Origin of the sequence: Taibaiella sp. KBW10 (genome assembly GCF_003852495.1) — a bacterium.
Taxonomy (GTDB): Bacteria; Bacteroidota; Bacteroidia; order Chitinophagales; family Chitinophagaceae; genus Edaphocola.
Window position 1 is genome coordinate 501,013 of sequence record NZ_QAJI01000003.1, and the last position, 57,671, is coordinate 558,683.

The 57,671-nt window shown below is 42.8% G+C and carries 50 protein-coding genes and 1 other RNA gene (2 of these 51 only partly in view); 24 read left to right on the forward strand and 27 right to left on the reverse strand.

The genetic code is table 11. The annotated features are described in order from the left end of the window. Together DBR32_RS06480 and DBR32_RS06485 are read right to left on the reverse strand one after the other, a co-directional pair. Positions 1-708, reverse strand: partial view of an FAD-binding oxidoreductase gene (locus DBR32_RS06480; RefSeq protein ID WP_124635480.1) — the 5' portion only. It extends 297 nt beyond the left edge of the window; only the first 708 of its 1,005 coding nucleotides appear in the window; its start codon is at positions 706-708; its stop codon lies off the left edge, out of view. A 38-nt stretch (positions 709-746) separates the two neighbouring features. Beyond that, complete coding sequence (locus DBR32_RS06485) at positions 747-1,082, reverse strand: YkvA family protein (protein ID WP_124635481.1); 336 nt, start codon at positions 1,080-1,082, stop codon at positions 747-749. A 173-nt stretch (positions 1,083-1,255) separates the two neighbouring features. On the opposite strand from DBR32_RS06485, the gene DBR32_RS06490 reads away from it, so the two are divergent. From DBR32_RS06490 to DBR32_RS06500, 3 genes are read left to right on the forward strand one after another with little or no spacing between them, the layout of a single operon-like run. Beyond that, complete coding sequence (locus DBR32_RS06490; RefSeq protein WP_124635482.1) at positions 1,256-1,888, forward strand: outer membrane lipoprotein carrier protein LolA; 633 nt, start codon at positions 1,256-1,258, stop codon at positions 1,886-1,888. Continuing rightward, positions 1,866-2,555: a hypothetical protein gene (locus DBR32_RS06495; RefSeq protein ID WP_124635483.1), complete on the forward strand. Its 690-nt coding sequence runs from the start codon at positions 1,866-1,868 to the stop codon at positions 2,553-2,555. Before DBR32_RS06490 ends, DBR32_RS06495 begins: the two co-directional genes overlap by 23 nt. Then, positions 2,539-2,910 carry a 3-hydroxyacyl-ACP dehydratase gene (locus DBR32_RS06500; protein WP_124635484.1) on the forward strand — a complete coding sequence of 124 codons (372 nt, stop codon included), beginning with the start codon at positions 2,539-2,541 and terminating at the stop codon, positions 2,908-2,910. Before DBR32_RS06495 ends, DBR32_RS06500 begins: the two co-directional genes overlap by 17 nt. Before the next feature lie 58 nt (positions 2,911-2,968). Here DBR32_RS06500 and DBR32_RS06505 read toward each other — a convergent pair whose 3' ends face one another. The 7 genes from DBR32_RS06505 to DBR32_RS06535 form a co-directional block, all read right to left on the reverse strand. After that, positions 2,969-3,355, reverse strand: coding sequence for a DUF805 domain-containing protein (locus DBR32_RS06505; protein WP_199724380.1), 387 nt, complete (start codon positions 3,353-3,355; stop codon positions 2,969-2,971). A gap of 140 nt (positions 3,356-3,495) precedes the next feature. Further along, positions 3,496-4,899 carry a sugar transferase gene (locus DBR32_RS06510; protein WP_158605925.1) on the reverse strand — a complete coding sequence of 468 codons (1,404 nt, stop codon included), beginning with the start codon at positions 4,897-4,899 and terminating at the stop codon, positions 3,496-3,498. 31 nt (positions 4,900-4,930) lie between these two features. Then, on the reverse strand, positions 4,931-5,791 hold the full coding sequence (locus DBR32_RS06515; protein ID WP_124635486.1) for a hypothetical protein: 861 nt from the start codon (positions 5,789-5,791) through the stop codon (positions 4,931-4,933). A 93-nt stretch (positions 5,792-5,884) separates the two neighbouring features. Continuing rightward, complete coding sequence (radC, locus tag DBR32_RS06520; RefSeq protein WP_124635487.1) at positions 5,885-6,574, reverse strand: DNA repair protein RadC; 690 nt, start codon at positions 6,572-6,574, stop codon at positions 5,885-5,887. A gap of 8 nt (positions 6,575-6,582) precedes the next feature. After that, positions 6,583-7,674, reverse strand: a complete 1,092-nt coding sequence (dprA, locus tag DBR32_RS06525) for a DNA-processing protein DprA (protein ID WP_158605926.1) — start codon at positions 7,672-7,674, stop codon at positions 6,583-6,585. Positions 7,675-7,771: 97 nt separating this feature from the next. Beyond that, positions 7,772-8,644, reverse strand: a complete 873-nt coding sequence (sucD, locus tag DBR32_RS06530; protein ID WP_124635489.1) for a succinate--CoA ligase subunit alpha — start codon at positions 8,642-8,644, stop codon at positions 7,772-7,774. Between the two features lie 89 nt (positions 8,645-8,733). Beyond that, complete coding sequence (locus DBR32_RS06535) at positions 8,734-10,347, reverse strand: CTP synthase (protein WP_124635490.1); 1,614 nt, start codon at positions 10,345-10,347, stop codon at positions 8,734-8,736. 189 nt (positions 10,348-10,536) lie between these two features. Between DBR32_RS06535 and ffs the strand changes: the two genes are divergently transcribed. Both ffs and DBR32_RS06545 read left to right on the forward strand, forming a co-directional pair. After that, positions 10,537-10,635: signal recognition particle sRNA small type (gene ffs / locus DBR32_RS06540), an RNA gene on the forward strand. Positions 10,636-10,720: 85 nt separating this feature from the next. Then, positions 10,721-11,269, forward strand: a complete 549-nt coding sequence (locus DBR32_RS06545) for a hypothetical protein (protein ID WP_124635491.1) — start codon at positions 10,721-10,723, stop codon at positions 11,267-11,269. Between the two features lie 75 nt (positions 11,270-11,344). Here DBR32_RS06545 and DBR32_RS06550 read toward each other — a convergent pair whose 3' ends face one another. Continuing rightward, the gene (locus DBR32_RS06550) at positions 11,345-11,668 is read right to left on the reverse strand and encodes a hypothetical protein (RefSeq protein WP_124635492.1); all 324 of its coding nucleotides are present in this window, start codon (positions 11,666-11,668) and stop codon (positions 11,345-11,347) included. A gap of 155 nt (positions 11,669-11,823) precedes the next feature. Next, complete coding sequence (locus DBR32_RS06555) at positions 11,824-12,462, reverse strand: DedA family protein (RefSeq protein WP_124635493.1); 639 nt, start codon at positions 12,460-12,462, stop codon at positions 11,824-11,826. A 138-nt stretch (positions 12,463-12,600) separates the two neighbouring features. Here DBR32_RS06555 and DBR32_RS06560 point away from each other — a divergent pair, with 138 nt between their 5' ends. The 6 genes from DBR32_RS06560 to DBR32_RS06585 all read left to right on the forward strand — a co-directional run bounded on the left by DBR32_RS06560 (position 12,601) and on the right by DBR32_RS06585 (position 19,675). Further along, positions 12,601-13,245 (forward strand): rhodanese-like domain-containing protein, encoded by a 645-nt coding sequence (locus tag DBR32_RS06560; protein ID WP_158605927.1) that lies wholly within the window; start codon positions 12,601-12,603, stop codon positions 13,243-13,245. 24 nt (positions 13,246-13,269) lie between these two features. Beyond that, positions 13,270-14,058: a ScpA family protein gene (locus tag DBR32_RS06565; RefSeq protein ID WP_124635495.1), complete on the forward strand. Its 789-nt coding sequence runs from the start codon at positions 13,270-13,272 to the stop codon at positions 14,056-14,058. A 92-nt stretch (positions 14,059-14,150) separates the two neighbouring features. Then, positions 14,151-15,518, forward strand: coding sequence for a hemolysin family protein (locus DBR32_RS06570; RefSeq protein ID WP_124635496.1), 1,368 nt, complete (start codon positions 14,151-14,153; stop codon positions 15,516-15,518). A 55-nt stretch (positions 15,519-15,573) separates the two neighbouring features. Further along, positions 15,574-16,641, forward strand: coding sequence for an NADPH dehydrogenase NamA (namA, locus tag DBR32_RS06575; protein ID WP_124635497.1), 1,068 nt, complete (start codon positions 15,574-15,576; stop codon positions 16,639-16,641). Positions 16,642-16,828: 187 nt separating this feature from the next. Beyond that, the gene (ricT, locus tag DBR32_RS06580; RefSeq protein WP_124635498.1) at positions 16,829-18,373 is read left to right on the forward strand and encodes a regulatory iron-sulfur-containing complex subunit RicT; all 1,545 of its coding nucleotides are present in this window, start codon (positions 16,829-16,831) and stop codon (positions 18,371-18,373) included. A 33-nt stretch (positions 18,374-18,406) separates the two neighbouring features. Continuing rightward, complete coding sequence (locus tag DBR32_RS06585; RefSeq protein WP_124635499.1) at positions 18,407-19,675, forward strand: aspartate kinase; 1,269 nt, start codon at positions 18,407-18,409, stop codon at positions 19,673-19,675. A 123-nt stretch (positions 19,676-19,798) separates the two neighbouring features. Here DBR32_RS06585 and pafA read toward each other — a convergent pair whose 3' ends face one another. Continuing rightward, the gene (gene pafA / locus DBR32_RS06590) at positions 19,799-21,430 is read right to left on the reverse strand and encodes an alkaline phosphatase PafA (RefSeq protein WP_124635500.1); all 1,632 of its coding nucleotides are present in this window, start codon (positions 21,428-21,430) and stop codon (positions 19,799-19,801) included. A 130-nt stretch (positions 21,431-21,560) separates the two neighbouring features. Here pafA and DBR32_RS06595 point away from each other — a divergent pair, with 130 nt between their 5' ends. Next, positions 21,561-22,700: a sterol desaturase family protein gene (locus DBR32_RS06595; protein WP_124635501.1), complete on the forward strand. Its 1,140-nt coding sequence runs from the start codon at positions 21,561-21,563 to the stop codon at positions 22,698-22,700. Between the two features lie 156 nt (positions 22,701-22,856). Here DBR32_RS06595 and DBR32_RS06600 read toward each other — a convergent pair whose 3' ends face one another. Further along, entirely contained in the window at positions 22,857-23,696 is an 840-nt protein-coding gene (locus DBR32_RS06600) for a hypothetical protein (RefSeq protein ID WP_124635502.1), read from the reverse strand. A gap of 137 nt (positions 23,697-23,833) precedes the next feature. Here DBR32_RS06600 and DBR32_RS06605 point away from each other — a divergent pair, with 137 nt between their 5' ends. Together DBR32_RS06605 and DBR32_RS06610 are read left to right on the forward strand one after the other, a co-directional pair. Beyond that, the gene (locus tag DBR32_RS06605) at positions 23,834-24,712 is read left to right on the forward strand and encodes a YicC/YloC family endoribonuclease (protein ID WP_124635503.1); all 879 of its coding nucleotides are present in this window, start codon (positions 23,834-23,836) and stop codon (positions 24,710-24,712) included. Positions 24,713-24,729: 17 nt separating this feature from the next. Further along, positions 24,730-25,239, forward strand: coding sequence for a gliding motility lipoprotein GldH (locus tag DBR32_RS06610; RefSeq protein ID WP_124635504.1), 510 nt, complete (start codon positions 24,730-24,732; stop codon positions 25,237-25,239). On the opposite strand, the gene DBR32_RS06615 is transcribed toward DBR32_RS06610, so the two are convergent. From DBR32_RS06615 to DBR32_RS06625, 3 genes are all read right to left on the reverse strand, one after another. Next, positions 25,186-27,201, reverse strand: coding sequence for a hypothetical protein (locus DBR32_RS06615; RefSeq protein ID WP_124635505.1), 2,016 nt, complete (start codon positions 27,199-27,201; stop codon positions 25,186-25,188). The genes DBR32_RS06610 and DBR32_RS06615 overlap by 54 nt on opposite strands. Positions 27,202-27,208: 7 nt before the next feature. Next, a complete protein-coding gene (locus DBR32_RS06620) occupies positions 27,209-27,976 on the reverse strand; it encodes a head GIN domain-containing protein (protein ID WP_124635506.1) in 768 nt (255 codons plus the stop codon). Positions 27,977-28,084: 108 nt separating this feature from the next. Next, positions 28,085-29,059, reverse strand: a complete 975-nt coding sequence (locus DBR32_RS06625) for a MoxR family ATPase (RefSeq protein ID WP_199724382.1) — start codon at positions 29,057-29,059, stop codon at positions 28,085-28,087. Between the two features lie 131 nt (positions 29,060-29,190). Here DBR32_RS06625 and DBR32_RS06630 point away from each other — a divergent pair, with 131 nt between their 5' ends. The 4 genes from DBR32_RS06630 (at position 29,191) to hisB (ending at position 33,858) form a co-directional block, all read left to right on the forward strand. Beyond that, positions 29,191-29,970 carry an alpha/beta fold hydrolase gene (locus tag DBR32_RS06630; protein ID WP_124635507.1) on the forward strand — a complete coding sequence of 260 codons (780 nt, stop codon included), beginning with the start codon at positions 29,191-29,193 and terminating at the stop codon, positions 29,968-29,970. Between the two features lie 9 nt (positions 29,971-29,979). Beyond that, positions 29,980-31,998: an excinuclease ABC subunit UvrB gene (gene uvrB, locus DBR32_RS06635; RefSeq protein ID WP_124635508.1), complete on the forward strand. Its 2,019-nt coding sequence runs from the start codon at positions 29,980-29,982 to the stop codon at positions 31,996-31,998. A gap of 182 nt (positions 31,999-32,180) precedes the next feature. Next, on the forward strand, positions 32,181-33,110 hold the full coding sequence (gene mdh / locus DBR32_RS06640) for a malate dehydrogenase (protein WP_124635509.1): 930 nt from the start codon (positions 32,181-32,183) through the stop codon (positions 33,108-33,110). Between the two features lie 184 nt (positions 33,111-33,294). Next, positions 33,295-33,858 (forward strand): histidinol-phosphatase, encoded by a 564-nt coding sequence (gene hisB / locus DBR32_RS06645; RefSeq protein ID WP_124635510.1) that lies wholly within the window; start codon positions 33,295-33,297, stop codon positions 33,856-33,858. Positions 33,859-33,894: 36 nt separating this feature from the next. On the opposite strand, the gene DBR32_RS06650 is transcribed toward hisB, so the two are convergent. After that, positions 33,895-36,291, reverse strand: coding sequence for a TonB-dependent receptor (locus DBR32_RS06650; protein WP_124635511.1), 2,397 nt, complete (start codon positions 36,289-36,291; stop codon positions 33,895-33,897). A gap of 231 nt (positions 36,292-36,522) precedes the next feature. On the opposite strand from DBR32_RS06650, the gene DBR32_RS06655 reads away from it, so the two are divergent. Both DBR32_RS06655 and DBR32_RS15715 read left to right on the forward strand, forming a co-directional pair. Continuing rightward, complete coding sequence (locus DBR32_RS06655; RefSeq protein ID WP_124635512.1) at positions 36,523-37,077, forward strand: RNA polymerase sigma factor; 555 nt, start codon at positions 36,523-36,525, stop codon at positions 37,075-37,077. Continuing rightward, on the forward strand, positions 37,061-39,805 hold the full coding sequence (locus DBR32_RS15715; RefSeq protein WP_233559678.1) for a VWA domain-containing protein: 2,745 nt from the start codon (positions 37,061-37,063) through the stop codon (positions 39,803-39,805). Before DBR32_RS06655 ends, DBR32_RS15715 begins: the two co-directional genes overlap by 17 nt. A gap of 89 nt (positions 39,806-39,894) precedes the next feature. On the opposite strand, the gene DBR32_RS06665 is transcribed toward DBR32_RS15715, so the two are convergent. Together DBR32_RS06665 and DBR32_RS06670 are read right to left on the reverse strand one after the other, a co-directional pair. Next, complete coding sequence (locus DBR32_RS06665; RefSeq protein WP_124635513.1) at positions 39,895-40,860, reverse strand: SIS domain-containing protein; 966 nt, start codon at positions 40,858-40,860, stop codon at positions 39,895-39,897. A gap of 20 nt (positions 40,861-40,880) precedes the next feature. Beyond that, positions 40,881-41,924: a hypothetical protein gene (locus DBR32_RS06670; RefSeq protein WP_124635514.1), complete on the reverse strand. Its 1,044-nt coding sequence runs from the start codon at positions 41,922-41,924 to the stop codon at positions 40,881-40,883. A 113-nt stretch (positions 41,925-42,037) separates the two neighbouring features. On the opposite strand from DBR32_RS06670, the gene DBR32_RS06675 reads away from it, so the two are divergent. From DBR32_RS06675 to DBR32_RS06685, 3 genes are all read left to right on the forward strand, one after another. Further along, entirely contained in the window at positions 42,038-42,814 is a 777-nt protein-coding gene (locus DBR32_RS06675; RefSeq protein ID WP_124635515.1) for an enoyl-CoA hydratase-related protein, read from the forward strand. A 92-nt stretch (positions 42,815-42,906) separates the two neighbouring features. Next, positions 42,907-43,530 carry a DUF4230 domain-containing protein gene (locus tag DBR32_RS06680; protein WP_124635516.1) on the forward strand — a complete coding sequence of 208 codons (624 nt, stop codon included), beginning with the start codon at positions 42,907-42,909 and terminating at the stop codon, positions 43,528-43,530. 145 nt (positions 43,531-43,675) lie between these two features. Continuing rightward, positions 43,676-44,290, forward strand: coding sequence for a DUF2306 domain-containing protein (locus tag DBR32_RS06685; RefSeq protein ID WP_158605928.1), 615 nt, complete (start codon positions 43,676-43,678; stop codon positions 44,288-44,290). Between the two features lie 251 nt (positions 44,291-44,541). On the opposite strand, the gene DBR32_RS06690 is transcribed toward DBR32_RS06685, so the two are convergent. From DBR32_RS06690 to DBR32_RS06725, 8 genes are all read right to left on the reverse strand, one after another. After that, positions 44,542-45,219 carry a hypothetical protein gene (locus tag DBR32_RS06690; RefSeq protein ID WP_124635518.1) on the reverse strand — a complete coding sequence of 226 codons (678 nt, stop codon included), beginning with the start codon at positions 45,217-45,219 and terminating at the stop codon, positions 44,542-44,544. Positions 45,220-45,265: 46 nt separating this feature from the next. Continuing rightward, positions 45,266-48,616, reverse strand: coding sequence for a transcription-repair coupling factor (mfd, locus tag DBR32_RS06695; protein ID WP_124635519.1), 3,351 nt, complete (start codon positions 48,614-48,616; stop codon positions 45,266-45,268). Positions 48,617-48,713: 97 nt separating this feature from the next. Continuing rightward, positions 48,714-49,643 carry a T9SS type A sorting domain-containing protein gene (locus tag DBR32_RS06700; RefSeq protein ID WP_124635520.1) on the reverse strand — a complete coding sequence of 310 codons (930 nt, stop codon included), beginning with the start codon at positions 49,641-49,643 and terminating at the stop codon, positions 48,714-48,716. 20 nt (positions 49,644-49,663) lie between these two features. Continuing rightward, positions 49,664-50,926 carry a PKD-like domain-containing protein gene (locus DBR32_RS06705; RefSeq protein ID WP_124635521.1) on the reverse strand — a complete coding sequence of 421 codons (1,263 nt, stop codon included), beginning with the start codon at positions 50,924-50,926 and terminating at the stop codon, positions 49,664-49,666. Between the two features lie 40 nt (positions 50,927-50,966). Then, the gene (locus DBR32_RS06710) at positions 50,967-51,851 is read right to left on the reverse strand and encodes a hypothetical protein (protein WP_124635522.1); all 885 of its coding nucleotides are present in this window, start codon (positions 51,849-51,851) and stop codon (positions 50,967-50,969) included. A 266-nt stretch (positions 51,852-52,117) separates the two neighbouring features. Continuing rightward, positions 52,118-53,047, reverse strand: a complete 930-nt coding sequence (locus DBR32_RS06715) for a hypothetical protein (protein ID WP_124635523.1) — start codon at positions 53,045-53,047, stop codon at positions 52,118-52,120. A 26-nt stretch (positions 53,048-53,073) separates the two neighbouring features. Beyond that, positions 53,074-54,336 carry a PKD-like domain-containing protein gene (locus DBR32_RS06720; protein ID WP_124635524.1) on the reverse strand — a complete coding sequence of 421 codons (1,263 nt, stop codon included), beginning with the start codon at positions 54,334-54,336 and terminating at the stop codon, positions 53,074-53,076. Between the two features lie 66 nt (positions 54,337-54,402). After that, entirely contained in the window at positions 54,403-56,091 is a 1,689-nt protein-coding gene (locus tag DBR32_RS06725; protein ID WP_124635525.1) for a hypothetical protein, read from the reverse strand. A gap of 292 nt (positions 56,092-56,383) precedes the next feature. Between DBR32_RS06725 and DBR32_RS06730 the strand changes: the two genes are divergently transcribed. Then, on the forward strand, positions 56,384-57,671 hold the 5' portion of the coding sequence (locus tag DBR32_RS06730) for a glycine--tRNA ligase (RefSeq protein ID WP_233559679.1). The gene runs 158 nt beyond the window's last position; the window shows 1,288 of its 1,446 coding nt (coding positions 1-1,288); its start codon is at positions 56,384-56,386; its stop codon lies off the right edge, out of view.

Here is a 57,671-nt window from a genome sequence, read left to right on the forward strand (position 1 = left end):
CCAGTTATAATTGCTGCCACACCAGTAACGGTTATCGCCTTTGGGAATGAGCCTTAGTTTGTCTTTATTAAAAATAATATTGTCCGGCAGGCCTTCGATGTCAAGATGCAGGACCTCGCCCCGATTGCGGGTAAACCGTAAACCTTGAAAAAGGGATGAGCCATGTGCCTGCACACCATTACAATAGATCACTTTATAGTAATGCTGTGCTTGATACAACACGTGTTCTGCATCAAAATGCAATTGCGTTTCATCGAAGTGCTCTTCTAAAAGCAAACCTTCTTTTTTCAGGAATATACGCCAGTGATCTAATAAGGTTTCATTATCTATCATGGCTACCGGAAAGCATTCATTGATTTTTGTGCATTCCCGGAAATATGCATCATAGGCTTTTATCCTTTCCGGTTGGTGTACTCTTTCCGAGTCAAAAAAGACCATAGTACTTTCGCGCACAAAAGGGGCGTCGAGCAAGGTTTCCATGGCCCGGTAAGTACGGATGGCGACCGTAAACATTTCGGTTCTCCTTTGTTCACCCACACCGGTTTTACCGGAAAAAGGATTCAATACTGCTCCGGAAGTATGGCTGGCGCTATTTGCGGCCGGTATATCAATCACTTTAAAGGGAATCTGTTTATTGTAGAGTTCGAAACTGAGTAAGGTTCCGGCAATTCCTTGTCCTACAATGAGAATAGGTTCATTTATCTGCATAAAAAAAGCCAGCTGTTGTTGCTGGCAAATTTAGATTTTTACTTCCACTTCGTGTTTAAAACTATGGGTTTCCCACTTTCGTATTGTTTCTGTTGCTGGTATTTCTCTAATTCTTTTTCCAAAAATTTAGATGCATAGGAAAACAAGATAAGGTCGTCGATCCAACCCAAGCCGATAATCCAGTCCGGGATAAGATCAACAGGAGATACGATATAGACCAATGAAGCCAAAAACAGCAAGGCTGTCATGACCGGAATCTTATAAGTACCGGAAAACACCTCTTTAAACATAGGCAGGATAATATTCCTTTTTTTAAACAAGCCATAAAACCTGCGTAAACGGCTAAATGGCATAGAAGCCCCTTTGTTTTTCAATTTTATATTATTTATTTGGTTAATGTACTATATAAGATATAAAATTATACCATAAGTTTAAAATGAAATCACAAATTTGCTTTGTGGGTTGCCCGCTTGTTAATTTAGGCGGATTTTAAAGGGATGGCTTTTAAAATCACGTACTTTTGCATTCGAAATGAACGCATTTGACTATGAAATTGTATAAAATACTGCTTACACTCGCGGCGGCCCTAAGTCTGCAAACAGCAACAGCACAGTTTACCGCCCTGAGCAACACTGCTGCAGTACAGCAAACACTAGCTGCTACTGCCACCAAAACACAAACCATCAGCAGTGATTTTACTCAGGTAAAAAACATGAAGATGCTTAATGATAAGGTAAGCTCAAAAGGAAAATTCTATTTTAAGCAAAATGATAAGGTACGTATCGAATACACCCAACCCTTCCAGTATTTATTAGTGATGAGTGGTGGTATGATCATGGTAAAGGAAAATGGAAAGGTATCTAAGATCAATACGAGAAATAGCCTGACCATGCAATCCGTCAACCGCGTGATGATGGATTGTATGCGCGGTACGGTGTTTAATAATAAAGATTTTTCGGTTAAGGCACTGGCTTCATCCACCCAATATTTATTAAAGCTCAGCCCGGTAAATACCGCGATGAAGGGCTTGTTTAAAAACATTGATGTATACCTGAATAAGGCAGACAACAATGTAAGTAAATTAGTGATGACGGAAAATAATGGCGATTATACGGAGATGATTTTTTCTAATAAAAAAATAAATACGGCCCTTGCTGATGCGTTATTTTCTGTTCGCTAGTCTCTTATTATTATCGGCTTGTAAGGTGCGCAGCTATCAGCAAGCGCAAGCAGTACCCGCTGCACAGAAAGCAACCTATCCGAGCAGCAGCTTATCCTTCCAACCAAAGTTTGATAAGGTTTTATATAATTGTGTGGTGGATGGCCGTAGCCCTTTGGGTAAAAAGTACCATCTCAGTGGTTTATTGTTTATCAAACAATTGGACGATTCCAGTACGCGTGTAGTCTTTCAAAACCAAATGGGCATTTCTTACTTTGATTTCGGCTGGAGTAAGGATAATACCTTTACGGTACATTCGATTATGCCGCAGATGGATAAGGCTGCCCTGATCAAAACCCTGAAAAAAGATTTTGAACTATTGTTGTTCAAGCATTTGCCGGATACTTATACTGGGATGTATCACATGCCTAAAGATCCGGGGAAGGTATATATGCGCTTCGCATTATCTAAAGGATTTGTGTATTATATTTTTGAGGGCGCTCAGCTACATAGGATTGAAAATGCTGATGAGCGTAAAAAGGTGATTGTGATGCAATTGGCTCCTACAGCAATTGGCACGCTACCGGAATCCGTTATGATCAATCATTTAAGGGCTCATTTCAGCATTCAGTTACAACAGCTGCAACCAAATCTTATTAAAGAAGAAAACGATGTTATTACAGAATAATTTTTTTGCCATTCAGGCGACTCATACAGAAGCGCAACGTATCGTAGCTTCTTGTACGATCGATCCGGAACATGCTATTTTCGAAGGTCATTTTCCCAAGCAACCGGTCGTGCCCGGTGTATGTATGGTACAAATGATTAAAGAAATTTTGGAACAGGGTATTGGAAAAAAATTGTTCTTAAGGGCTGCCAGCCAATTGAAGTTCTTACAATTGTTAGTGCCCCAAAAAGGTGCTATAATAACAGCTGACCTCTCCTGGAAAACGGACGATGAAAACAGGTATATCCTCACGGCCAGCCTGCTTTATGAAGAAAAAGCGGTGATGAAAATGAATGCGCATTTTACCGAGATGTAATCTTCGTTTTTTATATTATAAACAAAGGCTACCCTTGGTAGCCTTTGTGGTGTTTATTTTATTGATGAAACTGTTTTTGATCGAAATCGAATGAATTACCGGCCGGATTTCTCGGATCGGGGCCATATTCATTTTGGCCTTGCTGACCCTCTGTTGCGAGCAAGACAATGTTGTAAATAGGGATCAGGATAAACCAACCGCTTTTACCAAGATCATGCATTCTTCTTACGCCCGCAGCAATTGTCGGAAGAAACATTATCAATGCCAAAATACCGGGGAGTATCATCGAACCCATGGCACGCGAAATGAAGTTTACAATTAGGGCTATAATAAAATATCCAAGATAGTACCACCAAAATTGTGGTCTCGTATCTCTACCATTAAAGTTGGTATAATTTTGCAAGCCTCTTTTAAAATAATCAACCATGTTCATTTTAGTTTCCATACGCTTTTTTCAATTTATAAGTTAAAATAAATATGTATTTGTACTACAATGATAATAAAAATTATTAATGTATCATATTAATTTAAAATTATTTCACTCAAAAAAGAAGTAGAACTAAAGGCGAGGATATACGGGATATTTTATTTACCCCTACCCTGGAAGAGGACGATAAGGGTAAAGATCATGATTTTAAAATCGAGCATCAACGAGCAGTTTTCCACATACAACAGATCGTATTTCATGCGTTCGATCATCTGGTTTACGTTTTCCGCATAACCAAATTTCACCATTCCCCAGGATGTAATACCGGGTTTTACCCGATGCAAATAGCGGTAATGCGGATGGGTTTGGGTAATGATATCAATAAAGTGTTTTCTTTCGGGTCGGGGACCGACTAAGGACATTTCTCCTTTCAGTACATTGAAGAACTGAGGCAATTCATCAAAGCGCCATTTACGCATTACTTTACCCCAAGGGGTGATGCGCTGGTCATGGTCGCTGGAAAGGGCCGGGCCGTTTACTTCTGAATCGGTATACATAGACCGGAATTTCAAAATATAAAACGGATTCCCATTAAGACCGATACGCTCCTGCTTATATAAAATAGGGCCTTTAGAAGAACGTCTGACCATAATCGTGTTGATCAGGTATAAAGGACTTAATATAAAGATGGCAAATATGGAAACCAAAACATCAATCGCCCGTTTGATCACTTTTTGCCAGTTGGGAATCAGCTCGGGAGAGATGCTGAGCATGACGGTATCAAATACATTGGAGGTACGTACCGAACCGGAAATAATATCATACAACTCGGGCATTACCTTTACTTCAATAGGGCGATAGCTCAGTTTGACCAATATATTTTCAATCAGTTTACGTTCTGATGCCTCTAAAGCCACAACTGCTTCTTCTACTTTATATTGATCGATGATGGCTTCAATATTATCCAAAGTACCCAAATAAGGCAGATCAGGTATCATTTTGTGCGCATCCAGGGTCTGACTGTCTGCACTCACCAGGCCGACTACCTTATGTCCGATGATTTTCGGGTTTTCGATAATCTGGTTATATACAGAATTGGCTTTGCCATTGCTGCCGATAATTATGGTATTGATCCATACTTTCTGATCGATCAGTTGCTGTTTGGTTTTGCCAAAATAAAAGGTACGGACGAATAAGAGGATTAATAAATGAGCGAAGAAATACCAGGCGGTCACCTCAAAGAAATACTTAAAGCTGCCTGTATCATCTGCAAATATGTATAAACCGATAATGGTAATCCCAATAAAAGTACTGATAAAGCTGCGGAAGACTTCCTGTAATCTCGATTTTTTGAATACATCAAAATAAGTACCGGAAAGCCAGTATATCGTCAGCCAGAAAAAAGGAATTATAAGAAAGGTAAGCCAATAGTCTCTTGGGGAAAAGACATCGCTATAATAGATATCGGGGAAATCTTTTTTAAGCACCCGGTGCCGATGAAACCAGAATATAATCCATGCCCCTGCAGCAGTGATATAGTCTAATACCACTAATATATTCAAGGCGTCTTTTCTTTTCTTACTTAAATCCAATCTACGCTTCTATTTGTTTTAAAATTTCATTACTCAGTTCTACTGAATTGATGGCATCAAATATAGTAACTTTAATGACGCTATCCTGACTTACCGCAGAAATAAATGAGGTCAGGGCTTCATTTATCAGAACAGTAGCGATTTGGCCTTCTTCCGGGGAGCTATGCTCTAAAAGCGCTATTTCTGATGCATATGTTTTACCATAGAGGCTTATGTTATGTACCGGTTTAAGGGCGCAACTATTGAGTACGACGGTACCCACCGCACCGTTATCAAACTGTATTCTGATACTCACAATGTCTTTCTGATCGGTGTGTACCATAACCCCATTAGCATATATTTTCCGGACTTGCGAATGTAAGAGGTGCAGGATCAAGTCTATATGATTGTTCACCACTTCTGTCCATGAATAAAGCTGTGCCACCGTAGTATGCTTGTAATGCCATACGGACTCCATAAATTTTAGGGGCTGCCGGTTACGGGCCAGTTCCTGTATGCTATCCTGAAAACGAAAGTACAGACCAACCTGACATTTTACTTTTGCTTCCTGTATCAATTTTGCAATATGCAGGAGCTCGGTAATACCAATGACAAAGGGATTATGGATAAAAAGGTGTTTGTGAAAGAAAATCGCTTTGTAGATATACTGCACTTGTGCCGGGATGTCCAGAAAGATGTCAATAATATCTACCGCTTCTATAAGCAAATCGGCATTGTCATACTGTTGGGTACCGGCGAACACTGATTGGCCTTCTTCTGCTGCCAGCACATACCCGGTAACAACGACATGAGGTACTACCTCCCATTGTTGAATGCGTGCTGCCATAGAAGGTCCCGAACCAATAATTCCGATCTTTAACATAAATTCCCGATCCCAGATTTTCTGCAAAATACAGTTTACCTAAAATTAATCTGCCTTTTATCTTTAAAAGTTATCCCCTTACAATCCACAATATTAAATCAGGCCTTCATCTGCAAAGCTGTAATAGCTTTGTTCTGCGATTATTAAATGATCTACCAGCAGTATATCCATCAACATTGCCGCCTGTTTTATTTTTTGTGTGGTACGCTTATCTGCATCAGAAGGGGCCAGGCTACCCGAGGGATGGTTATGGCTAATAATGATTTTACTGGCTAAATGCTGTAACGCACTGCGCAGGATAAATTTTATATCTACTGTGGTCGCTGTCAACCCGCCGGAACTCACAAATTCCTGTGCAATGATGGCATTGGCCTGATTAAGGTACAGTACACAGAACTTTTCATGTTCAAAATCCTGCATCAGCGGAATAAGGATTGTTGCGGCCTCTTTGCTGGAGTTGATTTTCTCCCGGTGTAACGCATCAGCATATTGTCTTCTTTTACCCAATTCTAAGGCAGCAATGAGCGTTACCGCCTTTGCAGTGCCAATACCTTTAATTTCCTGTAATTGTTTGATTTTTAGTTTTGCTAGGGTGTTCAGATTTTGCTGCGCCAGTTTCAGCATGGAGCGACCCAGGTCTACGGCAGACTGGTTTTGGGCACCCGTAGCCAGTAAAATGGCAATCAGTTCTGCATCTGATAAGGCAGCCGCTCCTTTGAGGATGAGCTTTTCTCTGGGCTTGTCATCTGCCGCCCAGTTTTTAATAGAATTGTTGGCTTCCATAGTATGTTTTAGTTTAGTTTGTATCGTTTTCCGGGTAAGGTACTAATGATACCCTGAACTTCCAGCTGCAGGAGTATATTGGCCAATCCGGAGCTCTTCATGCCACTTTTCAATTGTAATTCATCAATATGGATGCACTCTTTTGCATCCATTAATTGTAGGATCTGTGTTTCGCCGGCACTTAAGTCTGCAAATAACTTAGTCTGTGCCGGACTTTTTATCTGCGTTTCTTTCCAGCCCAGAAAGCTCAGAACGTCATCGGCGCTGGTTACCAGCTGGGCAATCTGGGTCTGGATCAGGTAATTACATCCCAGAGAGCGGCCATCCGTTACCCTTCCGGGTACGGCGAATACCTCCCGGTTATATCCTAAGGCTAGTTTTGCCGTAATCATAGCACCGCCCTTTATATCGGTTTCAATCACAATTGTAGCATCGGTCATGCCGGCCACGATCCGATTGCGCATCGGAAAATTTTGCCGGTCCGGTATTGTTTCTGACCAATATTCTGTGAGTAAAGCACCTTGTTGCAAGATTTCCTTCGCGATAGCGTTATGAGCCGAAGGATAGATCCGGTCCAGGCCATGTCCCAATACACCAATAGTAGGAAGCTGCCCGCTTAAGGCCGCTCTATGTGCCAGTCCGTCGATCCCGTAAGCCATACCACTCACGACCGTGATGTTATATTCCTGTAGCCCTTTAATCAGTTCAAGGGTTATTTCTTTACCATAAGGTGTATTCTTCCGGGAACCGATAACAGCAATTTGCCTCCGGGCATTTAATGTGGTCTTTCCTTTATAAAATAGTAAGTAAGGCGCATCGGGTATTTCCTTCAGCTTTTGCGGATAATCACTATCCAGAATGGAGAGGGGTTTGATCTCCTGCCGGGCTATAAACTGTAATTCTTGCTGAATACGTTGTTCGTTGGCAGCAGCCTTTAGATGGCTGGCTCTAGTGGTACCGATATGGGTACTCAATACTTTTGTGCTCGCATCAAAAATAGCGGTAGCACTACCAAAATGGGTCAATAGTTTTTGTGCATAGGCATTGCCGATACCGGGGCAAAGCCCCAAGCGAAGCAAGGAGTGTATTTCTGTATTCAAAGGTTGTAGTTTTCTCCATAAATTTACTTTATCTATATATTAAAAACAAAAAAAGCGTTCCATAAATGGAACGCTTTTTTCTATATTCTGAAAAAGATTATTTTTTCAATACAGCAGCCATTGTTTTACCAATATCTGCAGGGCTGTCCACTACGTGGATACCACATTCACTCATAATTTTCATTTTCGCAGCAGCAGTATCATCTGCACCACCGATGATAGCACCGGCATGGCCCATACGACGACCCGGAGGCGCTGTCTGACCTGCGATAAATCCTACAACTGGTTTACGCATGTTATCTTTTAACCATGTAGCTGCTTCTGCTTCCATGTTACCACCAATTTCACCGATCATGATGATGCCTTCCGTTTCCGGATCGTTCATCAACAATTCTACGGCTTCTTTAGTTGTGGTACCAATGATTGGATCACCACCAATACCGATCGCTGTAGAAACGCCCAAACCTGCTTTCACCGCCTGATCAGCTGCTTCATATGTTAAAGTACCGGATTTAGATACGATACCAATTTTACCTTTTTCAAACACAAAACCAGGCATGATACCTACTTTGGCTTCGCCTGCAGTAATTACACCAGGACAGTTAGGTCCGATTAAACGGGTGTCCTTTCCTTTAATATACTCACGGGCTTTTACCATGTCTTGTACCGGAATACCTTCTGTAATACAGATGATGATTTTGATACCCGCATCAGACGCTTCCATAATCGCATCAGCAGCAAATGCCGGTGGTACGAAGATGATAGAAGTATCGGCTCCTGCAGTAACAACCGCGTCTTTTACCGTATTGAATACAGGACGGTCTAAGTGTGTTGTGCCTCCTTTATTAGGGGTAACACCACCTACAACGTTGGTACCGTATTCAATCATTTGCGTTGCGTGGAACGTACCTTCTGTACCGGTAAATCCTTGTACAATTACTTTAGAGTCTTTGTTGACTAATACAGCCATTGTGTTTATTTTTTGTTTTTAAAAAAATTATTTTTCTACTTTTTTGCTTGGCGAAAGTACAAAAAGATTGACAAACCTAAAAACGTAATTTACGCCATAGCCTTTTTGGCCTTAGCTGCTTTTACAAATGCAACGAATAAAGGATGCGGATGTAATACGGTGCTTTTATACTCAGGGTGATATTGTGCCCCGATAAAGAACGGATGATCTTTTAACTCGATGGTCTCTACCAAACCTGTTTCCGGATTTTTGCCGGAAGCAATCATTCCTGCAGCTTCAAACGACGGTAAGTAATCATTATTAAATTCGTAACGGTGGCGATGGCGCTCTTTAATCGTAGTTGTTCCATAAGCAACAGCCAATTTGGAATCGGGTAAGATCTCGCAGTTATAAGCACCCAAACGCATGGTACCGCCTTTTTGAGAAATGTTTTTCTGGTCGTCCATCAAATGAATGACCGGATTGGTCGTATGCGCATCCATTTCGGTAGAATGAGCATCGGTATGTCCTAATACATTCCTTGCAAATTCTACAGCAGCACACTGCATACCCAGGCAAATACCAAAGAAAGGAATCTTACTTTCTCTTGCATAGCGAATCGCTACAATTTTACCTTCTATACCGCGGCTGCCAAATCCCGGCGCGACAAGAATACCGTCCAGTTCTTCTAATTTTTCAGCCACATTATCATCCGTCAACAGCTCAGAGTGAATGTTTTTCACGATCACTTTACATTCATTCATCGCTCCTGCGTGGATAAAGCCTTCTAAGATCGACTTATAAGCATCCTGAAGCTCTACATATTTACCAATTAAGCCTACCGTAACGGTAGATTTCGGATAGCGTAATTTATTTAAGAATTCTTTCCAATTGCTCAGATCGGGCTCATCGCCCAAAGGCATGTTCAGTTTTTTCAAACAGATCTCATCCAACTTTTCTTTCATCATCTCCAAAGGCACACCATATATAGTATCGGCATCCATGGCTTCGATTACCGCATCTGTAGTTACATTACAAAATAAGGCAATCTTCTTTTTCAAGTCGTTATATAAAGAGTGTTCCGTACGACACACCAGCACATCCGGATGTACGCCGTTTTCACTCAATAATTTTACTGAGTGTTGTGTAGGTTTGGTTTTTAATTCTTTGGCTGCACTTAAATAAGGAATCAGGGTCAGGTGCACAACAATACAATTATCATCACCCATCTCCCATTTCAACTGACGAACAGCCTCTATATACGGCAGTGATTCGATATCACCTGCAGTACCACCCAGCTCGGTGATCACTACATCATATTCTCCATTCTCGCCCAAGAGGCGCATTCTGCGCTTGATCTCGTCGGTGATATGTGGAATTACCTGAACGGTTTTGCCCAAATAGGCTCCTTCCCGCTCTCTGTTAATCACATATTGGTATACTCTTCCGGTTGTTACATTATTTGCCTGAGAAGTAGGTACGCCCAGGAAACGCTCGTAGTGCCCCAAGTCCAGATCGGTTTCTGCACCATCGTCCGTTACATAACATTCTCCATGCTCATAAGGATTTAAAGTGCCCGGATCTACATTGATATAGGGATCAAATTTTTGAATGGTTGCTCTGTACCCACGCGCCTGTAATAATTTAGCTAACGAAGCGGCAATGATGCCTTTACCTAATGAAGAAGTAACCCCACCGGTTACAAAAATATATTTAGTGTTCATAATATATGTTCAATTAACCGGAAATAAATAAAAAAGAAACGAAGAAGAGAAAGCGTTTCAATAAGCGGTCGTGCAAAGATAAATATTTTTAAGAAACTGAAAGGGGTATTAAAACATATTTTATTCCTCTATTTAGGATTGCAAGGAAAAGAATTTTTCAGAATAAAAAAATTACCCTACCTTTGCAGCCGGCAAGTCTTATACGACCAGCTCCTATTGAAACTCCCCAGGGCAGGAATGCAGCAAGGATAGATGGTTGAGCGGTGCGATGTAAGTAACTTGCCTTTTTTTATGCCTGTCCCTTGACAGGTTATTTTTATTTATGTATTTTCGGCGCCATTTAAAATATTAAAAACGATAAGTACATAATCTCATGAAGAAGACATTTTGCCTCCTTGCTCTGGCTTTAGGCGCCCTCACTTTATCTGCAAAAGAAAAGCAAACCCTCTCTCATAAACAGGAAAGCTATACAAAACTGTTCGTCGGTCCCGGGATTGGGATCACCTATGGTGGTATTGTCGGTATAAAAGCAGAATTTCTCCCCATCAAGCAATTGGGCATTTTTGCAGGCGGGGGCTACTACCTGGTTAATCCCGGTTACAATGTTGGTGCCAGTTTTAAGATTTTACCCGATGCCCGGTTTTGCCCCCTGGTATATGGTATGTATGGTTGTAACTCCGCGATCAATATGGAGGGCAACAAATCTTATAATAAAGTGTATTCAGGATTCAGCACCGGTATCGGCGCAGACTTAAGGGTGGGCAAGAATAGTAACAAGCTGTTTTTCGGACTGCAGTACGGCTTCTGGAATTCCAAATTCAACGAGGATTTTGGTCGTATTAAAGCCGATCCCCGGTTCCATGTCACCGCAGAACCGGCTCATATAGGGCTCAATTTCGGTTTTAATTTCGCCTTAAATTAAGTTTCAGTTCAATCATAAATACGGCCGCGGAAAATGTTTTCCGCGGCCGTATTTATGATTGAATCTTTCTATTGCTTACTCTCCACCGGAAATTAAGGATGCACATGGTGCGCCTGCTTTTTCCATTTTCTCTGCTAATTCTTTATCTGGTTGTGCATCATCAGCCAGTTTGTCTAAGGTTTCGATATCTTTATCGGTAAGCACTTTCATTACATTATCGACATAACAATCACAGAATTTAGAAGCTTTTTCTTTTTCCATACCCATTTCAGCTATACCGGCAGAACATTCTTCTTTAGATTTTGTAGCAAAGTCTTTTCTTTTATCTGCTGCGGGGTTTGCCAAGGCGATATTTGCACACAATACAGTAGCACTCAAGGCTAATAATATCTTCTTCATTAGAATCGTTTTTATATTAATGATTCCACAATAATACTGCATTTCATATAAACAAGCAACAAAGCCAACTCATTCTTAACATCTATTAACGCAAAAGCGGGCTTTTCTATAAAAGCCCGCTTTTGAAGTATGATTTATGTTTTAGCTTATCAGGCTTACGCAACAGTCTTCTTTCTGTTCTTAAAGAACCCAATGATAATAGGCAATACCGAAATCAGGATGATACCTAAAACCACTTTTTCAAAATTATCTTTTATAATAGGGATATTACCCAGAAAATACCCTAACAAGGAAATACCCACTACCCAAAGCACACCGCCAATAACATTATAGGCAAGAAAAGTCACATACCTCATTTTCCCAATCCCCGCTACAAAAGGGGCAAAAGTGCGTACTATAGGCACAAAACGGGCAATAATAATGGTTTGCGGCCCGTGTTTTTCATAAAAAGCATGTGTTTTATTAATATAGTCTTGTTTTACCAATTGTCGGCCAAACAGGCGTAAACGAACAAATTTATCGCCCAGATATTTTCCGATCAGGTAATTACAGGCATCGCCCAGAATGGCTGCGACGAGCATTAAACCAATACTGGTATAAATATCAAGAGAACCCTGAGCGGCAAACATCCCAACGGCAAACAATAAAGAGTCTCCAGGCAGGAAAGGCATGATCACAAGTCCTGTTTCTACAAAAATAATCAAAAACAAAATCAGGTAAATCCATTGATTGTAATCTCTGATCAGGGTAATTAAATGCTGATCTATATGCAAAATAAAATCTATCAAACCCATGCCTATTTATTTTTTTAAGTGGGACAAAAATAGTTTTTTATTTCGTTTTAACAGTCGAAAGAAGTGATGAAATTATATGCGCTTAAAAAAAGTATCTTTGTAGCCTGTTTTATCAAAGAAAAATACTCAGATTTATATATGAAAGCGTTAAGTATTGCTGATTTTGAACAATTAAAAACCGAAGACACTTATATTATAGATACCCGTCCGGCCAGTACATTTACCCTGGGCTTCATTCCGGGATCTGTTAATATCGGTACGGAAGGCAAATGGGAAGAATGGATTCAGACACTTATCAAAAAGGATGCAAGCATCCTGCTGGTTACGGAAAAAGGCGCGGAAAAGAAAACCGCAGCAGCGCTGGAGACTTTGGGTTATACCGATATCAAAGGCTATCTGAAAGGCGGCTATAATCACTGGCAAGCCGAAGGCAAACGTATTGACATGATTATTGACGTGACTGCCGATGAGCTGGCACTGGATATTCCTTTTGACCCGAAAATAGCGGTGATCGATGTACGTACGGATGAGGAGTACCAAAGTGCACACCTCTTTCAGGCAGATAATTTCCCCTTAGCCGGTCTGGTCGATCCTTTTCAGATCGCTTTGCTGGATGATGAAGCCAATATGTATGTTTATTGTGGCGGTGGCTACCGGAGCGTGATTGCCTGTTCTCTGATGAAAAGAGAGGGTTTTCATAATGTTCGTAACATTTTAGGTGGCTTTAATGTGATCAAAGAAACACCAAACCTGAAGGTAGAAGTACCGAAAAAGAAAATATAATCTTTTATTGTATTGTTTTGATCTATGGCTAACGCGGATGCTTACTTTATAAAATTACCTCAGTTCGAAGGTCCTTTTGACTTGTTGTTGTTTTTCATCGAACGCGATGAGCTGGATATCTATAATATCCCGATTAATAACCTGACTAAAGACTTTCTGGCGTATATCCATAATATGGAAAGCCTCAATATTGAGATGGCCAGTGAGTTTATCCTGTTCATCTCAACTTTGATGCGCATCAAAGCAAAAATGCTCTTGCCGCGAAGAGAGCTTGATGCCACCGGAAACGAGATTGACCCGCGCCAGGAGTTGGTAGACAAGCTGCTGGAATATAAGCGCTTTAAAGAAGCTTCGGAGCAGATGGCCGCAATGGAGGCAGAACGCCTGCTCTTACAAAAACGCGGTAATATCCGGAAAGAACTGGATGCCTTGGGCCAGCAATATGCTGAGGGTACAGAAATACAAACGGTAACGCTGTATAAGCTGGTGAATACCTTTGAGCGGGTAATGAAGAAATTTCAGGAACGCCATAACAAACCTCAACACGTTATCGTCAAGTATAACTATTCCATGGAAGGGCAAAGAACCTATCTTACGGAGTATCTCTTAAACAGCGAAAAATCCTCTTTTGAAGAATTGTTTGCCCAAATGAACGATCGCATTCAAGCCATCTTTACCTTCCTGGCCTTGCTGGAAATGGTACAACAGAAAATGATCAACTTACTTGTGGGCGAAGGCCGTAATAACTTCATTTTTGAGCGTAATGATGAAGTGCCCCCTGTTATAATTATCCCGGAAGGGCCCGAAATGTAAGATTTATGTTATAATCCTTATTCACATAAGTATAATTTTGGCATATAAATTAATAATCCTACTTTCGTGTTCTTACCATTTCACTTATTTAAATGAACACAGATATACCTCCCTCGGTATTTTTAGTTACGACCCCCATTCATTCCTGGGAAATTCTCCTGACCATATTCTTAGTATTACTTAACGGATTCTTCGTTGCTGCCGAATTTGCCATTGTAAAAGTTCGGGTATCACAAATTGAAGTTCGTACAGACCTCAGTAAAGGTTTAGCCAATGTGGCAAAATCCATCGTTAATAATTTAGACTCTTATCTTGCAGCAACACAACTCGGTATTACCCTTGCCTCTCTGGGCCTTGGTTGGGTGGGTGAAGAAGTGATGACGGCAATGATCAAAAACGTATTTGATCTTTTAAACCTTAATATCTCCGAAGCAGCGGCCAATAAAGCGGCCATTCCTTTTGCCTTTGCGATTATTACGGTATTACATATTGTATTTGGAGAGTTGGCGCCCAAATCTCTGGCCATTCGCTTTCCTACCAATACAACGGTGTATGTGGCCTGGCCTCTCAAAATATTTTATTTCATATTCCGCCCGATCATCTGGACGATGAACGGATTGGCTAATGGTATTTTACGTTTAATCGGCATTAAACCGATGCACGGATCGGAAATCCACTCGGAAGAGGAATTAAAGATGATCATTACCGAGAGTCAGGAAGGTGGTGCTATTGAACAAACGGAAAGAGACCTGATCCAAAATGTATTTGATTTTGATGACAGAAGGGTATTTAATATTCAGACCTTGAGGAAGAATATTTCTGCCATAGACATCGATATGACCGTAAAAGAAGCGCTGGACTTCGCGATAAACGAAGGTTATACCCGCTTTCCCGTTTATGCAGAATCGCTGGATAATATTAAAGGATTGGTATATACCAAAGACCTGGTAAAGAAAATGCTGAGTGGTGAGGAAGAGGCGAATATCGCGGCCACTATGAGAAAAGCGACCTTTATTTCGGAAACGGCTAAGATCAAGAACTTATTAAAAGAGTTTCAACGTAAACATATTCACATGGCCGTTGTAACCAATGAAATTGGGGAATTGTGTGGTATCGTCACTCTGGAAGATATCCTCGAAGAATTGGTGGGTGAGATACAGGATGAGTATGATAACGAAAAACCGATTGTAGAAAAGACCGGTGAAACGACTTATCTGGTGAATGCGCACCAGCCGATTTCCGATATCAATAAATATATTCCTTTTAAGTTTGAAGAAAGCGAGCACTTCGATACCCTGGCCGGATTAATTTCGGAGCATTATGAAGGTGCAGAACAGCGAGAAGGTGAAAAATTCAAAATAAACGAATACGAAGTAACCATTATTAAGATGTACCGCAACTCTACGGAAACCGTCGAATTACGTGTCTATAATGAAGATGAAGATCTTCACAGTAAGTAAATACAGTATAAGGATGGTCTGAACACCATCCTTTTTTAATCTTAAACCCATAAGAATGTCTCTACTATTTTCCCCTTTAACGATAAAATCCATTACCTTAAAAAACAGAGTGGCCATGTCGCCCATGTGTATGTATAGCGCCGTAGAGGGCTTACCGAATGACTGGCACTACATTCATTATACCTCAAGAGCGATCGGTGGTGTAGGCCTGATCATCCAGGAAGCGACTGCAGTGACCCCGGAAGGGCGTATCAGCTATGCCGACCTGGGTATCTGGAGCGATGCTCATACCGAAAAGTACAAAGCAATTGTAAGCACTATCCGTAAATATGATTGTGTTCCGGGTATCCAATTGGCGCATGCCGGGCGCAAAGCCAGTTGTGAAGTATCCTGGAATAAAGGCTGGCAAATACCCGAAGGCCCGGATAGCTGGCAAACGGTGGCGCCTTCTCCCCTTCCCTTTCATGAGCGGGACATGATTCCGCATGAATTAACGGTTGCGGAAATTAAGGAAATTGTGTCCGCCTTCCGGCAGGCAGCCCAAAGGGCGCTTGATGCCGGCTACCAGCTCATCGAGATTCATGCCGCACACGGATACCTGATCAACGAATTTTACTCTCCGCTGTCTAATCAAAGAACGGATGCTTACGGCGGTAGTTTTGACAATAGAATCCGGTTTCTGCTGGAGGTCATTGATGCCGTTAATGAAGTATGGCCTGAAACACTCCCATTATTTGTGCGCATCTCTGCCACCGATTGGATGGGTACAGAAGGTTGGGACACCGAAGACTCGGTCGCCCTTGCCCGTATATTGAAGACTAAAGGTGTAGATCTTGTAGACTGTTCTACAGCGGCAAATACCCGTCATGCAACAATTCCTGTGGGACCTGATTACCAGGTACCCTTTGCCGATGCGGTCAGGAACCAGGCAGGTATCATGAGTGGTGCGGTTGGGCTCATTACCACTGCCGAACAGGCAGAGGCCATCCTGCAGGAGCAAAAAGCCGATCTTATTTTCATGGGCAGGGCTTTATTACGGGATCCTTATTTTGCCCTGCATGCAGCAACAGCATTAGGCGCAGAAGTAAGTTGGCATAAACAATATGAGCGCGCTAAGGGGTAATGATTTTTATATCAGGTTCTATACTTAGGCACAAGACTCCGAAATGCCGGTTTTCGTATAGATATTTTAAATTTATTAACATTCACAATTATCGGCTAAATAGTCTATTTTTGTGAGTTATTCGTCATAATTAATCACCTGATTCTTTAAATCTATGGAAAAAGGTGTCTATATATAAATATTACATATGGGATGTGGAAGTTGTGGTGTGTCCTCAGGTGAAGGAAAGACTTCTGGCTGTCAAAGTGGCGGCGGTTGTAGCTCCGGGGGATGTAACCGATTAAACGTATTCAACTGGCTTGCCGAAATACCGCTCAGCGATTTCGGTAAACCCTACAATATAATAGAAGTCAGTTTTAACCGAGGTAGCCGTAAGGATTACTTTAAAAACAATACTAATATCTTTTTTGATAAAGGAGAAATGGTAGCGGTTGAAGGGGTCGGCGGTTTTGATGTCGGAGAGATCAGCCTGACCGGTGAACTGGTAAAACTACAATTGAAAAAATACTCCGTTACCGAAGACGGTATCGACAAAAAAATACTGAGAACGGCCACCGATAATGACCTGAATGTTTACTATCAACAGAAGGAAATTGAAAAATCGACCATGATCCGTTCCCGGGCCATCGCTAAACAGCTTAACCTGGAAATGAAAATTGCAGAAGCGGAATGGCAGGCCGACGGCAAAAAAATTACGTTCTTCTATACCGCCGACTCTCGTGTTGACTTCAGGGAACTGATCAAAGTATATGCGGGTGAGTTTAAGGCAAAGATTGAAATGCGCCAGATTGGTGCCCGTCAGGAAAGTGCTAAGGTAGGCGGCATTGGCTCCTGTGGCCGCGAACTGTGTTGCAGCTCTTGGTTATCTGATTTTAAAACAGTCAATACCACGGCAGCACGTTATCAGAATTTATCGATCAACCAGACCAAATTATCGGGTCAGTGCGGCCGCTTAAAATGTTGCCTGAACTATGAGCTGGATACTTATATGGATTCTCTAAAAGGATTCCCGCCAAATGCAGACAGTATGGAATTGCAGCAAGGGCGTGCATTCCTGCAAAAGAAGGACATCTTTAAAAATCTGATGTGGTATAGTTTTGCCGGAAGTAACAAACAATATCCTTTAACGATAGAGCGCGTAAAAGAAATCCTGCTGTTGAATGCCAAAGGAGAGAAACCGGAGGAACTGGAAGCAGTAGAGATTCAGGTAAAAAATAAAGATCCGGAAAAAACGGTGGATATGGGCTTTGTGAATGACGTAGGTCAGATCAAACTCTCTTCTCTGAAAGGAAATAATAACAATAAGAAACGCAAGAAACCACAACAAGGCGGGGACCAAAGGCCGAGAAATGCCGAGCAGAGTGCACAGGGTGAAGGTAGGGAAGGCAGAGAGCGCGTGCATAACAGAGAACCGAGGGAAGCAAGAGAGCCAAGAGTAAAAACAGAAGGTGGCGGACAAGGACCACAGGGTCAGCAAAGAAATAACAGGCCGAAGCCTCCGCAAAATAGAAATACGGAAACGAAAGCGCCGAATACCGGCGGCGGACAGCAGCGCCAAAGGGACAATAACCCTAAGCCAATGCAGACTGCAGCGCCACAAAAGCCTACTGGAGAACAGAAAAACAGAAATCCTGAAGGACATAAAAATCGGGAAGGGCATCAGCAAAATAATAAACGCAGACCCAATAGACCGAATAACCAAAATACAGAACAGACTAAACCAAGCGAATAATCATTATTTAACTTTTAAAAACAAACATTAGACTTGCAAGTTTACAAATTTGGTGGCGCATCCATTGCCACTCCCGAGAGAATGACCGCATTGCTTCCTATTATAGCGGAAGCTCAGAAACCCCTTTTAGTTGTAGTATCTGCTTTAGGTAAGACTACAAATGCTTTAGAAGAAGTTGTCAAGGTTGCATTCAAGGGTGATAAACAGAAGGCTGATGATTTGATAAAACAGTTAGAAGAGCAACATGCTGCGTATTGCAGTGCTTTGCTCCAGGGTGAGGCGCTGGACGCGATACAGGATGAGCTACATCTGATCTTTACGGAGATGCAATGGGCTGTAGATACAGCACCTCAGTATGCTTATGATTATGTATACGATCAGATCGTATCTTTAGGCGAATTGATTTCGACCAGTATCTTCAGTCATTACCTTAAGGCACAACAATTATCTAATGCCTGGGTAGACGCCCGGGATCTGGTACGGACCAATAATAACTATCGCGATGCATTGGTCGATGAGGCCTTTACCACAAAGCAGGTTAAAGACAAATTATTGCCCTTGTTCAACCAATACTCTGTTGTGATCACACAAGGTTTTATTGGCTGCACAGACGAAAATTATTCTACCACTCTCGGCAGGGAAGGTTCCGATTATTCTGCGGCCTTATTTGCCAGCATGTTGCCGGCAAGTGGTGTCACCATCTGGAAAGATGTAGAAGGCTTATTAAATGCCGATCCTAAATTGTTTCCCAATACTATAAAGATTCAGCAGATCAGCTTCTATGAGGTGATCGAAATGGCTTATTATGGTGCTCAGGTGATTCACCCGAAAACCATTAAACCCCTTCATAACCATAATATTCCTTTGTATGTAAAATGCTTTTTGGACAAAGGACTACCCGGAACTATTATTAAGAATGAGGTAGAGACCGCTTATCCACCGATCATTGTACTAAAGAAAAACCAGATCTTGTTGAAAATAACCAGCAAAGACTATTCTTTTGTTACCGAAGATAAGCTGAGCGAACTGTATACTATTTTTCACCAGCACAAAGTAAAGATCAATCTATTGCAAAATGCGGCCATCAGCCTGATCGCTTGTGTGGATAATAACCTGGATAAGGTAGAGCCCCTCATCGCAGCACTTTCTCAAAACTACCAGATCAGGAGAAATGAAGATGCAGAACTGCTTACGGTAAGGCATTATGATCAGGCCACTTTTAAGGAACTGATCAAAGACCGGAAGGTATTACTGGAACAAAAATCAAGGGTAACGGTTCAGGTCGTCACGAGTAATTTCTAAATAATGAAGGGGACCTCTTGTTTTAAGGAGGAGCCACCAATTACGATACAAACAGCATTACCATATAAAACAGTACGGCGACCCTTTGGGTCGCCGTACTGTTTTATATGGTAATCATTTCGTTTATTTCAAGACTTCTACGATGGGTGTTCCTATATTGGCATTAGGTGCCTGTATATGCAGCAGGGCTGCAATCGTAGGGGCAATATCGGTCATATAATAAGGTTTAAAACTCGCTCCTTTCTGGATACCCCATCCGTAAAAGATCAAAGGGATATGCGCATCGTAAGGATTCCAGCTGCCATGTGTGGTACCCGTACTGCCGTAACCACTGTAATGGCCCGGATCAAGGATTACCTGTAAGTCGCCACTCCGCTTGCGGTTATAGCCATTCACCGCCATCTCCCAAATATGTTCAGGAGCAATGTTTGTGGTTTGGTCTTTCATGTCAAACACATAGGATACAAAATCGACCTGTTCTATAATGCGTTTGGTCTCGGCAGAAATCGCTTTGAGATCCAGGTTATTTTTGGCAATGGCTGCTTCGTTAAAGTAGATCTGATAGTTATCAAAATGCACCAAGCTGTCTGCTTTAAACGTTCTTTGCAAGCGATCGTTCAGCAGGGTACTTACTTTTTTAAAGTCAAAATTAGCCCCGGGCAGTTTATGGTCTTGTAAAAAGGTGACATTATGTGCCCCGCCATGATCTGCAGTCAAGAATACGGTATATTTCCCTTTGCCCACCTGCTTATCCAGGTAATTCAGGAACAGTTCCAGCTCTTTATCCATACGCAGATAACAGTCTTCCACTTCAATAGAATTAGGCGCAAATACATGGCCGATATAATCGGTACTGGAAAAACTGATGGCCAGGAAATCCGTGACTTCATCTTTGCCTAAACCCTCTCCTGCAATCGCGGCTTCTCCCATCAGGCGGGTCAGGGTATTGCCCCAGGGTGTACTTCTGATCACACCTTTATCTTTGGTAATGTTTTGTGCGAGCTGATGCGGAAATACCGGTGCCTTTTCTCCTTTTAGCTTACCCTCATAAGCATTATCATCTGCCGTACTTTGGGTGTAGCTTTCGATCGGGTACAAAGTATTCCAATCATTCTTCAACAAGCTATCGGTACAGTTGCGGGCATTAAAATCAAGTACCCATTTCGGTAAGGTATTGGTATAAAAAGTGCTTGTAATGAACTGGCCATCTTTGCCATCGAACCAGTAGGCACCAGAAGCGGTATGGCCTGCAGGCAGAATAGAGCCGCGATCTTTAAGAGAAACGCCAATTGTTTTGGCTTTAAAATTTGTAGCTAGGCGCAATTCATCCGTAATGGTAGAGGCCAATAAGTTTTTGGGACTCATCTTTCCCGCATCACCGTTATTACCCACACTGCGTACATCCTTATCTTCGGTACAATAAACCTCTTTACGGGTCAGCTTATCGATCCATTCATTGGCCGCGATCCCATGCAATGCAGGTACTGATCCGGTATAAATACAAGAGTGCCCGGGAGCGGTAAAAGAAGGCAAATAATTAATACTGGTATTCTGGCAACTAAAGCCGTCTTTGAGTAAGCGTTTAAAGCCGCCTTTACCAAAGCGGTCGGCATAACGGTAAAGATAATCCCAGCGCATCTGGTCTAAGACAATACCGACTACTAATTTGGGGCGGGGCGGTTGGTTTTGGGCCTGCGCCGTGCCTAATATTCCCTGTACTGCACAAGCAGCCAACAAGATCTTTTTAAAATTCATGTTTAAGCATGTTAGGCTGCAAATTTCCGAAATATTTGGGGATAATCGGCATTATCAATTCATAAAGCAGCAATTAAAGAACATTTGCTAAAGTTTTGGATAACCATTATTTTCGGCATAAATTTTATCAATGCCCGAATATAAACGTTTGAAGATAGGAGAAGGAAAGATTAGTGGTTATGTGTCTATCTTCCTGGCCATTTTATCACTTGGAGGGGTTCTTTGTTTTCGCTTTCCCGAGCGCCTCACAACACCCGAGTTTCGGGAATTATATACCGGAGAAAGCATGGCAACCCTTATCGCCGCCGTCATTATCGGTTCTTTTTTCTTTGCTTTATTAAGCCTGATCCTGAGCAAAAGAATGCGATGGGCACTGACCGGTTCGGCCATTGCCGGACTTGCTGTTTTACTGGGAGCCTTTGCAGTTGAAGGCAGAGCCGTTGATAAGACCAGCTGGCATTTCGGACTAGACTGGATGTTACTGGATTTGTTATTGATGACGGTTATCTTTATCCCACTGGAATTGTTCTTTCCCAAAAGAGCGCAACAAACTAAGTTTCATGAGGAGTGGCGTACGGATCTGGTCTATTTTGTGATCAGTCACTTATTTATCCAGTTCTTCGGCGTGATCACGCAAAAGCCTGCTGTGGTATTTTTTGGATGGATCGGTTTAGATAAAATACATCATTGGGTACAAAACCTTCCTTTTTTAGCAGGCTTGTTCCTGGCCTTTTTAAGTACCGATTTATTTCAATACTGGGCACATCGCATCTTCCATAACCATGTATACCTATGGCGTTTTCATTCCGTGCACCACTCCACACAAAATATGGATTGGTTGGCCGGCAGCCGCACCCACTTTATTGATATTTTCTTTACCCGCGCCATGACTTTTATTCCCCTCTACATTTTGGGCTTTTCAGAGCAGGTATTTAACGTGTATATTATTTTCATCGCTATCCATGCGGTGCTGATTCATGCGAATACGCGGATTAATTTTGGCCCGATCAAATATATTTTTGCCACGCCCCAATACCATCATTGGCACCATTGTGAAGACCCGAAACACTATGGTAAGAACTTCGCCACTATTTTCCCTTTTATTGATATGATCTTCGGCACCTATTACCTCCCCGGCAATAAATGGCCAGAGAGTACTGGTGTGTTAGAAGGTGAATATCCCAAAGGTTTTATCAAACAAAGTATTTATCCCTTCTCTAAAAGTCCCTTCGATAGCGATTTAAATATGTCGGAACGAAGTGACCGATAAGGTAAATCCCATAGCAGTACCGCTCAAAAAACATAAAAAGGAAGCCTCCGATGGATCATCGAAGGCTTCCTTTTTATTAAGACTGGTATGATTATGGTATTTACACGAGGCCGATTTTTTTAATAAATGTGACCGATGTGTTCTAAAATATTGACCTTATTTCATCGGCTCTTGTTGTGCCAATTGTACGTCTCTTTCTACCGCCGTGTGGTCACCACTAATGTTTTTACCATCTTTATCAATCAGTTCCAGTTTCACTTTCATGCTACCCATCGGCGCATTTTGTATGAATTGCGGCACCCAATGACTAATCGTAAATGCATTTCCATTAATGGTTACTTTTACTTTATCTCCGGTTTCCGACAAGGTCGTGTTGTATACATAAAAATCTAACAATACATTTTTAGTATCATTCCCTACATAATCTCCCTTAGGACGACTATAGAAAATCATTGGTGTTTTCGGGTTCTCCAATTTTTTATAAGCCCCTTTTTCGTCTATTGCAAAACGGAGCAAGACACCCGCACCTTTGTTTTTAAGCGACTCATGATAAGAGCGGGATAAAAACGACATGACATCATGTTTAGAATTTACCGGAACGGTAAAGCTATGCGTAGGCTCATATAAAGCTGCATAAGGTTTGTTGTCTAGGATGAAATGTATATGCTGTCCCTGTGCTGAGTTGTTACACTCTTTTGCAGTAGGCGCATCTGTTTGTTTTTTCAATTCATAATGATCCACCGTATAATTGATGGTCACTTTTACGGAGTCTTTACCTACCGGAACGGTAGTCACATCCTTAATGGACAAGGCCGCATCTGCGAACTCAGGAGAGGCCGGAAGCGGTTCTATTTTAATAGCTTTATCGGGAGTAACCGTCTCTGTTGCATGTGCCGGAGTGGATGCTGCTTGCTCGGGTGTACTCTTACAAGACACTAAGGCAGTGAAGCCCATTGCAAGGCATAAAGCCGGATAGATGTAATATTTTCTCATCATAAAACATTTTATTGTACCTACAAAAGTAACAGAAAAAGCCATCGCAGCCGTTTTAAATATTTGTGAATGATTCACCCTACTTTCTACGCATACTGATGATAATTTGAGTACTTTTGTTCCACAAATAAAAGACACATATGATATTTTCAATGACGGGCTTTGGAAAAGCAGAAGGGCATACCAGCAATAAGGAAATCGTTGTCGAAATCAAATCGCTTAACGGTAAGCAATTTGAAATTACGAATAAGCTGAACCCTTTATTGAAAGCTTATGAAGCCGATATCCGCAAGATCATTGCTAAAGTATTAAAAAGAGGTTCGGTTGATGTAGCGATTTTCGTAAAACAGGATGGTGCTGCAAAACCAATGAAGATCAATACCGCATTGGCACAATCTTATTATCACTCTATTAAGGAAATAGCCACTGCACTCAACCTTCCCGAAGAACAGATTTTACCTACCTTAATGCGCCTGCCGGAAGTGGTGGCTCCTGAAGGGGAAAGTGTGAACGAGGAAGATTGGAAAGTGATAGAAGGTCTGGTGAACGAGGCTTCCCGACAATTGGTAGAGCATAGAGTAATAGAAGGAAAACCAATAGAAGCCGATCTTTTGGGCAGAATTGACCAAATCGAACTGTTATTAAAAGAGGCTGAAATACATGAACCCAAACGTATCGACCGCATCAAAGAGCGGATTACGGCACTGCTGGAAGAATGGGTAGGTAATGATAAATGGGATGCAAACCGCTTAGAGCAGGAACTGATTTATTATATTGAGAAGATCGATATTTCGGAAGAAAAACAACGCTTAAGAGCGCATTGCACCTACTTTAAAGAGCTTACGGCTAATGCCGGTACAGAGGGCATTGGAAAGAAATTAGGTTTTGTATTGCAGGAAGTAGGTCGCGAGATCAATACGCTGGGCTCCAAAGCCAATGATGCAACGATGCAACAAGTGGTCGTTCAAATGAAAGACGAACTGGAAAAAGCAAAAGAGCAGGTATTGAATATTGTATAAAAATAGTAACACAACAAATGAAGTATTCATATAACAAATGGGTGGGTATCCTTTCTATCCTCACCATAACTTTATTAGTACCCGCCTGTGGGAAACCCAAAGAAACGGCCTTTCAGAAACAATTGGGTGTACCGGGTGGTAAATGGGATTATAAATTTCAACCCAATTTTACTTTTGACATTCCGGATACGACTGCAAAGTATAAAGTATACCTGATTGTAAGACATGATGCGGCTTTCCCGAATGCAAATATTTGGGTACGGATAAAAACAAAGATGCCGGAAGACAAACAATTTGATGCCGGTAACCGTAAGGAAGCAGTACTCTCTGCTCCCGACGGACAATGGCTGGGTAGTAATATCGGCGCCTTATATGAGCATAAAATATTACTTACTGCCGGAAAAGATTATCCGAAATTCAGTAAAAAAGGTACTTATAATATTACTTTGGAGCAGATCATGCGGGAGAATCCCCTACCCTCCGTTGTTAATATCGGGTTGCGCGTCGAGCGACTGGATATTAAATAAACCATAAGCGACTGTTTTAATCGCTTCTTCTTTATCGCCAATCACAACCTTAACCGGTTTTACAATAACATTACCCTGAAAATCCGTAACCGAATAGCTTACGGATTTTTTATTGCCATCGGCGGCAAAAACAAGATAGGCATGCGGTGCAAAGGCATTATCGGGATTCCATTTAATATTGTATTTCTTTATTCCATCCAATATGGCTTCATTCGTACCGGAAACGGTGAGTTTAAATTGCGGCTTTAAGGTAGAATAAGGCAGGAGTTGCGGATAAAGGCTGTATACCTGCGCTAAACTTTGCTGATACAATTTATCTTCATCGTTCTTATCGGCACAGATAGCTAAGGATTCATAGACCCTCGCCAGAAACAGTTTCTCATATACTTCGTCAATATCTTCGGTAAAGCTTAAGGTTTGCACGAGGCGTTGCTCTGCCTTTTTATACTGTCCTTTTTCCATTTCAATACGGGCCAGGTACAGATTGAAATATTTATAGACCCGCTCCCGCGGATCTGTTTTCAATTGTTCTTCAAATTTCTTGTAGAAATAGTTTGTGCTATATCCTTTGATCAGAAACCAGATTTCATCCCAGGAAACGGTACTCTCTGTAGCAAAGAGGCGATACACCACATTATCCCTTTCCGGATTAGCTGCCAGCTGATTCGCCACCAGATATTGCTGCGCATATTTTTCCGTGCTTAATACGGCAATGCTGTATAAAGTACCCGGATGCCACCACCAGTTTTTATCTTCAAACTTCTGTTGTTTTACTTTGTGTATTTTATTGACAAGGCCCAGTAAATTAATGCTGAACTCATAATGCGGCTTTCCTAAGGTTGTTCCGATATGCAGTTCTTTAAACTGTGCCGCCTTATCCAAATACTTCTGGCTTTCTTCGATATTCCCTTCATACATACAAGCCCTGGCCAATGCAATATTGTACCATCCAAAACCGGGTGTAGAGCCCGAAGCACGGATCATATCGCGCATATTAAGGGCCGCGTGTAGAGGATCTCCTTTATAAATATCGATCAATGACGAATAGTAAGCCCACTCCTGCAAATGTTTGCTGCCGGCCTCCTGCATACTGGCGGCTTCATAAGATTCAGCAGCCTCTCTGAATTTTGCCTGAATGGCAGAGAAGGTGCCGTAATTGTTATACGGAAATATTCCGCTTTCTTCCATCAAGGCAAAATAGTATTGTGCTGAGTCTATTTCAAAATTGTAGGAATACAGGATACTTTTATAATGGTACACACTCTGGAGTTCAAACAACAAAGAGGATTCAGGAAATACGGTTTTATTGACGTTTAGGTTCGTATTGATCCGCATCAGTGCCGTATCCAGGTAGTTATTGGCCAGCTGCTCGTTGGCTTGAATATCACCCTTCAGAAAAGAATAGGTACGCTGTGTATAGAACCGGTTACGGTGTGTAATCCAGGACAGCATGTTATAAGCGTTCAGCACTATTTCTTTTTGCATGTTCCATCGCTGTACCCTGCGTAATAAGGTATAGCTTTTCTCATTCTGCTCCGTATTCTGGTATGCCTGAAAAAGATAACTTGCTGTATTGCTGTAATCAGACTGAAATTTATAGATTTTCAGGTATTCCATCGCATCTGCCGTACGCTTCCTGAGTTCCGCCGCATAATCAGCTTCCAAAAGGTTCAGTGCTTTTTCCAAAGGCTCGGCTGCATTTTTATACCCCGAATAGTCGGCAGCACGCTCCGAAAGATAAATACCCTGTATCATCCAGCCCACATAATATGTACTGTCTACCCGGACAAACTCTCTGGATGCGGCCAGACCTTCTTCTTTGGTAAAATCGACCCCTCTCCTTTTGGCATCTATTTCATAACGCTTTGCGGCATTTTTCTGCACAAGCGCTTGAGCAGATACCGAATGGATACCTGCCCAAAACAAACATATGTACAAAAGATACGTTACGCGATAATTCAAATCAGGTTTAATTTAATTGTTTTACATCGGCCACGCCACTCACTTCCTTCACGACAACCGGATTTCCTTTATAGGATACACTCCCGACACCGGAAGCATCAACAGATAAATGTGCATTGGCCATTACTTTGACCTCGCCCGCTCCGGAAGCATCAACAGTAACGCTATCTGCGGCGCAAGCTAAAGCATCTATATCTCCGGCACCACTAATATCAATTTCCAGTTTTGGGGTTGCTCCTCTAAGCCGTACCTGACCCACGCCACTCGACTCTAAGCTACATTTTGGTGATTCTATTTGCATATTCACCTCACAGGCACCCGAAATATCTATAGACAAGGGCTGCGGCTGTTTAAACATAGTCATCGCCTCTATTTTACCTACCCCGCTTGCATCTATCGAACTGATTTCAGGCAGTGATATATATATAGACACCTCCTGATCATTATCATCTCCAAAAATACCGGAGCTTCCGATACGATCAATCACCAGCACTCCGTCTTGCAAGGTAATTTTTAAAGAACGTAATGCTTCCGTATTCCCTTTGGCCACGATACTAAAAGCCGTATCCTGCATCAAATACACTTTAGCATAGCTATTCATTTCAATTTTATCAAAACCCTTGTAGTCATATTTTTTTGTGTTGCTCACAATAGGCACCGTATCACTTTCTTCATCCCCGTCTCTGCGTATAGAGATATTGTTGCAAGAAGACAAGAAGCCCGATGCAGCGCCCATACCGGCAGCCATAACCAATAAGAAAATTATTTTTTTCATGATCCAATTATTTAAACATTTCACCAAAAGTAGGCTACGCAGGAACCTTTTCCGCGACACTTTCGGTAGATGTTATTATTTTCTCGGTGAAGTACATACTGCTCATCCTCAATGTAACCTTAAGGTACTCAATCGTTGCATCTCCTGCTGTACAATCTGATCGAATGCCTTAATCCTTGCCTCTTTGTTGCGGAACAACAAACGATGCTCCAGGACCGCCTTGGCAATAGATTGCACATCATCCTCTATCACAAAGCTGCGTCCTTTTACCAGGGCGAATGCTTTGAGGCACTTGATAAACGAAATTCCGGAGCGGGTAGAAGCCCCAAGCGTAATATCGCTGTGCTCACGGGTACCCCGTACAATATTAGCAACGGCCTGTACAATTTCCTTATGGATGTATACCGCTTCTGCAGCTTGTTGTAAGTCCAGGATATCCTGCATACTCAAAACCTGCGTCAGCGTATGTAAATTATTGTTGATCTCCAGGTAATGATGATAGATATCCAGTTCGGTCTGCTCGTCTACATAACCAAAGAATATTTTCATAAAAAAGCGATCCAGCTGTGCCGTGGGTAAGGGATAGGTCCCTTCCGTCTCTATAGGATTCTGGGTGGCAATCGTAAAAAAGAGTTTATTTAATTTTATCGTTTGCTCGCCTACAGTGATCTGGCCCTCCGCCATACTTTCTAATAAAGCAGACTGTACTTTCGGAGAAGCACGGTTGATCTCATCGGCCAGTAATACGTTACAAAATAAAGGGCCTTTTTTAAAGATAAAATCCTTTTTTTGATCGTCAAAGATATATGCACCGATCAAATCCATCGGCAATAAATCAGGGGTAAACTGCACCCTTTTAAACAGTACATTATCGGCTCCCGAGCCGCTGATCGATTGTGCCAGCGTCCGGGCCAGCACCGTCTTTCCGGTACCGGGATTGTCTTCCATCAGGATATGCCCCTGAGCCAACAGGCAGGTGATCACTTGCTCTATCTGTAGCCGCTTTCCTCTGATCACCGTTTCCATCTGAGCAATCAGGCGCTGGATCTTATTTTCGGCCGTTCCCATAAGTAAATCTTCCATCTAATCTTATCTTTAAAAAAGCTATATGATACGTCCTTCAAAACTACGCTATTTGTAAAATATATCGTTGATTTTAACGGAAATTATCAAATGAATGGTTGTAAATTTGAAACAAAATAATATAGAAAGGCATGTTGCATTATACGATACAAGGAGCAGGTCATCCTATTGTTTTGGTACACGGTTTCCCTAATGACGGGTCTAACTGGGATACGATTACGGCATCCCTTTCGGAAAGCTACCAATTGCTGATCCCGGATTTACCCGGTGCCGGCAAAAGCCCTTTCGTTCGGGACCTGACGCTGGCCAAGATGGCAAAAGCATTGATTGAAGTATTAGATAAAGAACACATTGAGCAGGCTATTTTTGCGGGGCATTCTATGGGTGGCTATACGATTATGGAATTAGTTACTTTATTCCCGGAAAGGGTCAAAGCCATTTCTCTGGTGCACTCTTTAGCCTCGGCAGATACGGAAGAGAAAAAAGAAGCTCGTCGTAAATCCATCAAACTCTTACAAAGCAGCGATATCGGCAAACGGACGTTTGTAAAAGCGATGGCCGAAAACTTATTTTCCGCTTCCTTCAAAGAAGCACATCCCGAAGCAATAGAAACAATCTTTAATAATGGCATGCAACTGAGTGCGGATGCACTGGCAGCCTTTTATCATGCTATCATGATCCGTAGCGACAAAACGGAATGGTTGCAGCAAAATAAGCGCATCCCGATACAATGGATTATCGGCAATGAAGACAATGCCACTCCGATGGCAGAAGCCCTTAGCCAATGCCATTTATCTGCGGTCAACGAAGTGGCCATATATAAACCCTGCGGACATATGAGTATGATGGAACTCCCGGATCGCCTGGCCAAAGACTTGCGTTATTTTGCCGATTATGTTTACTCTTTTTAACGTATCCACATGAAATTTACACTACACGCGCCTTATAAGCCGGCGGGAGACCAACCCACGGCCATTACGCAGCTCACGCAGGGCGTAGAAGAAGGGGATGTTTTTCAGACGCTCTTAGGCGTAACCGGTTCAGGAAAGACCTTTACCATGGCCAATATTATTGAAAATGTACAAAAGCCAACCCTGATCCTTACCCATAATAAAACCCTGGTGGCACAGCTTTACGGAGAGTTCCGGCAGTTCTTTCCCGACAATGCTGTTAACTATTTTGTGTCTTACTACGATTATTATCAGCCGGAGGCTTATATGCCCGTAAGTGATACTTATATTGAAAAAGACCTTGCCATTAATGAGGAACTCGAAAAGCTACGCTTACGCACAACCACCGATCTGTTGAGCGGCAGGCGCGACATTCTGGTCGTGGCTTCCGTTTCCTGTATCTATGGTATGGGTAATCCTACGGAATATGAGAATGGGATTATCCGCATTGCCCAGGGCGATATTGTCTCCAGAAACGGCTTATTACATAACCTGGTCAATTCTCTTTATAACCGTTCCCAGGGAGAGTTTTCCCGGGGTACCTTCAGGGTAAAAGGCGATACGGTAGACATTAATTTACCTTATGTAGATTATGGCTATCGCATTACTTTCTTTGGTGATGAGATTGAGGAAATTGAGAGTTTTGAAATTGAATCGGGAAAAAGGATCGGCAAAATGGAAAATGCGGCTATCTTCCCGGCAAACCTTTATGTGGCCCCTAAAGATCAGATGGGGCAGATCGTAAAAGACATACAGGATGAGCTTTTCGCACAGGTAGATTATTTTAAAAGAGAAGGAAAGCATATCGAGGCGCAACGAATTAAAGAGCGGGTAAATTATGACCTGGAGATGATGCAGGAATTGGGCTATTGTAGTGGCATTGAGAACTACTCCCGTTTCCTGGACAGAAGGAATCCCGGCACACGCCCCTTCTGTTTATTGGATTATTTCCCCAAAGACTTTTTGTTGTTTATTGATGAGAGCCACGTAACCATCCCGCAGATCAGCGGTATGTATGGAGGAGACCGCTCCCGCAAAATGAATCTTGTGGACTTCGGTTTCCGTTTGCCTTCCGCTCTGGATAACCGGCCGCTCAACTTCAATGAATTTGAAAATTTATTAAACCAGGTAGTCTTCGTGAGTGCCACACCCGGCAATTTTGAATTGAACACCACAGAAGGTTTGGTGGTAGAGCAGGTCGTACGTCCGACGGGTCTTTTAGATCCGCCGATTGAGGTACGCCCCAGCCTGAACCAGATTGATGACCTGCTGGAAGAAATCGACCAAAGGGCCAAACGTAATGAAAGAATATTGGTGACGACGCTGACCAAAAGAATGGCGGAAGAACTGGATACCTATCTGAAACGCATCAATGTCAATTCACGGTATATTCATAGCGAGGTAGACACCCTGGAACGTGTAGAAATCTTAAGAGATCTGCGTTTAGGCAATATAGATGTACTGGTAGGCGTAAACTTATTGAGGGAGGGACTCGATCTACCCGAAGTCACCCTAGTGGCCATTCTGGATGCCGATAAAGAGGGTTTCTTAAGAGATGAACGCTCGCTGACCCAAATGTCGGGACGCGCAGCCCGTAACTCGGAAGGTATGGTGATCTTCTATGCCGATAAGATTACGGATAGTATGCAGCGCACGATGGATGAAACGCAACGCCGGCGCGAAAAACAGATCGCATATAATACCGTACATGGCATCACACCGACTACCGTACACAAATCGGTAGAACAGATCATGAAGCAAACCTCGGTACTGGATATCAAACATTATGATGAAGGTAATGTCCTGGCTATAGACGATACGATTGCAGCAGAAGATTTTGTAGAATATAAAACCAAGTCATCTTTGCAAACGGCTTTAGACAAAACGAAGAAAGCAATGCAAAAAGCCGCAAAAGATTTAGACTTTATGGAAGCAGCAAGGCTCAGAGACAAAATGTTTGCCATGGAGCAGGAGTTGAAGAATATGTAATGATACAAAAGAATAATTGTCTGTATGGCGGCCGGTACCGGCCGCCATATTTTTATCCTGCCTTATCCGTGACGGGTCCGAATCGTATTGGATATAAGGGATAAATTGCCCAAAAATTAATCCCTTTTTATCTTAAAATCACACTGAATTGCGTAACTTGTAAGGACTCCAAAACATGTATTATGAAAGTTACCGTAGTAGGTGCAGGTGCTGTAGGCGCGACTTGTGCTGACAATATTGTAAGAAAGGAAATTTGTGATGAGCTCGTAATTGTAGATATCCTTGAAGGATATGCAGAAGGGAAAGCCTTAGACCTGCAACAGTGCTCTTCCCTTTTGGGTTTTGATGTACACATTACCGGAACCACCGGCGATTACAGCCGTACCGAAAATTCCGATATTGTAGTCATTACCGCAGGCATTCCCCGGAAACCGGGTATGACCCGTGAAGACCTGATCGGGACGAATGCCGGTATTGTAAAAACGGTAGCTGATCAGATCCTTAAATATTCTCCGGATACCATTCTTGTCGTCGTGGCCAATCCTATGGACACGATGACCTATCATGTCTTAAAATCTACGGGTTTACCGAAGCATAAGGTGATCGGTATGGGTGGCGCCCTGGATTCAGCGCGCTTCAAAACCAATCTGCAAAAGATGCTAAACTGCTCCCAAAATGATTTGCAGGCGACCGTAATCGGCGGACATGGCGACACAACGATGATTCCCCTGACCCGATTAACAACGCTGAACAACCTACCAATCACAGATGTATTGACCAGAGATCAATTAGACAAAGTAATTGCCGATACGATGGTGGGCGGTGCAGCCTTAACGAAATTATTGGGTACTTCGGCATGGTATGCGCCCGGCGCGGCGGCTACAATGGTGTTAGAGTCTATCGTAAGGAATAAGAAAAAGATCTTTCCTTGCTCGGTCTATCTGGAAGGAGAGTATGGACAGGAAGACATTTGCATAGGGGTGCCGGTTATTTTAGGGAAAGATGGCTGGGAAGAAATCATTGATCTGAAACTGAATGCGGAAGAACAGGAAAAGTTTAACCAAAGTGCTGCCGCAGTCCGAAAAATGAACGCGGTTCTGGATACTTTATAGGGTATATCCTTAAAACCCTTTGCGCATATAAATACATTGACCGGTAAGCCCATCCCCGCTATCGGATGGGCTTATACATATCTGCCGGCATGATTGAGGCCCGAGATGCAGGATATAAAACAAAAAATTAATACCTGTTTACCCTCAACTAATGGGATAATTGTGCAACTTTAAATAAAAAAAGATGCAGAAAATACTCTTTGTTGACCGGGATGGCACTTTGGTGCTGGAACCGGAGGATTATCAGATCAACAGTCTTGATAAAGTCATCTTTTATCCTGAAGTCTTTCAATACCTGTCCCGGATTGCAAAAGAACTGGATTTTGAATTGGTGTTGGTGACGAACCAGGACGGCTTGGGTACTGATTCCTTCCCGGAAGAGGGATTCTGGCCGGCACATGATTTTATTATGAAATCCTTTGCCAATGAGGGGGTTTATTTTTCACAGGTTTTTATTGACAAATCCTTCCGGCAGGAACAAAAACCGACCCGAAAACCGGGTATCGGCATGTTGTTGTCCTATATCAATAATGAAGATTATGATTTGGCCCATTCTTTCGTGATCGGCGATCGGATAACTGATGTACAATTGGCTTACAATCTCGGTGCTAAGGCCATTTTTATCGCCAACGACGAGCTATTGGGCGCACACGAAATTGATCATAAAGAACGCCTGGATACTACGATTGCTTTAAAAACAACTTCCTGGAAAGCAATCTATGACTTTTTAAAGCACCTTCCGGCATAACATCACTGAAGCATGCAGCGCAAGTTCAAAAGTGGTTTAGATCCGGTTCATCTCCTCCTGGTTAGCTTTGGGCGTCTCTTCTTTAGGCTTTGCTTTTCCGCTGTTGAACGTATATCGCAGCGTCAGGGAAAGGTATCGGGAATCACGGTAAACATAACGTGCTCTTAAAATAGTGTTGACGGTTGAATGATACCGCATCACGCCTGTTTTGAATAAATCATTTGCATTCAGGCTCATGGCGAGTTTATTGTCCAGCAGGCGATAGGTAAGCCCGGTACTTACGCTCCAGGTATTGCGGAACTGCATTACCCCGGCATTATTCGGAAAGATATAATACCCGCTTAGGTCTAGCAATAGGTTCTTCTTTTTGGTTATGCTAAACTGATTATACAGGGATGCATAGCCGGAAAAGCTCTTGCTATCGGGCACTTCGGCCCTGGTCGACTTAATGTTATAATGGGACAAGCTTAGCTGAGGCGTCAATAACCATCGTCCGAAAAGATTATGGTTGGCACTCAGATTAAGGCTCAGCAAATCATAACCTAAAAAATTGTCTACTATGGTTTCGCGCAGAGGGGTATTCAGTTTGGTAAGTTCAATCTCACTAAAGGCATCACGGGAACGATAATAGCTAAGGTTACCGGTCCATTTTTGCAGATAAATATACGTCAACTCTATGTTATGGCTAAAGTATGGTTGTACGGAAGGGTTTCCATGGGTATACGCATACTGACTATGATACCAACGAAACGGATTGACCATTCCGAACTGCGGCCGGTCTATACGACGGGCATAGTTCAGGCTAAAAGCATTCTGCTCATTTGGGTTATAACTCAGGTCTGCGGAGGGAAATAGTTGAAAGTATTGATTAAGCGCCTTCGTCTGATACACCTCGCTCCATCCTTTTGTTTGTGTGTTTTCGGCTCTTAATCCAAACATCATACTCCACTGCCTGATTGTTTTGGCCGCTTTTATATATACTGCCTGTGTATTTTCATCATATTGAAAATGATCAAAGCGTTGCGGATCCGGCACCCAGTCGTGATTACTATATTCATAAAATGAGGTCTTGTTCCGATTACGGATAAAGGTAAGTTTTCCACCAAAAGAAAAGGTGGCCATGCTTAGCGGTAAGTCTACACCAAGATTAGCGGTAGTAATATCCATATGCTGGCCATTACCGGATTGATAGGGATTGGACATGCCGGTCTGTATGCCATCTTTATCAAAATTGAAATACAAAAATTCTTGCTCGCGGTCAAAGCGGTTCGCGAACTGATCAAGATCAAACCTTATTTTCTTTCCGCTGGTATCAAACTGGTACACATAATTAAGGTTCCAGGCATAGCTCTCCATATTTTCCGGATTCACCCCCGACATTAAGAGACTAGAATCTGCTATCACAGACTGGTTGTAGATTTGCGTTTTGTTGGCTTCTGTATTATTCCGATCCGAGCGGTTCCATAATAGAGAAGCACCTATAGCCTGTTTTTTATTAATTGCATAATCCACTCCAAGCGCCAATGAAGGAGCTTGTGTCTTTCCGATTTGTGTATTATCTTCTCTCCAATGCTGCGCGACAAAATAAATATCATTCGTGCCATACATCCAGGATTTCCGGTTGGCGAAACCTAGCGTCGCATTCATCTGCCATTTACCAAAATTTGCATTCAGGTTGACATCTGCCTGCTGACTAAAATATTTTGCATGACTTAAAGTAAGCGAACCTGTACCCATTATACCTTTATCTCTATTACCTTTCAGTACAATATTAATATAACCGTTACGGCTTTCGGCATCCAGCGCCGCCGATGGATTTTTAATGATTTCAATTTTCTCTATCTGCTGTGCCGGCAGGGATTTCAGGTATAAGGCCAGTTGGCCGGGATCCATGCGCTGCCATTTGCCATTAATCATGACATTTGCCGCTCCTTTTCCCACGATGGTAATGGCATCATCGACAACAGAAAGCATGGGCACGACTTTCAGCAGGTCAAACACGCTACCGGCAGATACGTTCTGCGGACTAAAAATCAGCTTCCCTTCCTCCATACGCAGGCCGGGCCTCATTCCTTTTACCTGTACGGCATCTAATTCTTTGGTTTGAATATCCTCAACTTTCAGTATTCCTAAATCTACAGATTGATCTACGCTAAGGGTTTGTCGATAAAGCGTTTGCCCCCAATAGCTGATGCTCAGCATATACATTTCTTTTTGCACAGCCAGGGAAAAGCGGCCTTCCTCATCGGTCGTCGCTACCTGTACCACCTGGTTAGTATCGGAAGACAGACTTACTGATACAAAAGCCGCGATCAGGTCTTCGGAGTTGTGCTGCTGTACCCGGCCGCTTATGGTGTATTGCGCGAAGCCGCTTGTAACAAGACCAAAAGATAAGCACATCAGAAGAATGAAAGGAGCAAAGCGAAGGTTCATAAAAGTATTTAGTGTGGTTTGTGTCGTATGGGCTGTAACATATGTAGCAGTTCAAAGCATACACTGTATATGGCATTTGCCTATCAAGACTTTGTAATGCCTGCAGGCGTTGGTAAAGAAAGCATTTTAGCGCAGCTATTTCCTGGCTTTTGCCTTAATTTTAGAAAATAATAACATTCCATTCCAACCTATAGGCTTGTAAGTGCATCCTTATATAAAAAGCAATCAATTGTGATAAACGAACCCCTTTTAAACGAATGCAAGTCGGGCAACCGACAGGCGCAAAGGGCGGTGTATGATTACCTGGCACCTAAGCTCTATAGCACCTGTAAACGATACCTGAAGCAAAATGAGGAGATTGAAGATGTATTGTCAGAAGCCTTTGTAACGATCTTTACGAAAATGCATACCCTCAAAGCGGTCGAAGCGCTGGTCTCCTGGGCAAGAAAAATTGCCGTGAACCAATGCCTGCAGCTCTTGCGCAAGCAGGTAAACTTCAATCTTTCCTTAGATGACATCAAGCAAGAGCCGGCATATGACCGCTCTGCTCATCATGAGGTCGAACACAAGGATCTGCTGCAATTGCTCCAGTTCCTCCCGGACGGATGCCGCTCGATCTTTAATCTCTTTGCTATAGAAGGTTATGCCCATAAGGAGATCGCAAGTATGCTGGACATCTCGGAGGGGACTTCAAAGTCCCAGTTAAACGTTGCTAAGAACAAATTGCAACATTTGGTTAATGCTTATTATTATCAAAAATCAACAAACAATGGAATCGCAAAATAAATTATTCGATCAGTTTAAAACCGCGGCGGAGCAGGATGAGCAGGATGCTTTTCCCCTACAGGAAAGCCTTTGGGCGCGGGTAGAAGCACGGTTGGAAGAACGTCCGAAAAAACGGGTATTGATGCTTCCTGCATTTCGCTATATTGCCGCTTCTTTAGTACTATTACTGGGCATTGGGTTGGTATGGCAGCTAAATAAAGAGGAAACCCCTACAGAGCGGCAACAGACGATAACCAAAGAAGATAAAGCCGCAATAATTAACAATAACACCCCTGCTACAGCAGCAGAAGAAGATACGCCAAAAGTAATCGCTAACAATAAAGGCGTTCAAAAAGCGCCAGCAGCACCATCAAAAACGGGCACCCCTATTCCAGAGGTTCCCTATGTAGCACAGAAAAAGGAGCCGCTTACGGACACAACAGGCAAAGCGATAGTCGTAATAAATAATACGACTCAAAAAGGTGCTATACAGCAATACAAAGGATTGATACAAGACCAGGAAGGCAACCCCGTTATGGGCGCAATTGTCTATACCCAGGGAGAGCATAGCAACAGTATACAAACCCAAATTGATGGTGTGTTTCAAATCGAGCTTGCAGATACGGTCCCTTTATATGTTGCTTATGGTAGCGTAAGACAGCGCATTAATAAACAGGATTTATTATCCAGTCATACGATCGTGCTGCAAACCAATCCATCATCAAATGGCACCAGTAATCAGGCAGGGAAGGCTTATGTTACCGCGGAAAAACCATTTAAAATATCTGCAGAACCCAGCCAAACCAATTTAGCCTCCCAACAAGAATTAAGCTCGGTAAACGTTTATGCGACAAAAATAGATAAGAGAAGCTATACCGGTTCCATTAGTACGATTACCTCCTCAGATATTCAGAAAAGACCTATTACCAATATTGCCAATGCTTTATCCGGTGCCGCTCCGGGAGTGCTCGTTACAACGGGCAGCGGACAACCGGGTTCTGCTCCGGATATTATGATACGGGGCCAAGGCTCTTTAAATGCGAGTACAGCGCCACTTATCGTTTTGGATGGCATGCCATATGACGGCACACTGGTTTCTATTAATCCTAATGACGTGGCAAATATGGTTGTATTAAAAGATGCTGCTGCAAAAGCGCGCTACGGAGCACGTGGAGCCAACGGTGTGATTGATATCACCACAAAGGGTAGCAGTAACAACTATAAGTTATCCGGAAATTTAATTGATGCTTTATCGGGTAAGTATAAAGACGAAAATGAGCTTCCTGACCTGCAACAACAAGTGAATGAATTACTAACTAACAAAGAATTGAGAAAAGTTGGCATTTCAAATGAATCTTATGAAATGTTTGAAGAAAACAAGTTTGAGAATCCCATGAATAATCCACTTTCTACCTTTTCTATTGATGTAGACCGGGCTTCCTATGCTAATGTCCGCCGCTTTATTACCGAGGGAAATAGTGTACCAAAAGATGCAGTGCGCGTAGAAGAAATGATCAATTATTTTGAATATCATTATCCGCAGCCGCAGGCAGGAACACCCTTTTCTATAAATACAGAATATAGTATTGCCCCTTGGAATAGAACACATCAGTTATTGAAAATAGGCTTACAAGGCAGAACGATTCCTACCGACAATATTCCTGCCAGCAATCTGGTTTTTCTGATAGATGTATCCGGTTCTATGAACGAGGCGAATAAACTGCCCTATGTAATTGAATCGCTTAAGATGCTGACCATGAAACTCAGGAAGCAGGATAGAGTAGCCATTGTAGTCTATGCTGGTGCGGCAGGTCTCGTGCTACCCTCTACCAGCGGGGCAAATAAAGAGAAAATCATGAGTGCTATATATGGACTTTCCGCCGGGGGAAGTACTGCAGGAGGGCAAGGTATTACGCTGGCTTATAAAATAGCTAAACAAAACTTTATCCCTAATGGCAATAACCGTATCATATTGGCTACAGACGGTGATTTCAATGTAGGTGTTTCTGATGACCGAAGTATGCAAGAATTGATTGAAGAGAAAAGGAAAGACAATATCTTCCTCACTTGTTTGGGCTTTGGCACGGGCAACTACAAGGATAGCAAAATGGAAATACTGGCAGACAAGGGCAATGGCAACTATGCGTATATTGACAATATGAATGAAGCGACCAAAATACTCCAGAAAGAGTTCGGAGGTACCATGTTCGCCATTGCTAAAGATGTAAAAATCCAAATTGAATTTAACCCGGCTTATGTACAATCCTACCGCCTGATCGGTTATGAAAACCGGAAACTGAATGCAGAAGATTTTGCCAATGATGCCATTGATGCCGGAGAATTAGGTAGCGGACACACGGTTACGGCATTATATGAAATCATTCCTACAGGAGTTGACGATAAATACGCGGTTAAAGCAGAGACTTTAAAATACACCAATCTTGTAAGGGACAGCAGCCATAATTTCAACAACGAGCTTGCCCAAATAAAGTTTCGTTATAAAGAACCCACTGAAACCAAGAGTAAACTCGTAGTACAGAATATCACCAAATCACTAATACCCCTGGAACAATCCAGTAAAGATTTTAAACTCGCTTCCTCAGTGGCATGGTTTGGCCTAAAGCTCAGGGATTCTAAATTGGTTCCGGATAAAGAAACAAAAAGTATTTTATCGCTGACACAAGAGGCAATTGATAAAGAAAACAAAGAAGAAACAGAGCTGCTACAACTGATAGATGCAGTAAAATAAGTGAGATGTAGATTTGTTTGGGTTTGTATGAGAAAGCGCAATGATTAAGTTCATTGCGCTTTTATTATGTGTTCCTCTATAGAAGCCGATCAGATCAGTCCTTCTTTAATTAAATCATGTAAATGTACCATACCCGCATAAGCACCATCTTTAGTTACCAGCAACTGTGTAATATTATACGTTCTCAATTGCTCCAGTGCCACAACGGCCATATCATCAGCCTCTACAGTCTTGGGATTTTTGGTACAAATATCAAGGGCCCTTAGCGTCGTAAAATCGATATGCTTTTCCAACATTCTACGCAGATCTCCATCGGTGATAACCCCCACCAAACGATCGTTTTCGAGCACCGCTGTAGCCCCCAGGCGATTGGCCGAAATAGATAAGATCACTTCTTTCAAATTAGCATCGGCCGTCACAAATGGTTTAGGATTCTGTTCGCTCATATCTGCAACCCTTAGGTAAAGGCGTTTGCCCAAAGCCCCTCCGGGATGATATTTGGCAAAGTCTTTTGCCGTAAATCCTTTGAGTTGCAGCAAGCATACGGCCAGGGCATCTCCCATGACCAATTGTGCGGTAGTACTGGTCGTAGGTGCCAGGTTATTCGGGCAGGCTTCCTGATCAATAGTTGTATCCAGGAAATAATCGGCATGGGTCGCTAAATAGGACGTATCCTTACCACAGATCGCGATAATTTTATTGCCGAAATTGCGGATAAAGGGAATTAATGCTTTAATCTCGGGGCTTTCCCCACTCTTAGAAATGATGATCACTACATCATCTTCCTGTATCATACCTAAATCTCCATGTATGGCATCTGCAGCATGCATAAACAAGGCCGGCGTACCGGTAGAGTTCATTGTCGCCACGATCTTTTGTGCGATCAAAGCACTTTTTCCGATGCCCGTGATCACCACCCTGCCATTGCAGGCATGCAAGCTATTGATCACCGCTTCAAAAGTCGGATTGATGGCCTGCTTCATCTTTTCTAAAGCCGCTATTTCATTAGCAATGGTATCTTGTGCAATACGAATGATATTTTTCTCTATAGACATTTATATACAATAATTATATTTTATGAAGGATCTAAGCGCTCCGTTTTTTTACGATATTGTTCCAGCTTCCGGCCGATAAGCCAAAAGGATAAGGCCAGGATGGTAAAGAAAATTCCTTTATTGGTTACATCCCAGAAATATTCAAAATAGCGGGTATACAAATTGAGCAGGAGAAATAATAAGGCCATATCCCGCAGGTTATTGTCTTTGCGTTTAACGGCGTAAAGCAGTATACCCACCAGTACTACCGTATACCCTATGGCCCAAAACAATACCCTGCTTTGCCGGAAACTGGTCCATTCCTGAAAGGAATAATTACCCGAAATGGATAAACCCCATGCCGTAAACAGGAACAGGATCCAACCGGTAAAGTAACTGGAAGGGGCGAAATCAGCTAAAGGTTTTATACGCCTAATCGCATAGGCAACTAATAGAACCAGCAAGCCATATAAGGTCAGTCTCAGCGGCATATTCATGCCCCAGAAAAAGGCACCATGATTGGTGGCTGCGGTTTCCGTATAGGCCGCCCACCATCCTCCGAAGGTTAGTAACATCGCGATCCAAAGTAATCTTGATTGTACGGCAAAAGCCAAATAACCCAAAACGGCACCCGTAGCAAAAATCAGCCAGTAATACTGGTCTGTATTCATGGAAAAACCTTTGCCGAAATAAGCCACGGCAACCGAGGCACTTAAACCGAGCAAAATACACAGTGATTCATTGGCCCAAACGGTGTTTATAAACTTCCGCTTCCGTTTTCGGATATAGAAAATCAAGACAACGGTAAGTGCAGCAAAAATCAGGCCTATCGTAATCTCGGAAAAGGCAAAGTAACGGCGCATCCGCTCAATCCATTTCTCATCTAAAACCAAAGCACCAAAAGCCAGGAGTGCACACGATACCGCCGCAATAAAAGCGTAAAAAGTCAGGGATTTATAATCGCCGGCATCAGACTCATAGGAAGCCCTGAGTTTATGTGCCGTATCAGGATTGATCAATGCATTTTCTTCCCATTTATCGATCGCCTTGTCTAACAGGGCCGCTTCTTTTTGATTTATTTTCATAGTCAGTTGTAACAGGAGAATACCCTTCAAAGGTAGGATAAAATATATTGTAGCCCCTTATTGGGATGTTGAAATTGTGTAAGAAGCTTTATCTTTGAGAAAACAAATATTTTATGAGCTTTATATTGAAAACCGTAAGCGACCACGTTGCGTTTATTACCTTAAATCGTCCTGAAAAGTTTAATAGTTTCAACAGAGAAATGGCGCTGGCCTTACAACAGGCTTTAGATGAGTGTATGCGCGATGATGAAATCCGTGCGGTACACCTGACTGCCGAAGGCAAGGCATTTTGTGCCGGCCAGGATTTGTCTGAAGCCATGGATCCTGATGCACCTTCTTTAAGAAGTATCGTGCACGGACATTACAACCCCATCATTGAGCGCATCAGAAACATAGAAAAACCGGTAGTCTGTGCGGTAAATGGTGTCGCTGCGGGTGCAGGTGCTAATATTGCACTGTGTTGTGATGTAGTGGTGGCTGTAGAGCATGCTACATTTATACAGGCATTTAGTAAAATCGGCTTGATCCCGGATTGTGGCGGCACATTCTTTTTGCCTCGCCTGATTGGTTTTCAAAAGGCGTCTGCCCTGATGATGATGGCCGATAATATTGATGCGAAGGAAGCAGAACGTTTAGGGATGATCTATAAATACTTCCCTGCAGAGACGTTTGTGGAAGAAAGTAAAAAAATCGCCTTGCACCTGGCCAGTATGCCAACCAAGGCACTTGGCTATACCAAACTGGCCTTAAACCAGTCTATGGCACATAGCCTGACCCAACAACTATCACTGGAGGAAGAATACCAAACGGCCTGCGGCGATACCGCAGATTTTGACGAGGGTATACAAGCCTTTTTAGAAAAAAGAAAAGCAAATTTTAAGGGTATTTAGTCCTTACATGATTACTAGTGTTGCGCGCGCCGCAGGCGCGCGCAACACTAGTAATCTAATTCTTTCGCTACAAGCATAATTGTTTTATCCTGATGAAAATACGCCATTGGCTCCTACTCCTTATCCTCATGCTGGGCATTGCTGCCCTTACTTATTTTATCGGCAGACAAAGTGGTTCCGTTAAAATAACGCATATCGCAACTAATGAACTCCTGATTAAGCAGATTGCCGAATTATCGAGCCTGGAAGTACAAGGGAATGCGCAAATCGCGCAGACTAATCTGACAAATGATGGGAGCTGGACTGATGCCGTTCGGAAACTATTTATCGAAAATACGGTTACGATCAGCATTCCTTATATCGCGAAGTACGGGGTGAGCATGGATACCAATGATCTTAAGATCACTCAAAAGGACAATGTTGTTTCAATTCATTTGCCGGAACCCAAACTGTTGAGTTTTGAAATGCGCCTGGACAAAGCCAATAGCAGCAGTACACAGGGATGGATGCAGGCACAAAGCAATGACCTCTATAATCAAGTGCAGAAAAAACTGTATCAGCAGTCGCGGACAGAGATGGAACAAAGCACTAAAAATAAGGAGTTGGCTAAAGAAAAGATTATTACGATTCTTAAAAGCTATTACCAGCCTTTGGGTTATCAGGTGGAACTCAGCTTTGGCAGCACGCAAAGTATTAGTCTCTTTCCAAAATCCTGAGAAAACAGCGCACACGTCTTTACAATTTACAAACCCGTTTTAGCGCAATGGGCTTAATCAATCCTGATACCAAGTGAATAGGGACAACATAAAAAAAATACTAAAGCCGATTGCATTTATTTCAGTTATGCTTTTTAGTGTTTTAATGTTGTATACTATTAAGCAGTATTTTTCATTCCGTACAGATGTGGGTTTCCTTAGATTCAAACAGGAGGTTATCGGCAATCAATACTGGTTATGTTTCTTCTATATACATATCTTCTCCATAATTGTGTGCCTGTTAGCGGGATTGACACAATTCTCCAATCAACTTTTAAAAGAACAGCGGAACATACATAAAATAGCCGGGAAAATATATGTGTACAACATCCTGTTGATAAATGTTCCGGCCTGTTTTGTACTGGCTATTTTTTCCAATGGCGGCCTTATAGGCATTTCAGGATTTATCGTTCAGGATTTATTATGGGCCTATGTTACGGTAGTGGCCATTATGGCCATCCGGAAAAAGAACATCATCCGGCACCGAAACTATATGGTCTTGAGTTATGCCATAACGACAACGGCCCTAACCTTCCGGATTATTAAGCACCTGTTCTATGAGGAACATCTGTTTTCATATTCCTTATTTTATGGTCTTAATGTATGGGTCTCTTTACTAATCAATCTGGGTATTGCCATTTTAATCATCAAAAAAAGAGGTGACCTATCGCTCAAAGGAGATATTATTGATCAGAATAAAGAAGGAAATAGCGAGCAATAAAAGTAATGCCCCGAAAAATATCAGTACATCCAGTAAGGCAGGATTTCGGCTTTTCACCGTAAATCTTTTAAAATAACGCATACACAAATAGGCTAATCCGGCATGAAGCGCTAATACAATCAAAAGAATCATTAAACCCATATCGCTTTTTCTTAAAAATAATAAATATTATACTGTGTTTGCGTCCTCTGACCGAAAAAAAATGACCATCTGTCTAAAGATTTTGCCTTAAACAATTTCCATAAAATTATTTAAGGATTAGGTACTACTTCCTGCCTGGGTGCAAGACGCGTTTTTGTGCGGGTCATCCCCAACAGCCATCCGAATTGCAGGCCATAAAAACTTTTTGTTGTACTGACAATCGCGGTACAGCCCAAAGAAAAACCGGAAAACTGATTCCGAAAGGAATTAAAGCCGATATAGGCCGACCATGCCGGTACTACACTTTCCCTGAATCGTTCATTGTCATAATTGGCCCGGGGAGATCGCTGCCCGGGAATGCCCCGGCTGGGGCGAAACGCCTGTTCAAATAAAGTAAACAAAGCGGGTCCGGTCTGTATATTGGCTTGCAAACCGCGGTTTCGGGTAAGATAAGGTGTCCAGCATGCCCGTATATATTGTGTTCGATACCGGTCTCTTAATACCGGTGTCATTCCCCAGAAATTGGCATCTGCTTTATAATCGGAAGGCAGTTGTGTTGTAGCCAGCCATCGTCCGTCATTTCCTATTTGCAGGCCATAGCGATCCCAAATACCGATGTGCAATGCATACCCGGCTTGTTTACCGCCATTAAAGTTGAATCCAAGGTTACCCTGTACATATACTGCGGTAATTAAAGGACGCCGCCGCACTTGCATTGGCTGCTCCTCCTGAGCCCAAGCTGCATGCAGGTATAGCATTAATATAAGCGTCCATAAGATCCGTTTCATAAGTGCTAAATGTTTATGGAAGATAAGAAATTCCAATCAGTTTGCCTTATACAGCTCCCTCGAGGAAAAACTGTACATCTGCCATGGTATGAATATTTTGCACAACCAGCAAGAATACTGTACCTATTTGTTTCATCTTGGCCTGATTCGTACCCCTTTGGATATAATCCATAATCTTATGAAAGGTCTCACTTTCATAATAAGGAGAATCCGGGTTATTGATAAAATACAGGCGCATCACTTTATTCTTAATGATCAGTTTTTCAAAACCAAGCTCCTTCGCCATCTTACGGCAACGCACTACGGTAAATAGCTCACTGACCTGCGCGGGCATCGGTCCAAAGCGATCGATGAGCATATCTTCAAATGCTTTCAGGTCTTCTGTAGCATCCAGATCATCCAATTGCGTGTATAGCGATAAACGTTCTGTAATGCTGGCTACATAGGTTTCCGGTATTAGTATTTCGAGATCGGTATCAATCGTACAATCAGTTACAAATTCCTTTTTACGATCCAGTTCCGCAGCAAATACATCTTTAAAGTCCGTCGATTTTAATTCCTGAATGGCTTCTGCCAGTATTTTCTGGTACATTTCAAAACCGATATCGGCAATAAAGCCGCTCTGCTCGCCGCCTAAAAGGTTACCTGCACCGCGTATATCCAAATCACGCATCGCAATCTGAAATCCGCTGCCCAGCTCATTAAACTGTTCCAGTATCTGCAAACGCCTTCTGCTGTCATTCGGTAAGGTAAGCAGAGAGGGCGCCACTAAATAACAAAATGCTTTCTTATTGCTTCGGCCTACCCTGCCGCGCAGCTGATGCAGGTCACTCAGTCCGAAATGATGTGCATTATTAATGATGATTGTATTGGCATTGCTAATGTCCACACCACTTTCCACAATGTTGCTGCAACAGATTACATCATATTTATAGTTGATAAAATCAAGTAAGGTTTTCTCCAGTTTGGATCCCTCCATTTGTCCATGCGCAACTGCAATTTCCAGATCAGGACAAAGCGCCTTCAATTTTTCTGCCATGGAAGGCAGGCTTTGCACCCGGTTATGGATAAAATAGACCTGTCCGCCGCGCTCCGTTTCATAGTAGATGGCATCCCTGATAAAGGCTTCATCAAAACCAATTAGTTCGGTATGCACCGGCTGGCGGTTCGGTGGCGGTGTATTAATGATACTCAGATCACGCGCACTCATGAGCGAGAACTGTAAAGTACGTGGAATGGGTGTTGCCGTGAGTGTCAGGGTATCAACATTGAGCTTTCGTTCTCTCAGTTTTTCCTTCGCGGCTACGCCGAATTTTTGCTCCTCATCGATAATAAACAAACCCAAATCCTTAAACTTCACATCTTTGCTGAGCAAAGCATGTGTACCAATAAGAATATCTATTTTTCCCGATTCCAGTTTTTGCAGGGTTTCTTTTTTCTCTTTGGCCGACTTAAAACGGTTAATATAATCGACATTACAAGGAAACTCTTTCAAACGCTCACTAAAGGTCTGAAAGTGCTGATAGGCCAAGATCGTGGTGGGCACCAGTACAGCTACCTGTTTACTATCTCCTACCGCCTTGAAAGCAGCTCTGACTGCAACTTCTGTCTTACCAAAACCCACATCACCACAGACTAGCCGGTCCATCGGATTGAGGGCTTCCATATCGCGTTTCACATCGGCCACGGCCTTGGACTGATCAGGGGTATCTTCGTAAAAGAACGAAGCTTCCAGTTCTGTTTGCAAATAACTATCCGGACTATAAGCAAAGCCTTCAGAAGATTTTCGTTTTGCATACAGCCGGATCAGATCTGCGGCAATATCCTTAACCTGTTTCTTTGTTTTACTTTTCAGGCGTTCCCAGGCATCACTGCCTAATTTATTTACCTTAGGTTTTGTCCCTTCCTTACCTGAATATTTTGATATTTTATGTAAGGCATTAATACTTACATACAATACATCATTGTCTTTATAAAGAATACGCACGGCTTCCTGCGCGGCACCGTTTACATCAATTTTCTGTAAGCCACTGTACACGCCTACCCCATAATCGATATGGCTCACAAAATCTCCGGGTTGTAGTTCCCGTAAAGATTTCATGGTAATGGCCTTGCCTTTGCTATAGGCCTGCTTGATTTTGTATTTATGAAAACGCTGGAAGATCTGGTGATCGGTGTACACCAATATCTTTTTATCATGATCGATAAATCCGTTGCTGATCGATACCGGAACGGGTACAAAACTGACATTGGCATTGGTATCTTCAAAGATGACCCTTAAGCGTTCCAGTTGTTTGGCATTTTCGGCAAAGATATATGGCGTATATTTCTGCTCCGCCCAGCGTTTCAGGTTGCTGATCAGCAGATCGAAATTACGGTTAAAGCTTGGTTGTGGTTCTGTATTAAAGGGGATCACCATAGCCCCCGCTTTGGGTTTATTAAAATGAATATGGTGAAAAGACTTTATTTTTCCTATCCAGTAACGAATGTCTTCAAAGTCTTCAGGGGTAATTTCTTTGGTTTCTTCCTCTTCATCAGAATAGGTCGTGACGCCACCGGACTGGGCAAGTTGCTCTTCCAGTTTCGACTGAAAATAAGCCAGTTTGTCTTCCAGCAATTGCTGGTCTTTAAACCAGAATACGGTGTTCTGCGGAATAAAGTCTAAAAGGGATACCTTTTCCTTTGTTTCAAAATTGGTTTCGATATTGGGCAAAATCGATACCTGTAACAGTTTTCGCTCAGAAAGCTGGGTCTCCGGGTTGAATAAACGTATGCTGTCCACCTCATTGCCGAACAACTCAATACGATAAGGATGTTCATTACCGAAAGAATAAATATCCAGAATACCACCACGAATGGCGAATTGCCCCGGTTCGTATACAAAATCTTCATGTTTGAAGCCTAAACCCGTCAATCGTTCTAAAAGCGATTTGGTATCTAACATGTGATTAACCGCAATCTGGATCACATTCTTGCTTAAGGTTTTGGCTTGCACCACTTTTTCAAACAAGGCCTCCGGATAGGTAACCAATACTTTTTTATGTACGGTTTCCCCGCTCCATTTATTAAGCGCTTCGGTACGCAGCATGATATGACTGCTGTTTACTGCGGTATATACACCTGTCTTCTTATACGAATCGGGAAAAAAGAATATATCTAAAGCACCGCTCAGGTGCTCAAAGTCGTTGTGAAAATAGGCCGCCTCATCCTTGTCATCCAGTACAAATACATGATTCACGTCGGACTGATGCCATACGGCATGCGCCACAAAGCTGATTGCATTTGCTTTAAGCTGTTCTAAAGTATATTGGTTCGGTTGGGGTAAACTAAGGGCGGCCGCTAATTCTTTCAAGCGGGTATCAGATTGGTACAACCCTTGCAATGTTTGCAGGTTCATAAGGATGCAAAGTTATATAAATTAAGGTATAAGTCTATAGATAAAATAAAGCACCGGCTTTCCCGCCGGTGCTTTATAAGCATACACAAAAAGATCATTATCGGGTTATCTTATCGAACTTAATCGTGCCCGTTCGCTTCGTATGATCACCGATAGCATAGACCATATGATACATACCATCTGCAAGCATACTGACATCTATCGCTATTTTATTGACGCCCTGTTGTAGCTTGTAGGATCGCTTTATCCACTGGCTGCCGGCGACACTGTTATACACCTCGATATGCATCATGTCCGCATTTTGCTCATTATAAAATTCAAAATAGATATACTTATCCGTCGGGTTAGGATACCAGACGATATCGCGTTCTGCACTGTAGATCACAAACCGAACCGGACTGTACCGAAAAGCACCATCTGCCGCTACAATCTTTAAGCGATAGAAATTATAACCCTGCGTCAGCTGCTCATCAATAAAAGTATAAGTCCTGGTATCGCTATTCTGTCCATCTGCCCTTGTTGTACTCAGGTACTCAAAGGAGATTCCGTCTATGGATTGTTCTAATTCATATTCCCGGATGTCCAGCTCTTTTGTTACCGTCCAGCTCAGCAAAGCCTTATTTTTCTGATAAAGTATTGCCGAAAAGTCTGTAAGGGTTACGGGTAATGGCGCACCGTTACAGTCAAAATGTACGGCATAATCGGTATAGCAGGCCCCGTTATTTACCCTAAAGACCGCATCGGTAATACCATAAACATTATAAAAGGCACCGGTATTATTATCCGGTACAGGCGCAATGACCGGTATCGTATTTTCAATAGAATAGATACAAGGTGAAATCTGATTAGACACATATACCCGAACCGGAGCCGAGCCGATACATTGATACCCTACAGAATCAATGACAGGACTAGGCATGATCAACACAGAAGTACTGTTGATCTGGGAATAACTCCTGAAGGGCACCCAAAGGGTACCGCTCAGGAGTATGATGAATAGTATAATATGTGAAAAACCAATTTTCATTTATAAGCAGAACAGGATGATTATGGGGTTACAGGATTTGTACAACCATTCGCATCGGTTATTTTCATTAAGTCATAAGTATGCGTTCCTTGAACCGAAGGTGTTGGAGTAATGGTGATATTGGCACCATTAGTCACGCCATTATACGTTTGGAAAGGAGTAACCGCATCTTGTCTGATCTCAAGATTAAACGGACCGGTACCACAAGTAGCCGTATATTTCAGTTGTACTGCAGTACCCTGACACAAGGCCGGATCTACCGCTGCCAAGCTTGCATTTGGTGTCGGATGTACGGTAACTTTAAAGGTCGTTGGCGTACCATTACAGGTTGAACCACCATTAGTGTAAATCGGTGTCACGACGATGTTGGCGACAGCATCGGTACAAGCAGCATTCGTCGCAGTAAAGGATGGGATCGAACTCGTCGTTCCGCTGGCCGCAATGCCTATTGAAGCATTATCATTGGTCCAGGAATAAGTGACCGTTCCGCCTGTTGTACTGCTAGAGAAGCTGATGGCCGGTACTACATTACCATTACACTTCGTAATGTCCGCGATCGTAGCAACCGTTGCTGTTGGATTTACAGTAATCGTATACGTAACCGGTGTACCCGTACATCCATTGGCAGATGGGGTAATGGTAACCGTTGCCGTAACCGGAGCACCGGTAGCATTTGTAGCGGTAAATGATGGAATTTGCGTCAGTCCGGTTGCATTGGCAAGGCCTACACTAGCACCGCCGCTGATGGCATAAGTAACGCCTGTTGGTGTACCGGTAAGTGTGGTGGCCGGTGCAGTGGCATTCGCACAATATACCTGATTGGCCGGTGCCGTAACAACCGGTACCGGATTGATCGTTACGGTTATGGGAAGACACGCAGTATTGATATTACAGAAACCGCCTTCGGCTCTTACATAATACGTTTTAGTGATGGGTTGTGTACCCGTATTGGTCGGTGTTACTGTAATAGAAGCACCGGTACCGATAGGTGTGGCCGCTCCGGTAGGACAGGCATCTGCATACCATTTCCAATCCGCTGCCGGTGTACCCGATCCCAGATGTCCGCCACTAATACTTAAAGTCGTACCGGTTCCGGTACAAAAGCTAGTCGCAGAAGCGGCTGTGGTCGCTACTGTGGGTAAGGTAAGGGAAGAAGAATCATGAACGGTTACCGTTACGGAACTGATCTGTGCCTGTGTTTTCGTATTCAGAAAAAACAGCCCTGCCAAAAGCAGTACGGGCGTGAGCGCCCAATGTTTGATTTTGTAATTTTTCGTGCTCATCTTTTTGTGCATTTAAGTGAATGATTAAGATTTGTTTGTTTTAAGGGTTTTGTATAGCGCAACCATTTGCTGCGGTTATTTTAGTGAGGTTAAACAAGGTTGTTGCGGTTACATTCGGATTGACGTTGAATGCCGTACCGCTAGCGATACTACTATAAGTGTTGCCATTAATAATTAAAGCAAAAGGGCCGGTGCCCTGGCTGGCATTAAAGCGTAACTGTACCTGTTGTCCCTTACATAAAGGGGTGATAACTGTAGCCAAACTACCCGCAGGACTGGTATTAACGGTGATGGCAACAGAAGTGGAGTTGACGATGGCACAGGTTCCATTCTGCACTACCGCTCTGAAATAGGTGGTCGCCGAAAGCGGCCCGATCGTGGCACCGGGCAGCGTAGCTGCCGTTACAGCAATATCCGTAGCAGTCGTAAAAGCCGCGGTACTGGATTGTTGCCATTTAAGTACCGATCCTGTTTGCCCGCTTAGGCTAAGATTCGCCGGTGCAGTACCGCTACAAATTGTCTGGGCCGCGGTTACACTACCGCCTACTGTTGTGGCATAAATAGTAAAGGTGCTTGAATTGCCGGTGCCACTACCCAATATGCCGCTATAAGAGATTTTGAACTTCCTGTTGGTGCCAACGACAGCCGCTGTAGAAGGTATGGTTACACTAATACTGAATTGCCCACCACCAAGATTCAGCAAGCCGGTACCCGTATAAAGGGTGGCCAGGCTGGTGTTGGCATTATCGGTGATTTCAATGGTCGTGGTGGGGATTAAACTTAAACCGGCCACCGTAAATGTAACACTCACCGTAGCGGCCTGGCAATAAGAACCTGTCGGACTTAAAATAATATTGGTGACCTGTGCCGAGACAGGCGTCATTTTAAAGAAAAAAGCAACAATAAACAGCAGTACAGAACGCAAAAAGAACCCTTTAAGCTTGCCATACAGCATATTATATGTTACACAAAATCCCATTACATACGAATGTACCACTCCTACGCAAGTCAACAGGCCTGCAATGGGTCAATTTTCTCTGTTTTATGAATTTTAACAATAGGGGTTTAACAAAAAAGCCTATTGCTAATGTCAATAAAATGATTATACACAACAAGTGATGTAATAAAAATAAATAAATACAAAAAGCATCAGCCCTAAGGACTGATGCTTTAAATGTGCAAAAAGATGTTTTATTGGGTTACTTTCTGGAACTTAATCGTTCCTCCACGATGCTTACTATCCTTAAAGCCATATATCATATGATACGCACCATCTGCCAGTAAACCTACATCTATCGCCAGCTTGTTCAAGCCGCTTTGTAGTTTATAACTGCGATCGATCCATTGACTACCGGCTATACTGTTATACACCTTGATATCCAGAGACGACGCCCCCGCTTCATTATAAAACTCAAGGTACAGGTAACGGCTGGTCGGATTGGGATACCAAACCATTTCATTACCCCGGTTATAGATTACAAAACGCACTGCGCTGTATTGTACACTACCATCGGTACCTATTATTTTAAGCCGGTAAAAATTATATCCCTGATATAACTGCTCATCTATGTATTCGTAATGCTGACTGGTACCTGTACCGGCCGCTGTCGTACTTAAGTATTTAAATACCCTGCCGTCTGCCGATTCTTCTACCTCGTAGCGCAGGATGTCTGATTGCTCTTGTACCGCCCAGCTGATTAATGCCTCATGATCCTGATACAAACGTGCACTGAAGTCTGTAAGCCTTACAGGCAAAGGTTCTCCATTACAATCAAAGTGTACCGCTTTATCCGTATAACAGGCCCCGTTATGGACACGGAACACCGCATCGGTAATCCCGATTACATTATAAAAAGTACCCGTACTATTATCCGGTATTGGCGCAATAGCGGGTATGGTACTTTGAATAGAGTATACACAGGGAGAGATCTGATTGGAGACATAAACCTGAATGGGTAGCCCACCATAACAATGGTAGCCCACAGAGTCTATAACAGGACTCGGCATCACCAGTACTGTGGTGCTGGTAATCTGTGCCCGGCTATGGAACGGAAGTAAAGTCATTCCGCTCCATAACAGGCAACACAGGTAAATGATAATATGTGAACGTATATGTTTCATTTGTCTTTATGGTCAATAATAGCCTTTTATGGCGTTACCGGATTCGAACAACCGTTCGCATCGGTGATCTTCATCAGATCATAGGTATGTGTACCCTGACTGGTTGGTGTTGGTGTAACGGTGATATTTGATCCGTTGGTTACACCGGTATAGTTTTGGAATGGTGTCGCACCATCTTGTCTGATCTCAATAGCAAACGGACCGGTACCACAAGTGGCGGTATATTTCAACTGTACTGCTGTACCCTGACACAAAGCAGGATCAATAGCGGCCAGTGTCGCATTTGGTGTCGGACGTACGGTTACCACAAAGGTATCTGGTGTACCGTTACAGGTTGAACCACCATTGGTATAGATCGGCGTTACAATAATATTAGCGACCGCATTCGTACAGTTTGTATTGGTTGCAGTGAAGGATGGAATGGTGCTGGTTGTACCACTGGCGGCAATACCTACAGAAGGATTGTCATTGGTCCAGGAATAGGTAACGGTGCCACCGGTAGTTGTGCTGGTGAAACTAATCGCTGGTACCACATTGCCATTACACTTCGTAATATCTGCCGTAGCCACTACGGTTGCTTTCGGATTTACCGTAATGGTATAAGTAACCGGTGTACCTGTACATCCGTTAGCAGACGGTGTAATGGTCACGGTAGCCGTAACGGGCGCAGAAGTTGTATTCAATGCGGTAAAAGAAGGAATTTGTGTAAGGCCGCTCGCATTGGCAAGGCCAACACTGGCGCCACCGCTGATGGCATACGTAACACCTGTAGGCGTACCGCTCAATGAAGTTGCCGGAGCTACTGCATTAGCACAATAAACCTGATTGGCCGGGGCGGTCACCACCGGTACAGGGTTGATGGTTACCGTTACCGGTACACAGGCAGTATTGATATTACAAAAACCACCTTCGGCTCTTACATAATAAGTTTTAGTGATGGGCTGGGTACCTGCATTCGTCGGAGAGACGGTAATAGAAGCACCGGTACCTACCGGAGTAGCTGCACCTGTAGGACAGGCATCAGCATACCATACCCATTGGGCAGCGGGCGTTCCGGAGCCTAAACGACCTCCGCTCACACTCAGGGTTGTACTCGTACCAGTACAGAAACTGGCAGGACTCGCAGCGGTTGTTGCCGCCGAGGGTAAAGTAATGGAAGAAGAGTCATGCACCGTAACGGTTGCAGTACTGATCTGTGCAGCACTTTCTTTGCTGCTCCACAAAAGACTACACAATACCAATAAAGGTACGGCTGCCCATTGTTGTAATTTGTACATTTTCTTGTTCATCTTTTTGCGCATTTAAAATTTGTAAATAATTGGTTTATATTGTTTTATTGTTTAGGGAATTTCTATTTAAGGATTTTGCAACACACAGCCATTCGCATCGGTTATTTTCGTCAGGTTAAAGGTTGTGGTATTTGTTATATTCGGATTCACATTAAAGGCCGTACCGCTCACAATTCCGGTATAAGTTGTGCCGCTTACGATTATGGTAAATGGTCCGGTACCCTGACTTGCGGTAAACTTTAATTGCACTTGTTGCCCCTTACAGACCTGGCTATTTACTGCTGCTAAACTACCATTGGGCAAGGCGCGTACGTTGACGGTGGCCGTAGCGGTGACTGCAGTATTGGTACATGCCGGTGCCGCCTGATAGGCCACACTGTTCACCGCATAGGTATAGGCACCTACAGTTGCGGTAGGAACGGCTACAGTTGCCGTAGCACTCGCCGCAATGTTGAGGGTCTGGTTTGCCCCCCCGTTTATCTTATAAATTACTGTGATCGCTGCATTTTGGGGATTGGTAAACGTAAGGTTGGGCGCAGTTACGTTCTGACAGACTGAAGTACCACCGCTTAAGGTAACCACCGGTGTGGCCAGAATACTTAACTTAACCACATTACTTTCATCCTGTACAGTACTGGCACTGGGCATCCCATCATTGGTACGGCTTACATTGGCCAGTCGCCGAAAATAGTAAACACCTGCAGCCGTAACGGTGGGTGTATAGTTTTGCGCGGTCGCAGCAGATATATTGGTAAACGTAAGGCTGTCTGAAGATTGTTGCCATTGATAAGTAATGGTAAAACGGGCATCACTCGAAACCGGTGCAGCTGTCAGGGTATTGGTACCATTCAAGGCACTCAAAGTACCCCCAACACAAATAGTCTGATCGGTTGTAATGCTGTTGGACACCCTGCTCAGGTTTTGAAAAGTAGCCTCATTGCCTCCTACAGACTCATAATATTCAAATAAAAGGTTACTGTTCCCGGTTAAGCGGAAGGCTTCTTTTGTATAGGTAGTAACGCCTTGCTCGATCCACCGGTTAAATACCTGCGTACCATCAACGGTCAATCGAATCCCGTCATCTCCGGCCATATCGGCGAGGTAAACGCCTTTGGGTAAGGTAGAGAGCATCCGGTAACGTACTGCAAAAAAATAATTGAGTAAGGTTGTACGTAAGGTCCCTTGTGAGTATACATCAAGACAGGTCACATCGTTAGCACCCCCAAAAGTAGCCGTGAAAGCCACCGGTTTTGTGCTGACTCCCGTGCCTATGTACCTTGTAAAAGCATTGGCATCTGTAGGCGCACCGGCCACATTATCCAGGCGATCATAAAAATGCTCTATCCATACATCTGTTCCGGCTGCAGCGGCATTATCTATATTATTGGAACCTCCGGTAATCGCATAGGTTAGTGTGGCGGTACCCGTGGCACGACAGTTATAGACCCTGACGAGGCCGGAATAAGTAGCCGTAAAAGTAAGTGTCGTTGTTGTGCTATGCAGAATCAGTGCCGAACCATCCGCATTTCTTACGGTAATACCGGATCCGGTTGAGGTAATATTATAGGTTAATCCACTAATTACATTGAGTAAATAGTAACCACCCTGAGGTACCGCAGCATTGGAGGGAGCGGTGCCACCTACACAGATATAGCCGGCAGTGCCGGCACTGGTGCCGCCGCTACATTGAGCAAAACTACCCTGTGTATACAACAATAATATCAGCGATAATACAATCGCAAGAATTTTTTTCATCTACTCCAAACTGGTACTTAGACGCAATACAAAGCAGTAGCATCAGCTATAGTAAATAGCGATACCATGCCTGTTTACGGCAAGTACATTAAACAATTTTTAATTTATTTCTTTCAGGTAGACAAATAAGAAAACTATTAGTAAGTGGATTTTCTGAGGTTGTAAGTTGGTTTCGGCTGCTAAACTAATACCGTTTTTTCGTATACAAAAATTTAGCGTGCGTTTTTTCACTAACGAATCGTTAATGAAGGATCATGGCGATTTTATGGGGAAATATTTATCTTTGCAACTTATGGCAAACGAGAATAAACTACAGGCAATTATTGCCCATGCAAAAGAATATGGTTTTGTATTTCCATCCAGCGAAATTTATGATGGCTTAGGTGCGGTATATGATTATGGACAATGGGGCGTTGAGCTGAAAAGAAATGTGAGAGAATATTGGTGGAAGTGGATGACCCAAATGAATGAGCAAAATATTGTAGGGATCGATGCCTCGATTTTTATGCATCCTTCCGTATGGAAAGCAAGCGGCCACATCGATAATTTCAGCGATCCGATGATTGATAATAAGGATAGTAACAAACGTTATAGGGTAGATCATTTAATAGAAGGTTTTGCCGAAACACTGGCTGAAGAAGAAGGGAAGGCATTACTCGCCGACATGGATAAATATATTGCTGCTGATGATTTTGCCGGTTTAAAACAATTGATTGAGATAAATAAAATTGCCTGCCCGGTCAGTAAAACAGTGAACTGGACAGATGTGCGTCAGTTTAACCTGATGTTCTCTACAGAGGTGGGTTCGGTAGCTGAAGAGGCGAGCAAAATATATTTACGTCCGGAAACCGCTCAGGGTATTTTTGTAAACTTTCTGAATGTACAAAAAACGGCGAGAATGAAAATCCCTTTTGGTATTGCACAAGTGGGTAAAGCATTCCGTAATGAGATTGTAGCCCGTGGCTTTATCTTCCGCATGCGGGAATTCGAACAAATGGAAATGCAGTTTTTCGTGCGGCCCGGCACGCAAAAAGAGTGGTATGAATACTGGAAATCAGAGCGTATGAAATGGCATGCTACTTTGGGTATTGATAGCGCCAAATACCGTTATCATGACCACGTAAAACTGGCACACTATGCCGATGCGGCCTGTGATATCGAATATGAATACCCAATGGGCTTTAAAGAACTGGAAGGAATTCACTCCCGTACTGATTTCGACCTGAAAAGCCACCAGGAGCTCAGCAAGAAAAAGATGCAGTATTTTGATGCAGATATTGATCCGGAAACCGGTAAGGCTTATGGTAATTACATTCCTTATGTGGTCGAAACTTCTATTGGTCTGGACAGAACTGTCATGATGCTTTTAAGCGAAGCCTATACGGAAGAAGACCTGAGCACAGAGGAAAAACAGGATAGCCGTGTAGTTTTGAAATTCATTCCGAAACTAGCCCCGATCAAACTGGCCATTTTACCACTGATGAAGAAAGATGGCTTACCGGAAATCGCTAAAGAACTGATGGAGGAATGCCGCCAGCATTTTAAGTGTTTCTATGAAGAGAAAGACGCCATCGGTAAGC

What these genes read in the sequence shown, in the direction of transcription:
- DBR32_RS06490 (WP_124635482.1), top strand. Translation starts at nt 1,256, where the DNA reads ATGAAATTGTATAAAATACTGCTTACACTCGCGGCGGCCCTAAGTCTG.
- DBR32_RS06495 (WP_124635483.1), top strand. Translation starts at nt 1,866, where the DNA reads ATGCGTTATTTTCTGTTCGCTAGTCTCTTATTATTATCGGCTTGTAAG.
- DBR32_RS06500 (WP_124635484.1), top strand. Translation starts at nt 2,539, where the DNA reads ATGTTATTACAGAATAATTTTTTTGCCATTCAGGCGACTCATACAGAA.
- DBR32_RS06505 (WP_199724380.1), bottom strand. Translation starts at nt 3,355, where the DNA reads ATGGAAACTAAAATGAACATGGTTGATTATTTTAAAAGAGGCTTGCAA.
- DBR32_RS06515 (WP_124635486.1), bottom strand. Translation starts at nt 5,791, where the DNA reads ATGTTAAAGATCGGAATTATTGGTTCGGGACCTTCTATGGCAGCACGC.
- radC (WP_124635487.1), bottom strand. Translation starts at nt 6,574, where the DNA reads ATGGAAGCCAACAATTCTATTAAAAACTGGGCGGCAGATGACAAGCCC.
- sucD (WP_124635489.1), bottom strand. Translation starts at nt 8,644, where the DNA reads ATGGCTGTATTAGTCAACAAAGACTCTAAAGTAATTGTACAAGGATTT.
- DBR32_RS06535 (WP_124635490.1), bottom strand. Translation starts at nt 10,347, where the DNA reads ATGAACACTAAATATATTTTTGTAACCGGTGGGGTTACTTCTTCATTA.
- DBR32_RS06545 (WP_124635491.1), top strand. Translation starts at nt 10,721, where the DNA reads ATGAAGAAGACATTTTGCCTCCTTGCTCTGGCTTTAGGCGCCCTCACT.
- DBR32_RS06550 (WP_124635492.1), bottom strand. Translation starts at nt 11,668, where the DNA reads ATGAAGAAGATATTATTAGCCTTGAGTGCTACTGTATTGTGTGCAAAT.
- DBR32_RS06555 (WP_124635493.1), bottom strand. Translation starts at nt 12,462, where the DNA reads ATGGGTTTGATAGATTTTATTTTGCATATAGATCAGCATTTAATTACC.
- DBR32_RS06560 (WP_158605927.1), top strand. Translation starts at nt 12,601, where the DNA reads ATGAAAGCGTTAAGTATTGCTGATTTTGAACAATTAAAAACCGAAGAC.
- DBR32_RS06565 (WP_124635495.1), top strand. Translation starts at nt 13,270, where the DNA reads ATGGCTAACGCGGATGCTTACTTTATAAAATTACCTCAGTTCGAAGGT.
- DBR32_RS06570 (WP_124635496.1), top strand. Translation starts at nt 14,151, where the DNA reads ATGAACACAGATATACCTCCCTCGGTATTTTTAGTTACGACCCCCATT.
- namA (WP_124635497.1), top strand. Translation starts at nt 15,574, where the DNA reads ATGTCTCTACTATTTTCCCCTTTAACGATAAAATCCATTACCTTAAAA.
- ricT (WP_124635498.1), top strand. Translation starts at nt 16,829, where the DNA reads ATGGGATGTGGAAGTTGTGGTGTGTCCTCAGGTGAAGGAAAGACTTCT.
- pafA (WP_124635500.1), bottom strand. Translation starts at nt 21,430, where the DNA reads ATGAATTTTAAAAAGATCTTGTTGGCTGCTTGTGCAGTACAGGGAATA.
- DBR32_RS06595 (WP_124635501.1), top strand. Translation starts at nt 21,561, where the DNA reads ATGCCCGAATATAAACGTTTGAAGATAGGAGAAGGAAAGATTAGTGGT.
- DBR32_RS06600 (WP_124635502.1), bottom strand. Translation starts at nt 23,696, where the DNA reads ATGATGAGAAAATATTACATCTATCCGGCTTTATGCCTTGCAATGGGC.
- DBR32_RS06605 (WP_124635503.1), top strand. Translation starts at nt 23,834, where the DNA reads ATGATATTTTCAATGACGGGCTTTGGAAAAGCAGAAGGGCATACCAGC.
- DBR32_RS06610 (WP_124635504.1), top strand. Translation starts at nt 24,730, where the DNA reads ATGAAGTATTCATATAACAAATGGGTGGGTATCCTTTCTATCCTCACC.
- DBR32_RS06620 (WP_124635506.1), bottom strand. Translation starts at nt 27,976, where the DNA reads ATGAAAAAAATAATTTTCTTATTGGTTATGGCTGCCGGTATGGGCGCT.
- DBR32_RS06625 (WP_199724382.1), bottom strand. Translation starts at nt 29,059, where the DNA reads ATGGAAGATTTACTTATGGGAACGGCCGAAAATAAGATCCAGCGCCTG.
- DBR32_RS06630 (WP_124635507.1), top strand. Translation starts at nt 29,191, where the DNA reads ATGTTGCATTATACGATACAAGGAGCAGGTCATCCTATTGTTTTGGTA.
- uvrB (WP_124635508.1), top strand. Translation starts at nt 29,980, where the DNA reads ATGAAATTTACACTACACGCGCCTTATAAGCCGGCGGGAGACCAACCC.
- mdh (WP_124635509.1), top strand. Translation starts at nt 32,181, where the DNA reads ATGAAAGTTACCGTAGTAGGTGCAGGTGCTGTAGGCGCGACTTGTGCT.
- hisB (WP_124635510.1), top strand. Translation starts at nt 33,295, where the DNA reads ATGCAGAAAATACTCTTTGTTGACCGGGATGGCACTTTGGTGCTGGAA.
- DBR32_RS06650 (WP_124635511.1), bottom strand. Translation starts at nt 36,291, where the DNA reads ATGAACCTTCGCTTTGCTCCTTTCATTCTTCTGATGTGCTTATCTTTT.
- DBR32_RS15715 (WP_233559678.1), top strand. Translation starts at nt 37,061, where the DNA reads ATGGAATCGCAAAATAAATTATTCGATCAGTTTAAAACCGCGGCGGAG.
- DBR32_RS06665 (WP_124635513.1), bottom strand. Translation starts at nt 40,860, where the DNA reads ATGTCTATAGAGAAAAATATCATTCGTATTGCACAAGATACCATTGCT.
- DBR32_RS06670 (WP_124635514.1), bottom strand. Translation starts at nt 41,924, where the DNA reads ATGAAAATAAATCAAAAAGAAGCGGCCCTGTTAGACAAGGCGATCGAT.
- DBR32_RS06675 (WP_124635515.1), top strand. Translation starts at nt 42,038, where the DNA reads ATGAGCTTTATATTGAAAACCGTAAGCGACCACGTTGCGTTTATTACC.
- DBR32_RS06680 (WP_124635516.1), top strand. Translation starts at nt 42,907, where the DNA reads ATGAAAATACGCCATTGGCTCCTACTCCTTATCCTCATGCTGGGCATT.
- DBR32_RS06685 (WP_158605928.1), top strand. Translation starts at nt 43,676, where the DNA reads ATGTTGTATACTATTAAGCAGTATTTTTCATTCCGTACAGATGTGGGT.
- DBR32_RS06690 (WP_124635518.1), bottom strand. Translation starts at nt 45,219, where the DNA reads ATGAAACGGATCTTATGGACGCTTATATTAATGCTATACCTGCATGCA.
- mfd (WP_124635519.1), bottom strand. Translation starts at nt 48,616, where the DNA reads ATGAACCTGCAAACATTGCAAGGGTTGTACCAATCTGATACCCGCTTG.
- DBR32_RS06700 (WP_124635520.1), bottom strand. Translation starts at nt 49,643, where the DNA reads ATGAAAATTGGTTTTTCACATATTATACTATTCATCATACTCCTGAGC.
- DBR32_RS06705 (WP_124635521.1), bottom strand. Translation starts at nt 50,926, where the DNA reads ATGAGCACGAAAAATTACAAAATCAAACATTGGGCGCTCACGCCCGTA.
- DBR32_RS06715 (WP_124635523.1), bottom strand. Translation starts at nt 53,047, where the DNA reads ATGAAACATATACGTTCACATATTATCATTTACCTGTGTTGCCTGTTA.
- DBR32_RS06720 (WP_124635524.1), bottom strand. Translation starts at nt 54,336, where the DNA reads ATGAACAAGAAAATGTACAAATTACAACAATGGGCAGCCGTACCTTTA.
- DBR32_RS06725 (WP_124635525.1), bottom strand. Translation starts at nt 56,091, where the DNA reads ATGAAAAAAATTCTTGCGATTGTATTATCGCTGATATTATTGTTGTAT.